The organism is Adhaeretor mobilis (genome assembly GCF_007741515.1).
Lineage (GTDB): Bacteria > Planctomycetota > Planctomycetia > Pirellulales > Lacipirellulaceae > Adhaeretor > Adhaeretor mobilis.
On record NZ_CP036263.1, the window covers coordinates 4,123,673 to 4,181,343 of the forward strand.

Below are 57,671 nucleotides of genomic sequence, written 5' to 3' on the forward strand. Positions count from 1 at the left end.
AGGTTGAGACTCTGCTCCTCGGTGTGGTGACTGGGCAAGACAATCAGTTGGATGTGACCCTGCGTGCTGAGTTAACGCAACCGGTAACGCTGGCCGACCTGCAGGGACGTTTGCCGACGGGATCCTCCATAAACGTTGCCGGACGAACTATGTGGCAGGTGGGAAATCATTCTTATTTCGTACCGGAACAAAGCGGCGGAACTTCTCCAACCAATGCCCCTGAATCCAACACGCTTGTCATTTGCCCTACTGAGTTTACGGAGGATGCTGTCGCGGCTGGGCAGGTCGAGCCGATGCTCGTCCGAGATTTGCAGCGATTGCTACCTCATACGGACTCCGATCGTTGCGTCACCCTGTTGCTCTCGCCCAGGTTCCTCGACGCCGGCGGCAGTCGGTTGCTCGTGGACGCAGGTGAGCGCGTGCGTGACGCGCTCGACTGGCTCATGGATCGCGAGGCGACTGCAATGGTCGTCAGCATGCATTGGGATGAGAATTTTTTTGCCGAGCTACGTACCACGCCACAGCTACAAGCGCAACCGCAGCGTTATAGCAAACAGCTTGAAGAGAGACTCACCAAAGCCGCCTCGCTGGTTGAAGATCAGGTGATCGCCGGCACGTGGCCGCCGTTTGGCCGAAAGGTCTTGGCTCGCTTTCCTGCGATGCTTCGAAAGTTTGCTGGCTACACACGCGGCACAGTGGAAGATCGACACGTCGTGCTGCGAACCTACTTGCCGCTGGTTGCCGGTCACAATTTGCTGGCTGCTTCTGAACTACTACTCACCCAGTCGTCGACCAGTGGCGGGGCATCAACCGCTGCTGCTAGTGCGGGGCCGCAAACGCTCAAGCAGCGGCTTGCCCGCGTTACGACGCTCTCCTTTCCCAAAGACACGCTTGAGCAGGCCATCAAGCTGCTAAGTGAGGACCTGGGTGTGCCCATCCAAATCCAGGGGAGTGACCTACAATTAGAGGGGATCACGAAGAACCAGTCTTTCGGGATCGACTTACGCAACAAGCCGGGCGAGGCGATTCTGCAGGAGATCCTCAAGCAAGCGAATCCGGATCGCACCGCCTCGGGACTGGCCGATCCGAAGCAAAAGCTCGTGTACGTGATCCGCGAGCAGCCTGATCGAATCGAAGTGACGACGCGCTCTTCCGCCAAGAAGCGTGGCGATGCCTTACCCGCAGTATTCGAGAGTTCTGCCCAGTAAACTGATAGACTACGTGAACTGGTAGAATGGGAACTGGCAGAGGAGGAGTTATCGGAACAGAGACACATGCCTGACGTACTTTTCAAAATCACCTGTGTCACTTGCAACGCCCGGCTAAGCGTACGCAACGCTGCGGTGATCGGGCAGATACTCTCCTGCCCGAAGTGCGGCAGTATGGTCGAAGTTGCGCCGCCAGCGGAGGCCGATGCTGGGGATTGTGCGAAGGCCGAAGGTGCGGGACTGCCTGAGTACGGTGATGACAAAGATGCTTCCCACGGTGCTGAAGCAAGCCCGGCTAGTGCGCATGTTGTGGGAGACTTTGAGACCAATGCGTTGGGAATTAATGGCGAGAGCAATTCCTCCGTTGAATCTGCTACTGGCGCAAACCAAGAAATTGATGACGCTATGCCGCAAGCGGTTGACTTGGCGGCTCGCTATCGGGTGATTGCCTGGGCTTCGACAGGATTGCTGGCCTTGGTGGCGGGTGTTGGTTTGATGCTGTATACGATCTCAGGGAATGGCTCTGATCAATCCGACGAAGCTGAAACAGCTTTGCTCAGTGCGCCACTTGATGTTAAAGAGCCGACGCCAGCCACCGCGCCAAAGGCAACTACTCCGCCTACTCCACCTGTCGAGACCAATACTCTACCGGCTGTCGCTGAGACGATAACGCCACCTGAGACATCTGAACCGGCTGTTGAAGACTCTAGCCCTGAGAGCGAGCCCGCCGAAACGAATTTGCCGACTGAGCCACTGCCCCCAGAGGAGTCCACGAAGACGGTGGTCACCGATGCGACGGCACCTGCTCCGCCCAAGCGAACGCTGCGGATTGATCCGTTGGACCTCGACCCGGAAGGATTTGATCTCTCGACATTGCAATCGGACAGTGCGTCGGAACTCTCCGTCTCACCAGCGGAAACATCAAAGCCACCAGAACAACCACTCCAAATCCCCGCTGCTACCGCCGAGCGCCCGACAGTTAGCCGCGATCCGGCTCAACAGCTATCGGCCCTGGACGCGCCGGCAGTGCTGGCGAAAGAGTTACAGGCATTTGTGGTGAATGCCATGCCGCTTTGTGAGTTCCTCGACTTCACTACGCGAATGACGGCGGTCCCGGTGAGCGTCACTCCAGCGGAGCTTCGCTTGGCCGCGGTCTCTGCGACGCGATCTGTCTCCGTTTCGGTGAAAGATGCTTCGATCGACTCGCTACTCAGCGCTGCCCTCAAACCGCTGAGATTAACTCCTGTCATCGAAAACAATCAGATTCTTCTTCAACGCGGCGGACTCGAAGACGTTCGGACTATCGAATACCCGGTAGCCGATCTTCTTGATTCGCATACGGATGCCGCGAAGCTCGCCACAATGGTCCGCCAGCTTGTCGCCCCAGAGACTTGGACGGACGCATCTCCCGAAGGCCCCTTTGTCAGAGCTCTCGCCGACCAGCTACAGGTTTTGCACCAGGAAAAACGCCAGTACGAAGTCCTGCGTTTGTTGGAAACATTACGTTTAGCTCGAGGCTTAGAGCCACGCAGCAAGTATCCCGTTGCGTTACTCGTAGCCAGATCGCCGCACATGCAACTCAACGACCGACTATCCGCACCGGCTACGTTCACTTTTTCTCATTACACGCCGACCTGCGAAGTGTTCCGTTTCTGGCAAAACGAACTGGGACTGGCACTACTGATCGACTGGCCAGCACTTGCTACAGTGGACATCGAGCCGCGTACGCGTATCACATGCAGTTCGAACGACAAGCCTTGGCACGAGGCGCTGGACGACTCGCTCACGCCGCTGGGTTTATCCTGGCGCGCGGTGGACGGGCGAACTTTGCAGATTACCTCGATAGAAGTCGCATCGCAGTCGCCTCAGCTTGAGTTTTACTCTCTCAAATCCACTGTAAAACTCCACGCGAACCAAGTTGAGGACCACCTGGATCGATTAACCAAAGACACTACACTCGTGTTCTCTCCTGAGGTGTATATCGACAAGGGTTCCAACACGCTAGTCGTCCGGCACAGTTCAGCGGCGCAGCGAAAACTTGCCCAGTGGTTGACTGAGCAAGGGTTCACTAGACCGACTTCAGAATAGGTACCGTCGAGCCCCTGACGATGCGGGGACGCTGCGGGCCAACTTGTCGGCATGTTAGCTATAAGGCTCCCAAGGTTCGATCCATCGCGGCAGCAATCTTTTGACAGCCGGCCATGGTTTCTGCGAACTGATCGAAGTTCAACGACTGGTAGCCGTCACTTAGCGCTTTGTCTGGGTTGGGATGAACCTCGATAATCAGGCCGTCCGCACCCGCTGCAATCGAAGCACGCGACATCGCAGGCACCAAACTGGCATGGCCCGTGCCGTGGCTGGGGTCCATGACAATCGGCAAGTGGGTGCGTTCCTGCACGTACGGTGCCGAGGCTAAGGGCAGTGTGAAACGTGTGTGCGATTCGAAAGTGCGAATGCCGCGTTCACAAAGCATGACGTTGGGATTTCCCGCATCGAGTATGTACTCGGCAGCCAGCAGCCACTCGTCAATCGTGGCACTTGGCCCTCGCTTGAGGAGCACCGCGCACGGCGACTTTCCAGCCGCTTCCAGCAAGCGGTAGTTCTGCATATTGCGGGCACCAATTTGCAAAACGTCCGCGTACTTGGAAACCAGCTCGACATCGTCTGGCGATACGACTTCGGTAACAACGGCAAGATCCGTTTGATCACGGGCCGTCGCAAGCAACTTGAGGCCCTCTTCCTTCATCCCTTGAAAACTGTAGGGGGAGGTCCTCGGCTTGAACGCTCCGCCGCGCAGGGCCGAAGCGCCAGACTTTTTCACTGCGAAGGCCGTAGCCACGATCTGGTCTTCGCTCTCCACCGAACAGGGCCCAGCGATGACACCAACGTGCCCGCCGCCGACCGTCAAGCTGCCCGCGGTGATGACCGAGGGCTCGGGCTTTAGTTCGGAACTGGCCAGCTTGTACGGCGCGACAATCGGCATAACCTCGTCCACCCCTGGGCAACTTTCCAGCGATTCGATACCCGCGATGCGTTCGTCACCCACCGCGGCAATAACGGTACGTTCAGAGCCTTCAATGACATTCGGCTTCAGACCGAGTGACTCGACTCGCGCGATCGCATCGTCGATATTTTCTTTTGTAGCAGTATGTTTCATAACAACAATCATTTCAGTGACTCCAAAATTTGACGAGACAAAGGTAGTTCAATTGGCAACGCCAGTACGAAAAAAGCCCCGGGCGTCGCTGACGTCGCCCGGGGCTTGGTTGATAGTGTCGCTGGCAAAATCTCGCTACACGTACTCTCCCATCGCGCCGGGCTTCGTAAAATAGAAGCCCCGCGACCATGTAAACGAGAAATAGGTAGGTGCATTTGCCATGTCATCAGTATGTATCGAGTCTACCACTTCGGCAAGTGTTAGTTTGACACATTTTAGGACAGGGCGTTGCCCTGAGCCTCCGATCTTGCGAAGGTTAATGGTGCCATCCTTAAGAGTGCCAGCGGTGCCTTTTCTAGGCAAGAAAGACGCAACGTAGCCTTTCCCGCAGGTAGAATTGGGCTGATCGGGGCACGATGTCAATCATTCTATTAGCTATCACTACGCTGCAACTCGTGCTGCTGTTGGTCCTGGTAGCGGTGTTCATTCTGACTCTAATCTTCGCGTGGTTCCTCTTGCGTAGTGGGAAAAGTGACTCTCGCTTTGCTCCTCCGAGCGAGCTTGAACTCCTTTTTAAGGAGCGGTTTGCCTCAGGATGCTCACACAAATCGTGGCTCACTTGGCTGGGCGGAGCAAACAACGCCTTGACCGTTACGGTAACAAACAGGGAGGTAGCGATTTCGATCAACTCACTACTCAAAGTGTTTGCTGCGTCTCTGGACCTCGTGCATATCATTCCCCACGGGGACATCTGCAGAGTCGATCGAAAAGGCTCGAGGGTAACTTTCGATTTTGAACTTCCCAATGGTCAGATACGACGTTTCACGCTTCGGCTCAGGCGGGCGCAGGAATTCTTGGATGTGATCGAACCCCTGGTCGATCTAGAAGGCTAACAATCGAGAATCTCGGCCCAAGCATCCTGTTATCCAGGAGCCTGCGACAGATCTTGCTTAAATCTTGCGAATCCTTCGCCTTGCGGTAATAATACCACCCTCGTCTTCGCAGCGTCCTCTCCCTCGCTTCCGAAGCTTCTGTTCCACCACAACTACGCCCTCATGAGGTCACTGTCCATGCCCGCCCCCGACTCGCCCCGTCGTGACTTTCTCAAGACCACTCTCGCCGGCGCTGCGGCGGCTGCAACCCCCTATGTGCTCTCTGCGAAGACAAGAGCGCAGGAGGCTACTGAGAAATCGGAAGCGGCAGAAAAGATGCCCATCGGCGTCATTGGTTGTGGTGGCATGGGAATGGGTAACATCGACGCAGTCAAAAGTCGCGTCAATGTCGTAGCGGCGGCAGACGTCGATTCCAAGCGTGCTCAAGACATGAGCAATCGGTTTGGGGGCGGCAAAGCGGAAGTTTCTGAAGACTACCGCAAAATGCTCGACCGGCAGGACATCAAGCTCATCCACATCGCAACGCCCGATCACTGGCATACAAAGCCGCTCATCGAAGCGATGCTTGCTGGAAAAGATATCTACTGCGAAAAGCCTCTCACGCTTACCATCGATGAAGGAAAACTGATTCGAAAGATTCAAAAGCAAACCGGCGCGATCGTGCAGGTGGGTACGCAACAGCGCAGCACCTTCCACCTGTTCACCAAAGCGATGGCGATCGTCAACGAGGGGCGACTTGGCAAAATCCAGCGGGTTCAGGCTGCAATCGGCGCGGCACCAGAGAGCCCGGCCATTTCTGTGGCAGAGCCGCCAAAGCATCTCAATTGGGAGAAATGGCTTGGGCCCGCGCCCGAGGTCGATTATCGCAACCTGACCAATCCATCAAAAGATGGCAAGCGTCCGCGCCCGCGGGAATGGACGAACGGCCACTACGAATTCCGCTGGTGGTATCAGTACTCCGGCGGCAAGCTCACTGACTGGGGTGCGCATCATGTTGATATCTGCAACTGGGCATTAAAACTCAACGGCCAGACCGAGGGGCCAACCTCCATCGGCGGGACTTCAGAGCACCCCGTGCAATTCCAACACGGCGTTCCGCTAGAAAGCGATCGCTATAACACCGCCACTAAGTTCAACTTCACTGTTAAGTACCCAGGTGGTACCGAGATGATCATTCGCGACGATACCGACAACGGCGCGCTGATCGTTGGCGATAAGGGGAAAATATTCGTCAACCGAGGCAAACTTGTAGGCAAACCGGTCGATGATTTAAAAGAGAATCCTCTCCCTAAAGACGCAGTTCAAAAAGTCTACAAGGGCATGCCCATGGTCAAGAACGCGCGACGCGCTCACTGGGAGAACTTCTTCCACTGCGTGAAAGAGCGTAAGGACCCTATTTCTGATGTCCACACGCATATGCAAATGCTGAACGTGTGTCACCTAGCCGGCATCACCGCCCGCTTGGGTCGCGAGCTTAAATGGGACGATGTCAATGAGCAAATCGTCGGCGACGATGAAGCAAACAGCATGTTGGCCCGACCGTACCGTGAGGGGTACGAGATCGAGATGGGCTGATTGGAATTTCACTTTGTCTCAATGACACAAAGAGCGCGAAGGTTCGCAAAGAAACTCTGCTATTCTTTGCGCCCTTCGCGACTTTGCGTCAACAAATAGCGGCGCTATTCCTTTGCCTCCTCTTTTGGAGGCATCGTCAATCGTTCCTCTGGCAGAGCCTCCTTCACGCCCTCGACATCCCCGGCGCCCACTGGCACGTACAAACTGGCACCTTCGAAGTCTTCGCCGACGGGTTCAACCCGACCACCCAGATGTTCTGCAAGGAATGCCTCGGTCACGGCGTTGAAGCTCATGCGGTTAGCCTCGTCGCTAAAGCCGTGACCTTCGTCCGGGTAGAGTACGTAGGTCACAGGGATGTTCTTCGCTTGCATTGCTTCGACGATTTGGTCCGCTTCAACCTGTGTCACACGTGGATCGTTGGCACCTTGGCCGATCAATAACGGCCGTTTGATTGCATCCACTTTGGTGAGCGGTGAACGCGCCAGCAATTCTTGTTTTCCTTCCTCAGTAGATACGTCGCCCACGCGAATCTTCATGACCGGCATGAACATCGCCCAGTAGGGCGGCACGTTTTCCATGAGCGTCACTAGGCTCGAAGGACCGACGATGTCCACGCCACACGCGAAGGTTTCTGGTGTGTAGGTGAGTCCCACTAGCGTCGCATAGCCACCATAGCTGCCGCCCATGATGGCGATCTTGTCTTCAATAGCGATGCCTCCCTCAACGGCCCAATTGACCGTGTCGATCAAGTCGTCGTGCATCTTGCGAGACCATTCGCCATTGGCGGCATTCGTAAATGCTTTGCCGAAACCAGTTGAGCCGCGATAGTTCACACTCAGCACGGCATAGCCACGGTTGGCGAGCCACTGGTGCGAGGAGTTGAAACCCCAATCGTCGCGTGCCCACGGGCCACCATGAACATCAAGAACCAGTGGCACTGCTTTCTCCGGCACGCCATCACCATCAGGGTCACTGCCCGGTGGTAAAGTGAGATAGCTCACGAGCTTCAGCCCATCGCGTGCTTCGATCACTGGTGTGTGCATCTTTTCGAGCTCGTATTGATCGAGATCGTCACGACTGCTGAACAGGAAGTGAGCCTCGCGGTTCTTGCGATCATAGAGGTAGAACTTCAGTGGTCCATCATCCAGAATGTAGGCAACAGTCCATTTACTGTCGTCGAGGGTGCGACTGGTGATGATCAGCTCGCCATCTTCGACGGTCTCCAAGTACTCAAGGTCCGGCTTGATTGCCTCGTCGAGGATTTCCCACTCGCGTCTTGAGTACGTAAAGCCCACGGCTTGGATGGTTTTCTCTGTGGGGTGAACGATCACTTCGCCCACATCGGCCTTAGCGTTCTCCGCAATCAGCTTCTTCTCGCCAGATTCCAAGTCGACGGAAAACAGTGCGCCCGTGTCGCGGTCGCGGCTATCTTGCAAATAGAGGATCTTGCTAGTCTTGTCGAAGCCCGCTGGGCCAGTCGTCATAGCATCCTCGGGGCCGACCTCCATGAACGGTTCCCAGTCAGCCTCACCGTCTTCGTCTTGGACGTTTTTCAGCAAAAGTTGACCACCGGTTGGAGTGAAGCTCATCGCAAAGCGGACATTGAAATCATCATCAGTCACATAGCCGAGTACGCCCTCGTTCTCTTGAATGAGTTCTCGCTCACCCGTTTCGATATTCACTCGATACACATCGTGCAACTGCGCATTGCGATCGTTCAAGCCAACAAGAATTTCATTGGGAAACTTCTGACTCGTACCCTCAATACGGGCGTGAACCCCATCAACCGGCGTGAGATCCTTCGTTTCACCCGTGGCGACGTTCGTGGCATAGACATGCCAATTTTCGTCGCCGTCTTTATCCTGCGTGTAGAGAATGTGTTCGCCAGTGTAGGCCCAACTATGGCCGCGGATGTCGCGTTGGGTGTCTTTGGTGATCGGCTTGGCGGAAGCGAAGTCGTCGATCGGCGCGACCCAGACATTCAAGAAACCATCGACTGGGGCCAAGTAACTAAGCCACTTGCCGTTGGGGCTGACGCGGGCAGAAGCTTTCTGGGGGTTGCCAAACAATACGCTGCGAGGGATCAAAGCGGCCTCCTTGGTAGTTTTGGGGTCGGTAGTCGTTGATGTAGGTGTAGCTAGTTTCGAATCGGCATCCGAACGCTTAGCCCCCTGCTGCTGATTTTCCTGCCCGTCTCCGGGCTCGGTTGGCGAAGGTTGACATCCTACGGAGAGCAACAGTGTCAAGCAGAACCAAACAGGTGCCAGCACTCGCCTATCTCGAGTTGCTTGATTGAAAGTTTGCATCATGATTTTCGCTCCATCGAATCGGGCGGGCAGGGTTAGACTGATTGGCCATATTGTTCCCGTTTCCAGTCCCGGCGGCAACAGGCTACGAAAACTGTCCCCACGAGATCACCCGAGCTATACTGCCGTCATGCCTGCTCCTCAGGACATCGCTGCGAGACGCCGCTATTGCCCTCTTCTGGCCGTCGCCGCTGCGTTTCTGACAGGCATTCTAGGGGATCGCAGTTTCGGTGCGTTGTCACTCTCCATCTGGCTACTTACGTGCGTTGTCGCGTTGGCCCTCGCCTGGCGGTATCGCCGAGCAGAAGGATTTTGCAACGCCGCAGTTCTCACGCTCGTTGCCACACTCTGCCTCGGCGGAGCCTACGCCGACTTGCGTTGGAACTACTTCGCGGCCAACGACCTGGGGCGCTACGCTCCTGAACAACCGCAACCAATCTGCTGCGAGGCAGTGCTCACCAGCCCCGTGACCCATCGCCCACGCCCGCAACACGATCCGCTGCGAGCATTGCCAGCAGGCCCTTCTTCACAAACCACGGTACGAATTCTGCGGCTCCGCAATGGGCGAACTTGGCAGGACGTGAGCGGCGAGTGCCGCCTACGCGTCGCCGGCAAACTCCCTAAGCTTGTGCCAGGCCAACGACTAAAAATCTACGGCCGCTTTGCGAGGCCCACGCCGGCGCTCAACCCAGGTCAACGCGATTGGGCAGAGCGCGACCGTGGGGCAGGGCACTTGGCAGAACTCTATAGCTCGCGAGTCGAATGTGTCTTTGCGGCTGGAAGCCTTACAAGCCCCTCCCTCGTTGATCGCCTGCGAGACGCTTGCGAGCAGCATCTTGAGCGATACATCAACGACGAACAACGCCCACTCGCAGCGGCGTTGCTCTTGGGTGATCGCGGCCAGTTGGATGACGATTCAACGGAGGCGTTTTTCCAAACCGGCGTGATTCACCTACTAGTGATCTCCGGGCTACACGTCGGCATGGCCGCCGCCATTTTCTTAGGAATCGCTCGACTGCTACGATTGCCGTGGAACGCATCTCTGCTGGTGGCAGCCATTGCTGTCGTGACCTACGCCGCAGTTACGGGCATGCGACCGCCAGTTATCCGTGCTTGTCTCATGACGCTGCTGGGGCTCATTGCCCTGGCGTCGGCTCGGCCCGTTTCGCTGACGAACTTAGTTGCCGCAGCAGCGTTGGGCGTGGCTCTGGTCAACCCGAGCGAGTTATTCCTTCCAGGCACACTATTGAGTTTCCTCACTGTCACAGGGCTGCTTGGGTATGGGCGTTGGCTCAGCCGAAAGCAGCGAGACCCGTTAGTCGACCTGATCGCCAAGTTTGAATCGTGGCCTAAAAAGCTACTCCGCTGGGGCCGCACTCGCACTTGTCAAATCGTTGTTGCATCGGGCGTCGCCTGGGTGACCGCCGCGCCGTTGGTGGCCTATGCATTTCACCTGAGTACGCCTAGCGGCATTATCGTCACTCCACTCTTATGGCCACTCGTGGCGATAGGTTTAGCCATGGGATTGGGGGTCATGTTGCTCGGTTGGATTCCTCCGCTAGCCTATCTGATGGGTTGGGTCTGCGGAATCTGCTTGAGTTGGATTCGAGGAATCGTTGACCTAGCCCACTCGCTGGAGTTTGGTTCCTTCTATTGCGCCGGTCCGCAGGTGTGGTGGCTGGTTGGACTTTACGGCGGGTTGGCGGCAATCGCTTGGGTCGGGCTGCGACCTACTCGATGGCGATGGTACGCCTCCGCACTGGTCGGTTGGACGGCCGTGGGCTTGCTCTTTGCATCGTTCTCTCGTCTCAATGACGGTGAACTACGCTGTACGTTCCTCGCCATGGGGCACGGCACATGCGCAGTGGTCGAGTTGCCCGGAGGGCAAACGCTACTGTACGACGCAGGCAGTTTGAATTCACCTGAGTATGCTGGCCGTACGATCGCAGAATTTCTCTGGTCGCGCGGAATTACAAGCATTGATGCCATGGTTCTTTCTCATGCGGACGTCGATCACTACAACGCTGTGCCAGGATTGTTGGAGCGATTTCCGATTGGCGTCGTTTACATCACGCCGCTGATGTTCGATCCCATCGCCACACAGGGGCGACTCACTGCACCGGAATACCTCCGTGAGATTCTCGCCCAAGAAAAAATTCCGCTTCGCGAGATTTGGATGAACGATCGACTGGACGTGGTGGACGACGATGTCACGATCGAGGTACTCCATCCGCCCCGCACGGGTGTCATCGGACGTGACAACGCAAATAGCCTCACCCTGCTGGTGGGGTATCAGGGGAAGCGAATTCTACTCCCCGGCGATCTGGAAGAGGCGGGAATCGAAGCCGTTACCGCTGAGCGGGCCGAAGATGTCGATATTCTGCTGGCACCCCACCACGGAAGTGCTGGCAGCGACCCACCAGGGTTTGCGGCCTGGTGCACTCCTGAGTTTGTAGCAGTAAGCGGTCGCAGTCCGACTCGAACCACCCTGGCAAACCGTTCGTACAGAGAAGCGGGGGCTAAGGTTTTACACACTTCAAACCGCGGTGCCGTTGAATTCACGCTATCTGCAAGCGATCTAATGGTTAGAACCTTTCGCAATTAGTGGATGGCGCCTCCGACAGGAACCTGCCTCCTTTGCCTAACCACTAGCTCTTAACCTAACCCTTCACGACGATCATGAACTGGCGTTTCCACGTAAACCTGTACCGCTTGGCCGGAAATTGAGACCGAGTTACAACAATGCAGCTTCCCGGGCTAGCGGCTTAGTGCTGTTTGCACTACCATTGCAGGCTCGAATTGCTATCCGTGTATCCTCGCTCAATTTCTCGCGTTGAACGCGCCAACTAGCAAACACCAAAAACACCGACTGACACTCACCCGCACGAGGCTCCCCTACCGTGTCTACTGTCGTACCCAATCGTAAGACTTCCGAGTCGACCAAAACTACGGGCAAATCTTCTAGCGGCGCTAAGGGCGCTCGCGTGGATGCTGCCCATCCCAACTCGGCTCTCGAGTCCATCGTCGAAGTCGCGCACGAAGAAGGCTATGCCGCAGCGGTCAGCACCGCTTGTCGCAAAGCGAAAGACTCGTTCAGCGAACTCGGCTTCAATTGGCCGATCGTTATCTGGATTGCCATGGTGCATGTGCTGGCGATTGGCGCACCGTTTTTCTTTAGCTGGCCAGCACTCATTACTTGCGTAGCACTTGCGTTCGCAACGGGCAGTTTCGGCGTCTGCATGGGCTACCATCGACTGCTCACCCACCAAAGCTTCCAAACCTATCGGCCCGTGAAGTGGGTGCTTGCTTTCTTGGGCGGTTTGTCCGGCGAAGGCTCTGCACTGACTTGGGTTGCTCAGCATCGCAAGCATCATGCCTTCAGCGATCACGAAGGCGATCCCCATTCGCCACGCGATGGCAACTGGTGGAGTCACATGCTGTGGTTCATGCCCAACTTCGGCAAGAAATGGCACCGCGAACTGCTCCAGCGTTATGCCCCGGACATCATGAAAGACAAAGTCATGGTTGCCTTGCACTATCTCTTCCTGCCCGCTCACTTTGCGAGCGCCGTCGCGCTGTTCGCCTTTGGCTACTTCGGCCCTGAGAGTTGGGGCCTCGGCACCGCCTGGGCTGGTACCGGCATGATCGTGTGGGGCTTAGGTGTACGCATGGTATACGTATTGCATATCACTTGGTTTGTGAATTCCGCGACCCACCTCTGGGGATATCGCAACTACGAGACCAGTGACGACAGCCGAAATCTGTGGTGGGTGGGCATCCTCGCCTGGGGCGAAGGTTGGCACAACAACCACCACGCTTACCAGCGCGTCGCCCGCCAGGGTCACCGCTGGTGGGAATTCGACAGCACCTATTGTGTCATCTGGCTCATGGAAAAGGTGGGACTTGCATGGGACGTAGTGCGGTTGAAGGACATGCCTAAGGGCACTGCGCCGCAGTAGCTCAATCAGAGCGGACTGCAATTTCGTGTGCATTATGCTACGAGCCCGTAAAACAGGGTTCATTGCGGTGCTACCCCCTTGCCACTCCAGCCCTCCACCGGCTATTCTATCGCAAATCGTAAGTCTATTCAGATAAGTCACTTAGATAGTCCAAGAGAGACGCATGTCGGTAACGAAAGAACGTAAGCAAGAGTTGATTGGTGAATATGGTCGCGAGCAGGGGGATTCGGGTTCGCCTGAGGTGCAGATTTCGATTCTCACCACCCGCATTGCCGAATTGAACGGCCATCAGCAGACGCACAAGAAAGACTTCGCCGCCCAGCGTGGGCTGCGTCGCATGGTAAGCCGTCGTCGTCGCCTGCTGGATTACGTGAAGCGTAAGAATCCACAGCTGTACCTCGACCTGCTACGTCGTCTCGACATTCGCAAGTAAACACGCATTAAGCCCTCGGCCGGCAAGCACACGCTTGGCGGTCGTTTCTCTTATGAGGGCTCGCCCAATCGCTTGCAAGCGTTTCAGAACAATGATGCCGCGCTACAAATGGGGGCGATTCGGCAACGCGATTATGCCGCAAGCAACGCATCGAAAAAGTAACAAGAAACTATTGTTGGAAAACTGTCATTTAGAAAGTTGGTAACGTAATGGAAAGAGTCAAAGTAGAAACGCAAATTGGCGGCAAGACCTTTAGCATCGAAACGGGTGCCCTCGCCAAACAGGCTGCGGGCTGCGTGCAGGTGCAATACGGTGAGACGGTCGTGCTGAGCGCAGTTGCCACAGGTTCGCCCCGTCCAGGAATCGACTTCTTCCCGCTCATGTGCGATTATCGCGAACGCCAAGCGGCGGCCGGTAAGTTCCCAGGTGGATTCCTCAAGCGTGAAGGCCGTCCGACGACCAAAGAGATCCTGACCGCTCGCCTGATCGATCGCCCGATTCGTCCGAGCTTCACCGAGGGCTTCAACGACGAAGTGCAGATCCAAAACTTCGTCATGAGTAGTGATCGCCAGACCGATGGCGACATCCTCGCCATGAACGGTGCTTGTGCCGCTCTGGGGGTTTCCGAACTGCCGTTCCTGGGCCCGATTGCTTCTGTTCGCCTGGGCATGGTCGGCGACGAGTTCATCCCGTTGCCTTCGCAAGACGACCTGGAAAGCAGCACGCTCGATCTGATTGTGTCCGGCACCAAGGATGCCGTACTTATGATCGAAGGCTTCGGCCGCGAGTTGCCTGAAGATGTCATGGCTGAGGCGATCATGACCGCCCACGGCTACATCAAGCAAATCTGTGATTTGCAGCAGGAGCTGATCGACAAGGCTGGCAAGCCGAAGATGGACTTCCAGACACCTCCTTCGGATGGGCTATTCGAGAAGCTCAACGAGCGTTACTACGACGATCTCAAGAACGCTAAGCAAACTGAGGGCAAGGCGGATCGTGCCGCTGCTTGCAGCGAATTGAAGAAACGTGCACTCGGGGAAATGATTCCCGACGAAGATGCCGAGGGCGCTTTCACGACTTCCTCTTTCAAGAAGCAATGGCACGATTTGGAAGCGAAGGTCATTCGTGAAGCGATCCTTGACGGTCGTCGTCCAGATGGTCGCGACGGCAAGACACTTCGCGCGCTGCACTGCGAAGTTGACCTACTACCTCGCGTACACGGCTCTGCCTTGTTCCAGCGTGGCGAAACCCAATCGCTGGTGACTGTCACCCTAGGAACCGGACGCGACGAGCAACGTGTCGATGGACTATTCGAAGAATTCTCCAAGCGGTTCATGCTTGACTACAACTTCCCATCGTTCTCGGTTGGCGAATGCCGACCGATTCGCGGCCCAGGCCGTCGTGAAATCGGCCACGGTGCACTGGCTGAACGCAGCGTGAATCCCGTGCTGCCCAACCACGACGACTTCCCTTATACGATCCGCGTAATCTCGGACATCTTGGAGTCTAACGGTTCCAGCTCGATGGCTTCGGTTTGTGCTGCCACTTTGGGACTCATGTCCGCGGGTGTGAAGATCACCAACCCAGTGGCCGGCATTTCGGTAGGGCTCGTACAGGAAGGTGATCGCTGGACACTACTCACCGACATCCTGGGCGACGAAGATCACTTCGGTGACATGGACTTCAAGATTGCCGGCACGCAAAACGGCATCACGGGCATTCAGCTTGACTTGAAGATCAATGGAGTCTCTGAGGAGATCATTCGTGCAACCCTCGCTCAGTCGCGCGAAGCACGGATTGAAATCTTGCGTTCGATGCTGAGTGCGATCCCACGTCCTCGTGAAGAAGTCAATGCGAGCGCCCCGCGCTTGTATCGTACTTCGATCCACCCAGAAAAGATCGGCCTGCTGATCGGTCCTGGTGGCAAGACGATTCGCGGCATTCAAGAAGAATGTGGCGTAACGATCGACGTTGAAGAAGACGGCACCGTTACTGTGGCTGGTGCCGACGAAGCAACCGCCAAGGCGGGCCTTGCCAAGGTCGACGCGCTGACCGCCAGCGTGAAAGTCGGCAAGATTTACGACGGCACCGTGACCAGCGTAAAGGACTTCGGTGCATTTGTCGAAATTCTGCCAGGTCGCGATGGTCTTTGCCACATCAGCGAGCTCTCGAACGAATACGTGTCGAGCGTAAACGATGTGTGCAAAGTAGGCGACGAAATGAAGGTGAAAGTCATCGCTGTCGATGAGCAAGATCGCGTCAAGCTCAGCCGCAAAGCAGCCATGGCGGAACTCGAAGGCGAACCTGTCGCAGCCGATAGCTAAGCGACTTGTTGCAAAATTGAGAACTATAACAGGGGTCCCTGCCGGGGCCCCTGTTCTTATTGATAGTTACCTTGGTTGCTTGAAAGCGAAAACCGGGACAGAATGGGACACGGCCCATCAATCTCCTCCTTTACTTACAATCGTGTCCACAGCCCCGACCACTGAAGAGCTGCATCAGAAGCTGATCGATCAGTACACGGAGATTGCGCAGTTGGCTGGAGCGCTGGCGCATGAAATCAAGAACCCACTCTCGACGATTCGGCTCAACATGCAGTTGCTGGCAGAGGACATCGACGAGGAGACGTCGCCCGAGCAACGCCGTGCCGCAAAGCGCATCGATGTGATGCAGAAGGAATGCCAGCGTCTGCAGGACTTGCTGGACGATTTCCTACAATTCGCGCGGGCTCGGCAATTGCATCTCAAGCCAACCGATTTAAATAGAGAAATCATCGAAGCGTTGGAGTTCTTTCAGGCGGAAGCGGACGAGGGAGACGTGGTATTAACGCAGTATCTCGATGCCGAACTGCCACACGTATTGCTCGATAGCGAGGCATTCCGCGGAGCGCTGCTGAATTTACTACTCAACGCGAAGCAGGCCATGCCCGAGGGGGGCGAACTGGTCGTCCGTACTACGACTGCCCCCGGCAACGTGATTGTTCACCTGATCGACACGGGCTGCGGAATGGACGAGCAAACAGCCGCACACATGTTCGAGGCGTTCTTCTCGACCACACCGGGCGGCTCCGGATTGGGATTGCCCACGACGGCAAAAATCATTGAAGCCCACGGTGGGCGTATTCAGGTGCAAAGCGAAGTCGGCCGCGGCACGCAATTCACGATTGAGCTGCCCGTTCCGGCAAGGCTCACTTAACTATTTTGAACCGCCAAGGATGCCAAGCTCTCGTTCTTTGTGATCTTCGTGCTCTTCGTGGTGAAACTCATGGACCGTGCCGCTCTTTGCGTCCTTGGCGGTTCAAATCTATGCGTGTGCAGGACTGCCGGCCCTTCCGACATTTTTTCTGTCTCGGTACTATGCCTACATGGCTAAGAACACCACCGCCAAAGCTGGTCCACCGATTAAGGTGTTGATCGTCGATGATGAGGAGGCCCATGCGGATACCGTGGCGGATAGCCTTGCGCGGGTAGGGTACGACTGCACTGTGGCCACCTCTGGCCAGGAAGGCGCGGCCATGTTGGAGCGAGACTCCTTCGAGGTTGTCGTGACCGATCTGCGCATGAAGGACACCAACGGCCTGGAACTGTTGGCCAGGGCCAACGAGGTGCTTCCCGATGCTGAGGTGATTCTCGTCACCGGTCATGGCACGGTGCAATCCGCGGTCGAAGCGATGCAGCAGGGGGCGTTTAACTATTTGCTGAAGCCTCTCGACTTGCAGCAATTGCGAGCGGTGGTAGACAATGCGTCGCGCAACCAGCATCTCCGTCGAGCGAATGCGGAACTCACACGTCGGTTGGATGAGAAATTTGGCTTTGAAGGTGTTATCGGCAACAGCCCAGCGATGCACGATGTGATTGATCGGCTGAGACGCATCGCTCCCACGGATGCCACTGTCTTGATTCAAGGCGATACAGGCACCGGCAAGGAACTGGTCGCTCAGGCAATTCACCAGAACAGCCCGCGTAAGAGCCGCCCGTTTGTGGGACTCAACTGCGCGGCATTGAGCGAGAATATTCTCGAGAGTGAGTTGTTCGGCCACATCAAAGGCGCGTTCACAGATGCCAGCGCTGATCGTGTTGGGAAATTCGAGTACGCCAACGGTGGCACACTATTTCTGGATGAAGTAGGTGACATGCCTTTGCCCACGCAGATTAAATTACTGCGTGTCTTGGAGAGTGGTGAAATCACGCGAGTGGGCTCCAACGAGCCGGTGAAGGTGAACGTGCGGATCTTGTCAGCCACGAATCGTGACCTTGAGCAAGCAATTGTTGCTGGTACTTTCCGCGAAGACCTTTATCACCGCTTGAAAGTAGTAGCCATTCGCTTGCCGAATCTCGCCGAGCGCACGCAGGACATTCCGTTGCTGATCGATCATTTTGTGAAATCGCAAAGCGGACGACACGGCAAAGATATCAAGAGCATGTCGACCGCCGCTCGCCGTCGGTTGATGGGTTTTAATTGGACTGGCAACGTGCGGCAATTGAAGAATACCGTGGAGAGCATGATAGTAGTTGATTACGACGGCGTTCTCGATCTCGACGATCTGCCCGAAGAGTTCCACTCCAACGATCCGCAAACAATTACTTCGGGTGGCGCGGGCTTAGCGGAACTGGTAGGCAAGCCGTTGTCTGAGATCGAAGGCATTTTCATTGGTGAGACACTGAAAGTCACCAGCGGGAATCGAGAAGAGGCCGCCGGATTGCTTGGCATAGGCGAGCGCACGTTGTATCGAAAGATTAAGGAGTACGGATTGAACTAGGCGTTAGTTGTGGGACGCTAGGCGCGAGTTCGCGGAGCGACCGAAACCACGAAGACTGTAAACTAGCGCCCAGCGGCCAATCACTAGCGCCCATGAACGAGATTCGCCAACTATCGACGAGCGTTATCAACAAGATTGCTGCGGGCGAAGTCATCGAGCGGCCCGCGAGTGTCGTCAAAGAACTCGTAGAGAATTCACTCGACGCAGGGTCCACGCGTATTGATGTGACCGTGGAAAAGGGCGGCGCCGAATTGATTCGTGTCACGGATAACGGGCACGGCGTGTCGGCATCTCAGCTGCACCTAGCTGTGGCTAGTCATGCCACGAGCAAGATCCAGGATGCGGACGATTTGTTTCGCGTGGCAACTCTCGGCTTTCGGGGCGAAGCGCTCGCATCGATTGCGGAGGTAAGCCGGCTTGTCATCCGGAGTCGCCCTGCCGATGCGGAAGCGGCTGCGGAGCTCGAAATTGTGGGTGGTCGGCACGAGCCCATCCGACCGATTGGTGCACCTCAAGGAACGATGGTCGAGGTACGACAATTGTTCTTCAATACACCCGTGCGACACAAGTTTTTGCGCACTACGCAAACCGAAATGGGACATCTCACCGAGGCGGTTACTCGTTTAGCTCTGGCCCATCCGCAGGTGCATTTCACCATCACGCACGGCGGGCGACAGACGCACGACCTGACACCTACTTCCAATCTCGCTGAACGCGTGGCCATGCTGTTTGGTGAGGATTTGGCCACCGGCCTCATTGAGGTCAATGCTGAGGACGACGATCTACAACTGCGCGGCTATGTGGCAAATCCGACACACAGCCGCGGCAATAACCGAATGCAGTACTTGTTCCTCAACGGCCGGTTCATTCGCGATCGTTCGTTGCAACATGCTCTCGGGGAAGCCTATCGTGGTCTGCTACTAACGGGCCGTTACCCGATTGGTTTCTTGCATCTCACGATGTCCCCTGCCGCGGTTGACGTGAATGTGCATCCCACAAAGCTGGAGGTTCGCTTTGCCGAGGGGGGTCGAATCTACAGCCATCTGCTGGGCTCACTCCGCACGAAATTCCTCTCGACTGATCTAGTTGCTCGCGCAAACTTGCCCAGGAACACACAACTCACCGACGAAGACGAAGTCCGCCAGGCAACACCAGACAACAGCGAACTGTTTAATTGGGCCAAGCAGCAACTCGGTTCCGCTAGCGCTGAGGGAACAGCACCTTTTCAACCGTTTCCCAACCAGCAGGGTGATCGTGCGCCGCTGGAGTTGCATCGCGTAGACTTGCCCCGTTTGCGACAAGAGGCGCAAGGACAGCAGGCCAACTCGTCGGCTCACGCCGACGGCTCGGAGGAAACTGACGAGGCGCAAACGAATCGAGTGGATTCTGCTCACGTGAGCGGCACAGGTGCGTTGCAGATTCACAATCGATATCTCGTTACCGAGACGGAAGAAGGCCTGGAGGTCATCGACCAACATGCATTGCACGAGCGCATTCTCTACGAAGCACTACGCGAGAAGGTCCTGAGCGGCGCGTTAGAAACACAGAAGTTACTCGTACCTGAGCCAGTAGACGTCGCAGCCAACGAGGCGGCCGCTGTGCTCGAACATCAGGAGTTGCTCGCTAAGCTGGGCATGGATGTCGAACCGTTTGGTGGCGAAACGCTGCTAGTCAGTTCCTACCCGGCCATGCTGGCGAACCTCGCCCCGGGGGAAGTGCTCCGTAGTCTCATCGAGAAGCTGCTCGCCGGTGGAAAACTGCCCGACTCGCGCGATTTGCTCGATGAACTTCTGCACATGATCTCCTGCAAGGCAGCGGTAAAGTACGGCGATTCGCTCACCTCTGAGGAGGTAACCGCCCTCCTAGAGCAACGCCATCTGGCCCAAGACCATCACCACTGCCCCCATGGCAGGCCCACAGCCTTGGTGTTTACTCGGGAGCAGCTTGATCGCCAATTCAAGCGAATTTAGTCCCTCTCGAGAATCGTTGCCTGCCATTCTTCGAATTCTAGCCTGGCGACCGCAGGCGGTATCTCAGGCCACTGTGAGCGAATTGGTACTTTTTGCTAATTATTCCACATTGACGTGCCGAAGACCAAGGTATATCGTTCATCGTAAATGTACGATAGGTGTTCGCCGTGGCAAAAAAACAAACCAACTCGAAACTCTGCGATTCTACCCCGCTAAAACTGCGGGTTGATTCATCGGCAGATAATCTTGCTAAGCTCGCTTGGGCGATTGCCCACCCAACAAGGGTGCAAATCGTGCGGTTGTTGATTGGTCGTGAAGCATGTGTTTGTGGGGAGATCGTTGACCAGTTGCCGCTGGCTCAATCGACTGTGTCCCAACACCTGAAGATACTAAAGGATGCGGAGTTAATCCGTGGCGAGGTCGATGGTCCGAGGGTTTGTTACTGCATCAATGCCGAGAAGCTGGATGAGTTAAAGGAACTCGTCGCTAGGCTGTGATTCTATATAACGATTTCTTATTTGCTCCACATATCGCGAATCGACGATGAGCGATTTACTTAGGGAGCTTCATCAGTAAGGAGAGGCTACGATGAAAAGAGTACAGATTTACGACAGGGCAATGTGCTGCTCAACGGGCGTTTGTGGACCGCAGATCGACCCTGTCTTACCAAAGTTCGCTGCCGATCTCGACTGGCTGGCGAAGCAAGGGCACCAAGTTGATCGCTTCAACCTGGCGCAGGATGCCGCTGAATTTGCCAAGAACGAGTCTGTGCAGGCGTTGCTCAGTAGCGATGGAATTGAGTGCCTGCCCCTGGTTATCGTCGACGGGCAAATTGTTAGTCGTAGTGAGTATCCCTCTCGGGAGAACCTTGCTTTGTGGACGGCAACCGCCATGCCTTCCAACACTGCGTCGCCAAAGGCAGTATCCCCAAACCGAATGTTGCCCATTGCGTCCGATTCCGGAGATTGCTGCAGTGATAGTGGGTGTTGTTAGACCATCTCGACTCACGCTAGGAAGATTCGCCATGAGATTTTTGAAAGAACCAACACGGAACTTGTTCTTCACAGGAAAAGGTGGGGTCGGCAAGACTTCGATGGCATGTGCCACGGCAATTCAACTGGCCGACAAAGGGCTGCGGGTACTGTTGGTTTCAACGGACCCCGCCTCCAACCTAGACGAAGTCCTACAAACCCCACTACGCAACACTCCCACACCAATTGCCGCTGTTCCCAATCTGATGGGAATGAATATCGACCCTGAAACGGCGGCAGCGGAGTATCGCGAACGCATGGTAAGCCCGTACCGCGACACCTTGCCCGAGGCTGCCATCAAAAGCATGGAGGAACAGTTTTCTGGCTCCTGCACGTTAGAAATTGCTGCGTTCGATGAGTTCTCAAGGCTGCTCGGCGATGGGCAAGCCACGAGTGAATTCGACCATATCGTCTTCGATACCGCCCCAACGGGCCACACGCTTCGGCTGTTGACCTTACCAACGGCATGGTCTGGATTTATTGAAGGCAATACGACCGGCACCTCATGCTTAGGACCACTTGCTGGCCTGCAAGCTCAGCAGCAAATCTACCAGAAGACTGTCGAATCGCTCAGCAATCCCGAGCTAACCACACTTGTCCTAGTAACACGTCCTGAGCCGTCTGCGTTTCGTGAAGCTGCTCGTACCAGCCTCGAATTGAAGCACCTGGAGGTCAGCAACCAACACCTTATCGTCAATGGCGTCTTTTCTTGCGAGTCATCAACAGACCCTATTGCTACCGCAATGCAACTTCGAGGTAACCAAGCAATTGGCTCCATGCCAGAGGAAGTTAACAAGTTGCCGCGAACGACCGTCGCCTTGGCGCCCTCGGGGTTGATGGGAGTCGAGTCGCTTCGCAAGATAAGCACTCCCTCAGGAAATTCCTTTGCCTCCGTGACCAATAAAGTTTCCAGCTACTCCTTGCCCGCCGGGCTCGCACCATTGATCGACGACTTTGCCCAAATGGGGCGCGGCGTGATCATGACCATGGGAAAAGGGGGCGTAGGCAAGACCACGATTGCTGCTGCCGTTGCTGTCGCACTCGCCGAGCGAGGCTTTGAGGTGCATCTTTCCACAACGGACCCTGCAGCCCACGTGGCTACAATGTTGGCGCAGGAGGAATTGACAGGCCTAACGGTGGGACGCATTGACCCCGCCGAAGAAACAGCCAAGTACGCACTTGAAGTGATGCAGGCTGCCGGGCCTAGTCTCGATGCGGCAGGAAAAGCTCTCTTGGAGGAAGACCTGCGGTCACCGTGTACTGAGGAAATTGCCGTATTCCGTGCATTCGCAAAAGCAGTATCTGAAGGGGCCGATCGGTTTGTTGTTCTCGACACGGCACCCACAGGACATACGATACTACTGCTCGACTCGGCCCTTGCGTATCACCGCGAAGTCACAAGACAATCCAACCAGATGCCCGAAACCGTAGAGAAACTGTTGCCACGATTGCGAGACCCTGACTTCACTCGTGTCTTGATTGCTACCTTGCCCGAAGCAACGCCTGTGCACGAAGCTGCCCAATTGCAGGAAGATCTCCGCCGGGCAGGAATCGATCCTTTCGCATGGGTGATAAATCAAAGTCTTTTGCCACTGGATATCTCCGACCCAATTCTTCGACAACGCCAACATCACGAACTTCCTTTCGTCGAGGAAGTGAAGTCGTCGCTTGCGAAAAGAGTCGCTCTTATCCCTTGGCAAACAGAGCCACCAATAGGGCTCGCCGGAATGCGAAGCGTCGCCGAACCAACGACCATTGCTGCACACTAGCGATCTAAGGAAAACAAGATGTCAAAGACAAACGTTCTATTTCTCTGCACGGGTAATTCGTGCCGAAGCCAAATGGCCGAAGGATGGACGAGGCACTTGCATCCAGAGACGGTAGAGGCTTTCTCCGCGGGAATAGCTGCCCACGGCATGAATCAGAATGCCATCAATGTCATGAAAGAAGCTGGTGTTGATCTTTCCGAGCAGTCATCGAAGCTCGCAGATTCTCTTGGCGACGTAGATCTTGATGTCGTCATCACCGTTTGTGGACACGCTGATGAGAATTGCCCAACCTTTTTGACGAAGGCGAAAGTCATCCATGTCGGTTTCGACGACCCACCGAAACTCGCCAAGGACGCTAAGAGCGAAGAAGAGTCGTTGGATCATTACCGCCGCGTACGGGACGAAATTCGCGATTTTGTAGCCCAGAATCTGCTTGGCTTACTTGAGTGACTTCCGCTATCGCCACACTGCTTCCGGTGGTGGTTGCCAAACTTGGCTCGGCTGGAGTGCTCCCCACGCAAAAAAAATGCTGCTGGATTCTGTACCCTGCGAACACTTGTTAGGCCAAACGTAGGCTGCATCGTCAAACCGCTTTGGAGCCCTAGGGGTGTTGCTATGCCCCTCCCGGAGGCTCAATTGGAAGCGGAAATTTCTAATTCTCCTCACCAAGAATAGCGTTTGCCAGTTCGCGGTGATTCGATCAAAATGGGGGGATTCACTCAAAGTTACGATTCTACCCAGGCAGCTCTCCGTGAACGAACAACCAAAGATTTGCGTGGCCATTGGCCGCAGTCGCCATAAGCACATGATGGCCGAACACCGTCACCTGGCGGATCAGGGTGCTCATATGGTGGAACTGCGGCTTGATTACGTCGCCGGACGTGTGAATATGGCCCGCCTGCTTGCTGACCGTCCAGAGAATTGCAAGGTGATCATCACCTGCCGTCGCAAAGAAGATGGCGGTCGCTGGGGCGGTACGGAAGAGGCTCGAGTACTTCTGCTGCGTGAAGCAATTGCCGAAGGGGTTGACTACGTTGACCTCGAAGAGGATGTCGCCGGGCAGATCCGCCGGTTCGGCAACACGAAACGCATTATTAGCTATCACAACTTTCGCAAGACGCCTGACAACTTGCGAGAGCTTTACGATGGAATGGCTAAGCTCGATCCCGATATCGTGAAGATCGCGACGATGGCAAATTCACCGCACGACAACCTGCGCATGCTGGAAATGATGCAGGAAAGCGAACTCCCCACTATCGGCATGTGCATGGGAGACATTGGCACGCCATCGAGGATCCTCGCTGGCAAGTTCGGAGCACCCTTCACATACGCTACCTTCAACCACGAACGATCACTGGCGCCGGGCCAATTGAGTTTCAAGCAGATGACTGATATCTATCGGTACGAGCGCATTGGACCCGACACAGCTGTGTACGGCGTGATCGCTGATCCGATTGGGCATAGTCTGAGCCCGAACGTGCATAACGCCTGCTTCGAGAAGGCGGGGATCGACGCGGTCTACGTGCCATTCCGCGTACCCGCCGACACACTCGATCAATTTATCCAAGACGCAACACGATTAGGAGTGAAAGGCCTGAGCGTTACCATTCCCCATAAAGAGGCCATTGCCCGTCATCTCACCAAGGTCGATCCGGCCGTGAAGAGTATTGCCGCGGTGAACACGGTTGCCCTCGTCGGCTCTGAACGCGTTGGATACAACACCGATTACAACGCCGCCATGGATTGTTTGGAACACAGCATGGGTGACATCGGTGCAAAGCCTAGCCCGCTCAGTGGCAAGCGTGTGCTCATCCTTGGTGCAGGCGGCGTTGCACGACCGATTGCCTTCGGATTAGTAAAACGTGGGGCCAAAGTAACCGTTGCCTCTAGGACGATGGCCCGGGCCGAAAAACTCGCTAAGGCATTCGAAGTGAAGGCGGTCGAGTGGGAGAATCGCCATCGAAGCCCACAGGATGTGATCGTCAACTGCACACCCGTGGGGATGCATCCCAATGTCGATGAGACACCACTGAGCAAGTCGTTCATTAAGCCCTCGATGGTCGTGTTCGACACGGTCTACAATCCAGAAACGACGCTCCTGATTAAAGAAGCCCGCGGGCGGAACTGCATCACAATTACTGGCGTGGAAATGTTCACGCGCCAAGCTCAATTGCAGTTCTACCTATTCACCAAGCAAGAAACCTCTGCGGATTTAATCCGGGATGTCGTCATGGACGCTATCGGGCCAATCGGACACGGCGGATAGTTACGATTTGAGCCAAGCTCGAAAAAACTCCGACGTTAAAGCCGAGTAGGACACGGATCGGGTCTTACCGGAGTCAACTGAGGGAGCAGAGAGTCTATCCAAGAATCGCCTTTGTTTCCTCTGTTACTTTTTGTTTATACCTTTTCTGCAAAGTCGGTAGCGATGCGATCCGACCACTAGATTGCATCCCGATTGGATTATTTCAAATGGCCTCATCTTGTCTTGCCCTCGTCGGCTATCGCGGCACTGGAAAGACGACGGTCGCGCAATACTTAGCGCGAACACTCTCTTGGGATTGGGTCGATGCGGATGTGGAAATCGAGCTTGCTGCTGGCAAATCGATCGCGGCCATCTTTGCCGACGATGGAGAGAAGGCATTCCGCGATCTAGAAGTTGAAGTCGTCGAGCAGCTTCTCGACCGCAAGGACACCATTGTCGCACTGGGTGGAGGGGCAGTTCTACGTGAAGAAACCCGGAAGAAGCTGCGAACCGTCCAAGCAACGGTATGGCTCAAAGCATCGGTCGAAACAATTGAAGGGCGAATTTTTGGCGATGAAACGACCGCGGGGCGCCGTCCTAACCTGACTAATGCGGGCGGCCGGAACGAGATTGTCACTCTCCTGGCCGAGCGAACGCCCATTTACACGGAGTGTGCTACGCTTGAGGTCGATACCGATAGTAAGGCCCCAGCGGAAATTGCCGAGGCCATTCTCAAGAAGCTCGGCCTCGCAACGTAGGGGCTCAGCGACAAGTCGTTAATCCCTCAAAAGCCCCGCATGTTCCTCGCCGCTCTGCCATTGCCATTTGCTCTGCTGTGCGTTTTCGCGCTCGGGCTGGTGCTTGGCGGGCTCGTGAACTGGGCCGTCTATTCCCTCGCATGGAACCCGCGACCCATTTCACCGTGGGCACCGCCTCCTGAGCAGGCAGAGCCGCGCACTTGGCAAGATCGTATTCCTCTGTATGGATGGGTGCGGCTAAGACGCGAGGCGGAGCTGCATGGGCGCGGCTTCTGGATTCGTCCGATCGTGATTGAATTAGCAATGGCCGTCGGGATTTGCGTACTCTACTGGTGGGAAGTCCAGCAGCAAGGCCTGGTGCACACTCAGCTGGTTTGGTTCTTTGACAGCGAGCGTCTCGCCAGTCTCACCCATGTGCCAACCTGGACGACACTGTGTACGTTTTTTTCGCACACGCTGCTGATCACACTCATGGCTGCGGCGACCTTTATCGATATTGATGAGAAGATCATCCCCGACGAGATAACCGTTATCGGAACCTTACTCGGGCTCGTACTCGCAGCTGCGGTACCGATGGCGCTACTTCCCCAAATTGCTCCCCGGGCTGCAGCCCCCCCGAACTCCGTGGAGCTCGCACTGCCCCCAGGAATCAACAGACTACCCGCTGCGAGTCAGCTTTGTCTGGAGGCAACTCCCTGGCACGGACCCAATGCTTCGCGAGCAGTAAATCACTTTGTGACAAGCTGGCGGGGGCTCATCACGGGGCTCGCGTGCTGGGCGTTCTGGCTCGTCGCACTGACACCCAGAATCTGGCGCGGGCGTCGAGGCTTTGGTCGTACGATTGGAATCATCGCAGCGCGCGTCTTGCGTGAACTGTGCCGCAAACCGCTCTCACTAATCGGACTCACTGGCATGGCCGTGATCATGGGCGTTTGGTGGACTGGCGGCGACCATTGGCACGGCCTCTTGTCGGCGCTAGTCGGCATGATCGGCGGCGGGGCGATGGTGTGGGCCACTCGGATCGTTGGTTTCTTTGCCATGCGACGCGAAGCGATGGGCTTTGGGGATGTGACCCTCATGATGATGGTCGGAGCGTTCCTGGGCTGGCAAGCTGGCGTTGTGATCTTCTTCGTGGCACCTTTGGCCGGACTGGTGGCGGGCATCATTCAATTGATCTTCTTCCGCGAGAACGAAATCCCCTACGGTCCCTACCTCTGTTTGGGAACGCTAGTAGTGATAGCTCGTTGGGCAGACATCTGGAACATGAAAACGATGGGTCTACAGGAACTCTTCGGCGCCGGCTGGTTCGTCCCCGCGGCTCTCTTGGTTGTCATGGCGCTGATGGGTGTGCTTTTAATGTTGGTTCGTGGAATAAAAACCAAAATGGGGTTCGAATAGGCAACTGCGAACAGGCAGTCGTGAAATCTATGGGAAGTCCATTTCACACAACCGTTGAGAATCTCGATTCCGGTAGCGACTTGCTGCGGTGGAAACGCTACGGCGTTATCGTTGCTCGCAATGGCACTTTCGAGGCCGTGCATCTGAAAGCTTGGCCGAAGTTGATTGCTTGGCCGGAAATATGGCCCGTGGGCAGCCGCTATCACGTGGCAGGCACCGGCGATGCGTGCTGGCTGTATTACAACCAGCCGCGACGATTTTCGAACTTCTTGGCCGTGAAGTATATGGTCTCAACCCGGGGGGCTAGCCTAGCCACATGTCAGACGGCCCTGCGAATGCTCGACCAGATTGCGGAGATCAAACGGACGGACGCGATTTTGTGCGATGTGACTAATAGCAGGCTGAGCGATCGGCTGCTGCAACGTTTCGGCTGGGAGGCTCATCGCCCGCAGCGCTGGCACCGCAACTTCATCAAGCGGTTCTACGGCAGCTATCCTGGATCTTGCCAATACTAGCTCCCTAGTCGTGCTAGCAGCGCTGGGGATGGCCTTGATCGGCCACCTGGGCCCTGCTACTTTCCCCAGCGCTCGCAGACTCCTGCGCGCAAGTTTCCAGCCCAATCTACGAGCTACTACTTGCAATTGTGTTCCGTTCACGCATTTTCATCGTGCTTTGTTTAACGCTGCTAACCAGCGGTTGTGGTCGTTTGGTCTTCAAGCCGGACCAGCCGAACAACGCCGTCGTACAACAACAGATGCAGACACTCGCGCAAGAGAATCAAGAGTACCAGAGCCGCGCTCAGCAGTTGGACACGGATAACCAGGAGCTTGAATCGTTGCTCGCTCAATCGCGTCAGCAGGTTCAATTGCTCAATGAAGAGGTCGTTGCCACGCGGCAACAATTGAAAACCTCGTCCGACCAAGTCCTTGCGATGCAGAACAACAATCGCGAGCTACGCACCAAGACCTCAGCACTGCTGGCTTCTTCGCAAAAACGCGCAGGAGCGGAAATTCGTGCTAACAACAGCCTACTCAAGAACTTGAGCGTCGATGGCATCCCTGGCGTGAGCGTTCGACAGGATGGAGACGTCGTGCGTGTGGAGATCGAAGGGGACCGCATATTCATGCCGGGTAGCCCTTATCTGCAAAATGGCGCCGATGCGGTTCTCGTAGGCGTTGCTCAGGAACTGCGGCGTAACTTCCCAGACCACATCATCGGCGTTGAGGGGCACACTGACGATCGCGAAACCCACTCACAGCAATTCCCCACGAATCACCATCTGTCGGCTGCTCAATCTCTGGCGGTCTATAATCTACTGGTCGAACGCAGTACGATGCCCGCGACACAACTCTTTGTGATCGGCCACGGCCCTAATCACCCAATCGTTTCTAACGCCAGCGACGAAGGCAAACGCCGCAACCGCCGGTTGGAATTGGTCGTCTACCCTGAGCGCATTGCTCGGCGTTAGAGTCTGTGCTTCACGCGAGACAGCAGAAATACAGACCGGATGACCGGATTGACAAGATCAACGGGATCGATTTATTGAGACTCGATAGCGAGGATCACCTGGCTGGAGGCGACGTCTCTAAATGACCAATAGATATCAAGATTCTCCTGTCGATCTTGTACATTTTGTTGTCCTGTCCAGTCTAACCTCTGTCGTCTCTGCGGACTCTGCGCGAGACTTCTCTTACGCAACTCCAGTCGATTAGGAAGCTGCTAGTCGTTTCAGGATGCGTCAGCTCTCGGTAGAATACGAACTTATCCCAGCAGACAAGCCTCTTGCTGGAGTGCAGACTATTCGACATTGAGAACTTCATGATTGCGATTATTGATTATCAGATGGGCAACCTCCGCAGCGTTCAAAAAGCGTTTGAACGAGTGGGGCACGAGGCTACGATCACTGCCGATCCGGTCGTGCTCGGCAAGGCTGATAAGCTTGTGCTGCCAGGAGTCGGCGCGTTTGCCGATGCGGTGGCCGAGCTGCGCCGGCGAGAATTGGTAAGCCCGCTGGTCGATGCCATCACTGCCGCCAAGCCCGTGCTGGGCATATGCTTGGGGCTACAGATGCTGTTTGAAGTGGGCTACGAAGATGGCCAGCACGAGGGTCTTGGCGTGCTACCGGGAGAAGTGGTGCGTTTTGATGTACCGCGCGAGTTCAAGGTGCCCCACATGGGCTGGAACCAGGTCCACTACCAGCGCCAGCCACCAATCTTTGCTGGCATCCCCGATGAGAGTCACTTTTACTTTGTGCATTCCTACTACGTGAAACCGACCAACGAGGATCTGATCGCTGGCGTGGCGTCCTACCCCAACCCATTCTGCGCGATGATCTGGCGCGACAACCTATACGCGACGCAATTTCACCCGGAGAAGAGCCAGAAAATGGGACTGCAAGTGCTGAAGAATTTTGCTGAATACGAATGCTCACAAGTCTGACAAGATATTAAATTCAGAGTGCTCCTGCCCCCAAGCCGCTAGAAATTGATCCGCCCGTTTGTGATAGTGGCGGAACAACAGCCCTTAGACTCTGACGCACAAAAAACGACTATGGAAATCTGGCCAGCCATTGATTTGATTGCAGGACGCTGCGTGCGATTGCAGCAGGGGGATTACGAACGGGAGACCGTTTTCTCCGACAATCCGGCTGCGATGGCGCGCTCGTTTCAGGACCTTGGGGCAAAGTACTTGCACCTAGTGGATCTCGACGGAGCCAAGGCGGGCAAGCCTTGCAATACGGAGGTCATCCGCGAAATTGTCTCTGCGGTCGATATGCAATGTGAAGTGGGTGGCGGCGTCCGAGACGAGGCAGCCATCGAGACGCTGCTTGATGTGGGCCTGACGCGCGTAGTCCTGGGGACTGCCGCATTGAAACAGGCCGATTGGTTTCGCCAGATGTGTGAGAAGTACCCCAACAAACTGGCTCTAGGAATTGACGCAAAAGATGGTTGGGTTGCTACCGAGGGCTGGCTGGAAGTAAGTCAGACCAATGCCGTCGAGATGGCCAAACAGTTTGCAAACGTTCCGTTGGCCGCGATTATCTACACAGACATCGCTACCGACGGCATGCTTCAAGGCCCCAACGTTGCTGCCATGGCAGAAATGCAACAAGCGGTCGATGTGCCGGTTGTTGCCTCAGGCGGGGTAACGACCGTCGACGATGTGACGGCACTATCTGAAGCAGGACTTGCCGCGGCCATTATCGGCCGGGCCCTCTACGAAGACACGATCACCTTGCCAGCGGCGCTCGCAGCCGCCCAGTAGGCAAGCCGGTAGTCTGATTCTCACCTGCAAATCTCGCAGGTAGCATTCTTTCATGCACGCACATCTGTGGCAAAACAAGATTTATTTGCGTCGTTTGCGCTCCACATGAGACAATAAAGCTTCAGGTATATATGGCCCCCAATCCCCATAGGTAAAGACGTCCCCCTGCACCAAACGGTTTCAAAAATAGCCTTTCTACGAATGCTTCCCAAGTTTCCTCTACTCTTCTCGGGAGAACCTCATGGTTAGAAATGTCTCCGACCTTCGTAACTTTGCCGTGTGCGGTCACGGTAGTTCCGGTAAAACATCGCTCGTGGATACGCTGCTCGTTCGAAGTGGTGCCGTCAAAGCGAATCCCAGCGTGGATGCCGGAACGAGCATTTGCGATTTTGACGAAGAAGAAAAGCACCATCATCATTCGGTCGAAGCAACCCTCGCACACTTCGATCACGCGGGAAAGCACTTCAATGTGATCGACACTCCGGGCTACCCCGAACTAGTCGGCCAGATGATCGGCTCTCTACGCGCCGTCGAAACGGCTCTCATCGTCGTCGATGCCCACGCAGGGGTGAAAGTCAACACGCGACGCGCTTGGCGCGAAGCAGAAGAGGCCGGTTGCGGGCGCATTCTGGTACTCACAAAAATCGATGCCGATAATGTGAACATTCCGGAGATCGTCGCCTCTCTACAAGAAACTTTTGGCCCAAGCTGCCTGCCCCTGAACCTACCAATAGGCGTCAGCAACGATCTCAAAGGCATCGCCAGTACGCTCTCGCCACCTAGTGACGCAAGTGGTGCGGTGATGAATGTGCAGGCGATCCATGAAGCGCTGGTCGAATCGATCATCGAAGTCGACGAAGATGCCATGGAACGTTACTTCGAAGGCACTGCCCCTACAAAGCAAGAGCTGGCGGGACTGCTGGTACGCGCTGTCGCGGAGCGAACACTCACGCCGATCTTCTGCCTCAGTACGAAGCAGAACATCGGCGTGACTGAACTCATGGACGCCCTGGCCGCTTTTGCCCCTTCGCCTGACCTGTTGCCCCGCCAGGGCCATAAGGGTGACGACTGGTTCCCACTGGATGCCGATCCCTCAGCACCGCTAGCGGCTCAGGTGTTCAAAACGCGTATCGACCCCTTCGTGCAAAAGCTTAGCTTTGTTCGCGTGTACTCTGGCACGCTCCGCAAGGATGCTATGATTGAGGCCTCGGCGACTCGCAAAGGGCTGAAGATCGCCCAATTGTTAGACGTTCAGGCTGGAGAAACGCACCCAGTCGAGGGCAATGGTTCACAAGAAGTAGGCCCCGGTGAAATTGTGGCAATCGCCAAGTGCGAAGAATTGCACACTGGAGATTCGCTCGGAGAGATCGAATTGCCGGATTTGACTTTCCCAGAGCCGATGATCGCCCTGGCCGTCGAACCGAAAAGCCGCGGTGACGAGGCGAAGCTTTCGGGTGCTCTGCATAAGATCACCGAGGAGGATTGCACCATACATCTGGAACACGATCCGGAAACGAAGGAAATGGTCCTCACGGGAATGAGCGAGTTGCATCTAGCGTTGATCCAGGAGCGACTGCATCGGCGAGATCATGTCGATATCAAGACCCACGAGCCCAAGGTGCCCTATCGCGAAACGATTCAGACCAACGCCGAGGGGAGCTATCGTCATAAGAAGCAGTCCGGCGGGGCAGGGCAGTTTGCAGAAATACATATCCGCATGTTGCCGCTACCCGAAGGCATTGAGGTCGAAGAGTTCGCCACCAAAGATCGCTTTCCCCACATGAAGCGCACGCACTACGATCCCAAGAGCAACTTCTTATGGATTGACTCGGTAGTGGGTGGTTCAATTCCTGGCAACTTCATGCCGGCCATAGAAAAGGGCTTCCAAGAACGCATTCGCCAAGGCGTGGTCGCAGGCTGCCCGGTGCAGAATATATGCGTGGAAGTACACTACGGCAAAGACCATCCGGTCGATAGCAATGAGACCGCCTTCAAAACGGCTGCAAGCAAAGCGTTCGCACAAGTCTTCAAGGAAGCACGACCCGCGATACTCGAACCGGTTGTGAACATGCATGTCACCGTACCCGAAGGCAACGTCGGCGATGTCTCAAGCGACCTCTCAGGCCGACGTGGCCAGATGGCTGGCATGGAGCAAAGTGGCGGCGGAATGACAACTATCGAAGCGAAAGCCCCGCTGTCGGAAGTGGCCACCTATGCCCGCACACTCTCTTCAATGACTGGGGGACAAGGCAGCTTTACAATGGAGTTCTCGCATTACGAAGTTGTGCCGGGCAATATCCAGCAGCAGATCGTGGAAGCGGCCAAACACAGCGACGAAGAGGAGTGACATGGCGACTATAGGGAACACCACGGAGGCCAACTTAAGGGGCGTTACCCAACAGAGCCATCCTAAGAAACCGGCACGAGCGTGACTGGCTTGTCGCTCAACGGGCGAGCACTCACCCGTCCCGCCTTGTGGTCGAATTGCTCGCTCAGGTTTTGCCACATCACGAAACTCGCAATCGCATACCCGCACGTGCCCAGCGCATAGGCGATGAACATGTAGGAGAACTCGCCGTTGCTGTTGAAGTATTCCGCACCAAAGTCCCAAGTGCCAAAGGTAGCAGGAAAGCCAAATAGAAACGGCATACAGGGCGCAAACATAATGATCATGATTTCGCTACCGGCACCTCCCCCAAACCCAGCCAGGGGGCAGCAGCACATGAGATAGCCGCCACCGAGGACCAGTAGCGTTCCCATGGCTGAGGCTGAGGATTGTAGAGTGGTCTTTGATCGCATGGAGAAATGCAATCCCAACAGTGCAGCGAACGAAGCACAGGCGAGGAGCGTGATGAGCATCGGCACGGCGACCAACAGATAGCTAGGGTTCAAAACAGCTGCCAGAGCCCAGGCGAACGCGATGATCGCCGTGGGCCAGCGCATGGCATACAGGCTGCCAAAGAATTTGCCGGCCAGAATTTCCTTCCCCGTGAGTGGGGTTGCCAGCAGTGACAACCAGCAGTCGCTCTCTTTTTCCTGAGTAATCGAACCGGCCGCCCGGGCGGCAAGCATCAGCATGATAGCGACACCGATGCTCCCGACTAGGAAACTCAGGTACGCGATGAATTCGTCTCGCCGATAGTCCTGACTGCTGGTGATCGTTTCAAAGAATTTTACGATCGTGAAGCCTAGTACCGTGGCTGCGATCAACGTGGCTGCGACGACGCCCATCCAACCGAAACGGGTGCGGGCAGTGCCAGCGAACGACTCCTTCCAAACCACCGGGCGCTGTCCTAGGGCAGGACGCCAGCCTTGCATTAATTTCGAGTGCAACCCCGGCGGCTTGTTAGACTTCGTCTTCGAGCCGCGACCCGCTTCTCGGAGATGAACTCTCCGCACGGCTGCCGTCGCTAGCGCGATGCATCCAACCGAAAGAACTAGGTGCCAAAGCGTCATGTGAATAACGGGAGCAAAGTCAAACGTCGAACCGACGGAGAAACGGTTGCCCATCGCCCCGATCATTACAATCAGAGGGTTGATCTCGTTGATTGCATTGAGCGCATCCGAAGCCATCGCGACCATCGTGCCGCCGATGCCCCGTGAGGCCGGTCCCGCGGCCATGGCCGACAAGAACAAGGGCAACAGGAACAGCGCCGCCATCAGCAAGTACACGCGGATCATGGCGTCCCGCGCTCGCGGAGACCAAACGGACACGCATACGCTTAGCGCGGTCACCAGCAGCACCGTGCTGCCGCCTATCAGGAAGCCTCCGGCGACCAAGTCAGCCGGGATGCCGCCCATCAGTCGGAAAAGAAGGAGGATCGGCAGGGAAACCAGCAGGAACTTGCCGATAAGCGTAAGCCGAGCGAGCGTCTTACCAAGGACGATCTCCATATTGGAAAGATCGCTAGCAAACAGGTACTCAATCGTGCGGCGTTCACGCTCGGTAGCGATCGTGCCCACCGCCATGGCCGGGGCCACGGCAAGAATGGCTAACAACTGCATCCAACTGAACGACAGAAAAAAACCTGTCGCCAGATGCGATGATTGTTGAATACTGAGACTGCCCGCACTACGGAAGCTCGCCGCGCCGATGTAGCTCATCCACAAGATCAGCAGGATAAGCAGGGCGTACAGCACTCGCATGACGTAATAGCGCGAGCGGCGAGCCACGCTGACCAATTCCACTCGGTAAATCGGTCCAGCAAGCATGTTTGGCGATCTCGATGCTGACGCGAAGAAAGAGAGCCTACGCAACGTTTCGCTGCAATCGTACCGCGTTTGCATTGCGGATACTAGATTGAGGAGTCTTTTTGTTCAATCTGCACATAGCTCACTAACGACATCCACTCTGCAAGCCATGGTGTCCATGTATAAGGAGGCAATTTCGCACCAATTGCCGCGTAACATTGCCAGTCACCCCGCGCTTACTCATCTGGACGCAAACTGTTCCACCCAGAGCGATTGGGCAATCTGGACAAATCCTGCCGGGCTCGTAACTGCTGGCAATTGCAGCGAAATTAGGCCCGTGGAGGGATTAATTCACCCAGAACCCACCTTAACGGACCTACGGAATATTTGCCCAGCGACGGCTGCCGTGGTACTGTCAAGGATCGTTTTCATTGTTTTTCACGAGGCTAGTGGCCAATGAACCAGCCAAACCCATCTCAGGGCTGGGAATGGCGTCGTTTCAGCTTAAAATAGAACCCGCGACCAGACATGCCAAACTGTCGTCAAGCCCATCCCACCGGAGCCAAGCTTTGTTCAATCGACTGCGAGATAAACTCACCGAAATCAGTGCCCTCGCCTTTGATGTATTGGACGAGCTCAATTGTTTAGCTCTTGGCATTGCCAAACCTCGATTACAAGCAATACAGCTCCGCACGGTGCGAGCACCGCTGCGAAATGAACTAAGCAAACACAACAGCAACTGTTGGCTGCTTTAAGCGATTGAGAATATTGCGAAACGACCAAGCTATGCCCCCCACACGCCACGCACACTTGCCTGCCCGCCTCGCGGCCTTCTCGCCGCCGCTACACGCAACCTCCCGCCTGCAAAACAACCACTTCGCAGTCACTGACACGCTGCGAAGTCCTTAGGAGTTTTAACTCACGTGAATCAAGATCAACTTCCCGGCTCGTTCTTCGGTCCCTCAACGCTTGTTGAATTGTTACAGCATCGCGCTGCCCACCAGGGCGACGATATTGGATTTCGCTTTCTCGTTGACGGTGAGAAAGAATCCATTGAGTGGACCTATGCTGGCGTAGATCGTAAGGCCCGCGCCATTGCGGCATCGCTGCAGGCAATGGGGCTCGAGGGAGAGCGAGCGCTGCTGCTTTATCCTTCCGGGCTCGACTTCGTCGCCGCGTTCTTTGGCTGTCTCTACGCGGGCGTTACCGCTGTGCCGGCCTACCCGCCGCGTCGCAATCGCAATATGGCCCGCATCCAAGCAATCGCCAACGATGCGTCGGCCGCTATCGCGCTGACTACTTCTGACGTTCTTGAGCGTGTTCAGATCATGATCAGCGACACCCCTGTGTTGCAACAAATGCGATGGCGTGCAACTGACCAATGGGAAGAAGAACTGAGCGATAGCTGGACCCATCCTGACGTACACGGCGATACACTGGCATTCCTGCAATACACCTCCGGCTCGACGGGTACGCCCAAAGGGGTGATGCTTACCCACTCGAATCTCATGCATAACTCAGCGATGATCGCTTATGCGTTCGAGCATTCTCGCTCGGGTAGTGGTGTGTTCTGGTTGCCGCTGTATCACGACATGGGCCTCATTGGCGGCATCCTACAGCCGCTCTATATGGGCCGGCCGAATATGCTGTTCTCGCCCACACACTTCCTGCAGCGACCGCTCCGTTGGCTGCAAATCATGACGCAAACGGGTGCGACCATTTCCGGAGGCCCCAACTTTGCCTACGATCTGTGTGCAGAGAAAATCACTTCCGAGCAAAAGAAGCAGCTCGATCTCAGCCGCTGGTCACTGGCCTTCAACGGTGCGGAGCCCGTTCGTGCGGAAACCATGGACCGCTTCAGCGAAGCATTCGCCGAGTGCGGCTTCCGCAAAGAGGCATTCTACCCCTGCTACGGCTTGGCCGAGGCGACGCTCATCGTGGCTGGTGGCTACAAGCAGACCGAGCCGGTCGTACGCACCTTCGATATTGCTGCCTTGGAAGAACACCGGGCGGTTGGAATTGATGCGTCAGATAAGAACGCCCGCCGATTGGTGGGCAGCGGCGGCAATTTGCTCGATCAGAACATCGTGATTGCCGACCCGAAAACCTTTGAAGCTCGCGAGGAAAACCAAGTCGGCGAGATTTGGGTTTCCGGCCCTAGTGTGGCTCAGGGCTATTGGAAGCGTGAGGAAATCTCCAAAGACACGTTCCAAGCAAAACTTAGCGATGGTCGCGGTCCTTTCCTGCGTACAGGCGACTTGGGCTTTCTCTCCGATGGCGAACTTTTCGTCACGGGCCGCTTGAAAGACTTGATCATCTTGCGCGGAGTGAATCACTACCCGCAAGACATCGAATTGACAGTTGATGGTGCTCACGAACATCTCAAGCCAGGCGCTGGTGCAGCGTTTGCTGTGGGTCCCGATGGCGAGGAGCGTTTGGTGGTTGCGCAAGAGACCAATCGCCGTCGCGATATGAATGTCGGAGAGATTTTCGATGCGATTCGCAAGCAGGTGGCCAACAGCCACGAACTGGCCGTGTCGGCTATCGTACTGCTTAAGACGGGTAGCATCCCTAAAACTTCCAGCGGTAAAATCCAACGCCATGCCTGCCAAGCCGGCTACCAAGCGGGCACGCTGGCGGCATTGGCCATGTGGACTGCCGAGGGTGGCATCCAAGAGATTGCTGCTTCCGTGCGGCGTACCACCGATGACGACGCCCAGCTTGATTCCGATGGAATGGAGGCTGCTGCAGACGTTATTGACGACGAGGGCCTAGAGGACGCAGCTGCTTCCTCGGTGCAAGAGACGATTGCACCGAAGCCTCTACAGAAGAAGTCTGTTGCGAAGAAGCCACTGAGTGTCGAACCGGCTCAGCGGAATGGTGCGATCGCGAAGAGATCAGGCTCGAAAGAGCTCGCTTCTAAGCCGCAAGCGGCGGGCGATCAATCCGAGGAAGGGCATGAGCTGTCTGCCCAACAGCAGGACATTGCGGAGAAAGTATTCGAGCAAGTTCGCTTGATTGGCAAGGAACGTGCGAAAGATCTGGAGTGGAGTACCAACATCGTTGAGATGGGTCTTGACTCGCTAGAACGCATGGAGATCGTCGCTGCGTTGGAAGATGCCTTTGGTGGCCGATTCCCAGATCACGTGCTCCCGAATATGGAAACCTGTGGCGAAGTTGTCGAAGCGATTGAGGAGCACTTGGGTGGCAAGCTGATTGATCGCACCCAGCCTCGCGAAAACCTTGCTATCCCCGAGGAAAACTACATCTTCGCGCAGTCGATGGAATATCGTCGCCTGCAAGAAAACAAGAAAGTCTTCACTGACACTGGCAGAAAACCGTTCTTTACAGTGCACGAAGGGGTCACGAACGATCGGACTACGATTGACGGCCAAGAGTACATCAACTTCTGCAGCTACAACTATTTGGGCATGTCTGGCGATCCCGTGGTAACCAAAGCCGCCCGTGACGCTGTACAGAACTACGGTACAAGTGTTTCGGCAAGCCGACTGGTCTCTGGCGAAAAGCCGTTGCACGGCAAACTCGAGCGGGGCATTGCCGACTTCATCGGCACCGAGGAAGCCCTCGTGTTTGTCGGCGGCCACTCGACCAACGAGTCGGTCATCGGACATATGTTCGGCCCCGGAGACTTGATCCTCCACGATGCCCTTTCGCATAACAGCATCATGCAGGGTGCCATCCTCTCAGGTGCTCGTCGTCGGCCTTTCCCACATAATGACTGGGAAGCCTGCGGGCGCATTCTGCGAGAGATTCGTCACGAATATCAGCGAGTGCTGATTGTCGTGGAAGGTGTTTACAGCATGGACGGCGACTATCCCGAATTGCCCAAGTTTGTCGAGATCAAGAAAGAGCAAAAGGCTTACCTCATGGTCGACGAAGCACACTCGATTGGCACCATGGGCCGGCGCGGGCGCGGCATGGTTGAGCATTTCGACCTCAATCCTAGAGACGTCGATGTGTGGATGGGAACGCTGAGCAAATCGTTTGGCAGCTGCGGCGGGTATATTGCCGGGCAAGCGGAACTGATTGACTACCTGAAGTACACCGCACCCGGTTTTGTGTTTAGCGTGGGTCTCTCTCCTGCCAATGCGGGCGCGGCACTTGCTTCGCTCGAACTGCTACAGGATGAGCCAGAGCGCGTCGCCAAGCTGGCAGAGAATTCACGACTGTTCTTAGAACTTGCCCAAGCGGCAGGCCTCGACACCGGCACGAGCAACAACACCGCCGTCGTACCTGTTATCATGGGGAGCTCGCCCCATGCAATGGCACTCTCCACGGGACTATTCGATCGTGGCATCAACGTTCAACCGATCATCCATCCGGCTGTCGAAGAAAGCGCCGCCCGACTCCGATTCTTTATCACTACGGATCACACTACAGAGCAAATCCGACAGACGGTGCGGGCAGTGGCTGAAGAGCTGGATAAGATAGACCCAACCTACCGCAAGGGTCATCCCCTGCCATCGGTCGCAACGCACGGCGTTGCAGTAGAGCCCGTCTCCAGTTTGCCGCCGCGATAGGTAGAATCGTTATGACAAGTATAGGTCCTACAGCGGCTTGCAAGGGAATCTCAACGTCTAAGAATCGGACTGATTTTCGTGATTCGGGGAGCGAATCACGCCATAATTGCGACATTGTAGTTCTACTGCGGCAACTTGGCATTTTCTTTACTCTCTTCCCCAGACAGGTTAAGATCAACTGTGGGGAGATTGTCACTAGAAACCACGGCCGCACTCTTGGCTGTGTTTAGTTGCTTACGTAGTGAAGGCGTAAAGATTGGCTAAGGTCGATTGAGCGTTAGCTCTGCGTTTGCACGCATCCGGAACAAGAAAGAGGTCCGCCAATGTCGCAAGCGATTGTCGACCCCGCTGAGCTGCGCCGCTTCGCGCACCAACTTCGCCAGTTCAATGCCGAACTAGAAGAGCGGCTTTCAACACTTGGCAACCAGCTACATGTGCTCAGCGCTACTTGGCGAGACCAAGAGCAAAAGAAATTCTCGGAAGAATTCGAACAAATCCTCCGCCTCCTCGGCCGTTCTATCGAAGCGACCAACGAGTACACGCCGTTCTTGCTCAGAAAAGCCGAACGCATCGAAGAGTACCTTCAACAACGCTAGTTGGAACCTCCGCAAAGTTTTTTTGTGACACCCTGCCATGTCAAATCCCGCCCAGGTACGAAATTCGCAATCGATTGAAGATCTGCGCGCTGGGATAACACGTTTCGGCATGCGAGCCCAGTCAGCCTTAGACCTGCTTGAAGGGGAGTTGCAACGGGCCGCAGAGTGGATCGACCACGAGCAGCCTGCGTACTGGAAGACCCAGCGCCGCAATGCGGAAGAAGAAGTCAACCTAGCGAAGCTCGATCTCGAACGCTGCCTGATGTTCCCAGCGGTCTCCGGCGAGCGTCCAGCCTGCTATGAAGAGCGCGAGCGCTTACACGCAGCTAAGCGCCGCAGGGAATACTGTCACGAGAAGGCTGAGTCGGTTCGCCATTGGAAGCAAACACTCAACCACGAGCTTTTCGAGTACCAAGGTCGGGTCGGCCAGCTTCGCGAGCAACTTACTGTGGGTGTTCCGCACGCCGTGGCCCAACTCAAGATCATTCTCAATCGTTTGGCGAACTACACCGTTGAGCAGTCGCTACCCGCTGGAACTCAAGAATCTACGCAAACGACAACCGACGAGGCACCCTGACCGTTATGCGTCGCAGCGATCTCCATACCGGCAGTGCCCAGCTTCGCGACGCGTTCGACGAGTTGTTACAGCTGTGGAATGAAGTCTCCGAAGACTGGAACGACTCGGTAAGTCGCCGGTTTTGCGAGCAAGAACTTGAACCCCTTGCCCCGCTGGTGAAACTTTCCCTGGAAGCGATGAATCGCACCACACAAATCGTCAGCGATATGCACCGCGACTGTGAAGATCAACTCAAGTAGCCAGAAGAACAAGCAAGCATCCAGTTAAGTTAGCAGTCGATTAAGTAAGCAGCAAATGGCATCAGAAACTCCAACTACCCGATCAGAGAGGGCCTCCCAACCGGTGGTCTCGACACGGCGTGTGCTGGAGCTGATGTCCGAACTACAACAAGCGGCTAACAAGCGGGCGGAAGAAGAATCACGACTTCACACCCAGTACAAAGACAGCATTACTCTCGCGGATCAAGACAACACCTCGCAGTTAGCGACGCTCGTCAAACAGAAGCTTGCCCGCCGACGTGCGCTTGAGAACGAATACGCCGAAACAAAGCAACAGGCGGCAGCCAAAGCGCAGGCCGCGCAGGAGCAAATCGAGACAGAGTTGGCTACTAGGCTGGCTGCCCTCGACAAACTGCACGCAGACACGCAGAAGGCGGCTGAACACCAGAAAAATGAATCTCAATGGGAGGCGATGTCGCTGTTTGATGGCGTGAAGGACCAGCCCAGGCAGCAATTGAAAGAGAAGCTCGCCTACATCGACGCCCAGAGTCGTCAGGTGGCAGGGCTCAGCCGAGATGCGGGCTCACTGCTCGCCTTGCGTAGGCTGACCAGCGCCGGCGAGAGAGTCTCTGCCGAGACTACGTCCATGGAGGACGATCTCGCCCAGATCCCCGAGCCAACCGCAGCGCTCACGGCTACCGTGACTCAATTGCGCGAGCAAGTGCTTGCACTGCAAGATCAGCGCACTGCATCGCTGTTTCTCGAAGGCTGGCGACCGGTGGCTTGGTTCTTGCCGAGTGCTGTCCTCGCAGCCATTCCCTCATGGCTTTTGGCTGCGGGATCAATCCCTTTGGCGCTCCTGGGAACACTCGGCGGCGGAATAGCGCTAACGCTTGTTGTGCTCGCGATCTCCATGCCCCTAGGACGAAAAAAAACGCTCTACGCCTATCAGGACATTCTAAACAAACTCCAAGAAGCAAAACTCTTCGAGAAGCAAGCCCGGGCAACGGCCCAAACTGCTTGCGAGCAACAAGAGACGGCCCACGTTGTCAATCGCGATCACGATCTCTCCCAAGCCGACCGAAAGTGCCTTCAAGCGATCACCACAAGCGAAACCCAGCGCAATCGTCAGCACGAAACACTTACGACTGATGCAAGTACGAAGCTTAGGGAACTGGCAACACAGCGCAAAGCGGCGATTGACGCTGCCGATGAGAAATACCCGGCCTTGCTTGATCAGCACGCCAAAGATCGTCAGGACGCTGAAGAGCAACTTGCGAAGAATCACCAAGAGATTCTTCGATCAGCCGAAACAGATCGCGATGTCGCTTGGGAGGCAATGCGAGTTCAGTGGGAGGAGGCCTACCAGAGAATCACCTCTGAACTCACCTCTGCTAACGAGTTGTGCGCGCGATTATTCCCCGAGTGGCAAGATGAGGACTTCGGTTCTTGGCAACGCCCGACGAACTTGCCTGGATCGATGAAGTTCGGATCGGCCCGATTACCGATGAAGACTATCCGCAATGGCATCTCCTCCGACGAGCGTCTGCAACCACCGACCGATCATCTCACGCTGCCGGCGTTGATGACCTTGGACGACCAACCGAATCTTCTCATCTCTTCCAAGGGGTCGGCCCGACCTCAGGCCTGTGAGATTCTACAAGTCCAGCTGTTGCGATTCCTCACGACCGCTCCGGCAGGAAAGTTGCGCATCACGGCCATCGATGCCGCAGGGCTGGGCGAGAACTTCAGTGGGTTTGCCCACCTAGCCGATCATCACGATCAGCTCATGGGCAAGCAGATTTGGACCGACAGCAAGGACATCGCCTATCAACTGCGCTTAGTCTCCGATCACATTGAAAATGTTCTTCAGAATTACCTGCGGAACGACTTCGCGACCATCCATGAATATAACGAGCACGCCGGCGAAGTGGCCGAGCCCTACCGGGTGATCGCCGTGGCCAACTTTCCCGAAGGCTTTAACGAAGCGAGCGCTAAGCGGCTTGAAAACATCGCCGCCGCTGGTCCGCGTTGCGGAGTGCATGTGCTGCTAAGCATCGATGAAGACCTACGCTTGCCGCACGAGTTTTCACTCGATCCAATCCGCGAGAGCTCCGTTCAGCTCCAGTGGTGCGAAGACCGGTTCGTCTGGAAATACCCACTCTTTGAACGGCTCCCCCTGCAGCTGGACAAGCTGCCCAACACGGATTGCCTGAATGAGGTCCTTCGCCAAGCAGGCGAAGCTTCGCGCGTAGCCAGCAAGGTCGAAGTGCCGTTCTCAATCATCGCCCCCAACCGGGACAACCTGTGGACAAGCAACAGTGGTCGCGGACTCACCGCTCCCATTGGTCGTGCGGGTGCACGTCAGTTGCAAAATCTCTCGCTAGGGCGGGGCACTTCGCAGCATGTGTTGATCTCCGGCAAGACTGGTTCCGGCAAGAGTACGCTCCTGCACGCCATGATCACCAATTTGGCCATGCACTACGGGCCCGATCAACTTGAGTTCTATCTGGTTGACTTCAAGAAAGGTGTCGAATTCGCCGCTTATGCCACCGGCAAGCTGCCGCATGCTCGTGTGATTGCGATAGAGAGCGAGCGAGAATTTGGCGTCAGCGTACTGGAAAGGCTGGATGAGGAGCTGCGTCGCCGTGGCGAATTGTTCCGCAAGCATGGCGTACAAGACGTCGCTGGACTTCGCTCGGCTGCCCCTGAGGAATTGCTGCCGCGGACCGTCTTGATAATCGACGAATTCCAAGAGCTGTTTGTAGCCGACGACCGATTGGCCCAAGATGCCGCGCTGCTAATGGATCGCCTTGTTCGCCAAGGCCGAGCGTTCGGCATTCATGTGATTCTCGGTTCGCAGTCGCTCTCGGGGGCTTATTCGCTCGCTCGTAGTACGCTGGGGCAGATGGCTGTGCGAATTGCGCTTGAATGCAGCGAGGCGGATGCGAATCTCATCCTCAGTGACGAGAACGGCGCCGCGCGCCTTCTCACCCGGCCTGGCGAGGCAATCTACAACGATCAAAACGGCTTCGTCGCCGGCAACCACACTTTCCAAGTCGCTTGGCTGCCGGATGACCAACGGCGAGTCTATTTGACTCAGCTGGAAGCACAGGATCCACAACTGGCTGCGCAGTTTGAGCCGGCTATCGTTTTCGAGGGCAACGTCGCCGCGGACCCCAGCAGTAACAAAGCCTTGTCCGACACGCTTCGCGGTTACGCCGTAGATACACCCGGTTTTTGGCTCGGCAGTTCGGTGCGCATTGAACCACCGCAACGAATATCATTGCAAAGGCAAAGCGGCGCAAACTTGGCGATCGTCGGTGGCGAAGAAGCGATGGCCGTTGGCATGCTTACCACGGCGGCAATTTCGCTCGCTGCCACGGCTAGCGAGTTGCCAGCCCGGCTTACTATTTTCGACGGCACGCGGGTAGATGCGGAAGAACGCGAGCAATGGAAACCCATTGTTGATCTGTTTGGCGAGCGCGTGGAGCATGTGGTGCCTGCCGACGGTTCCGCGGCAATGGGCCAGATCTACGAATTGCTGCTTGCTCGCTCCAAGGATTCAGAATCCCACCACGCTTCGCAATTCGTCGTCATTCACGATCTTTCACAATTCCGTGATCTACGCCTCACCGAGGACGAGTTCAGCTTTGCCAACGGCGGAGCTAACAAGCCGCCGTCCCCGGACAAGCAATTTCGGCAGTTGCTGCGAGAAGGACCCGCGGTCGGTATTCATTTCTTGCTGTGGTGCGAATCCTACAACAGCCTCACTCGCGTGATCGATCGACTCACTCTGCGCGAGATCGATTTCCGTGTCGCTATGCAAATGAGCGCAGCAGATTCTACTAGTCTGATCGACTCACCCGCGGCGGCTCAATTGGGTGAGCACCGAGCTCTGTTCTATCGAGACGATCTGGGCACTCAAACCAAGTTCCGCCCGTACGGCCGACCGAGCCAAGCTTGGCTTGTAAGAGTCGCGGCGGACCTCCAGCAATCTGCAGAGCCTGCCCTCTGAGTCGCTCCGACCTGCTGGCCGCTCCTTCCGTTGATTCGGTGATCGGTTAAACTGGTTCCAACGCTTAACTCTTGCGCCCGCACAATGCGAGCTTCGAGGCCAAAAGGGATATCCAAGTCGCCAATTGGGTGAAATGTGGGCGAAACACGAGTCTCACGAAGACAAGCCGATCGCCTATTTCCAAAGCGAGAGTCTGATGTTAGCCGCCGACCTTGGTCGACGCGGGGCTTGAATCCAGACCGCACGTCGACCAAGGTCGGCTAATATTTCAACTGAACAATACCAACTGTTAACTGAAGACCAATTCCCTGTGACGCTTGTAGCTCTAGAAGACGTAACCATTGGCTTTCGTGGTCCACCCTTGTTGGACTCGGTAGGCTGCCGCATAGAACAAGGCCAGCGAATCGGTCTGCTCGGCCGCAACGGTGCTGGCAAAACCACGCTCATGAAGCTAGTCTCGGGAGCCCTCCAGCCGGACGAGGGCCGTGTGGTTGTAGCACCGGGCGTGCGCGTCACACAACTACGGCAAGATGTGCCGCGAGATTTGCATGGCTCGGTCGAAAGCATTGTGGCTCAGGGCGTGGCCGATACTGCCGAAGATTGGGAAATCGAGCACACTGCTGCCAAGCAAATGACGCTCATGGGGCTGGACGGCGAGGCGGAGTTTGCTGACCTCTCCAGTGGCATGAAACGCCGCGTACTGCTTGCCCAAGCGCTCGTAGGCGAGCCCGATGTGCTACTGCTCGATGAGCCGACCAACCACTTGGACGTGAATGCGATCATCTGGCTAGAAGAATTCCTCGCCTCCTGGCGAGGCACTTTGTTGTTTGTCACACACGACCGTGCTTTCTTGCGACGACTAGCCACACGAATCCTCGAAATCGATCGCGGTCGACTTTATGATTGGACGTGCGACTACGAGACCTTCCTCACACGCAAGGAACAGGTCCTTGCCTCGGAAATGAAACAGAACGCACTGTTCGACAAGAGACTGGCCGAGGAAGAACGCTGGATCCGCCAGGGAATCAAAGCCCGCCGCACGCGCAACGAGGGCCGCGTGAGGGCGCTCAAAGAATTGCGCAACGAGCGCAGTCAACGGCGTGAACGTACGAAAACCAGCACGCTCAAAATCCAAGAACAACGAAAGAGTGGTGCGTTAATAGCAGAAACGGAGGATGTTTCCTTCAGCTACGAAGACGGAACGCCCATCTTTGAAAACTTCTCCACGCTACTCATGCGTGGCGATAAGGTAGGAATCATTGGCCCCAATGGTGCCGGCAAGACAACACTCCTGCGTGTGGTTCTCGGCCAGCTCAAGCCTCAATCGGGCAATATCAAGCTCGGCACGAACCTCGACATCGCTTACTTTGATCAACTCCGTGGTCAGCTCGACCCAGAGGAAACCGTCGAGCATGCGGTGGGCGAAGGTTACGACACAATCGATATGATCAATGAAAAGGGGGAAGCGATCAAGAAGCACATCTACGGTTACCTTCAGGACTTCCTATTTGCACCGGATCGATCGCGCACGCAAATCAAATTCCTATCGGGTGGTGAGCGCAATCGCGTGCTGCTCGCCAAGCTGTTCGCTAAGCCGGCCAATGTGGTTGTGCTCGACGAACCGACGAACGACCTTGATGCTGAGACACTCGAAATGCTTGAGGAACGACTCATCGATTTTGGCGGCACGCTGCTTGTCGTTAGCCACGATCGGGAATTCCTCAATAACGTGGTGACTAGCACCATTGCCTTCGAGCCTGAGGGCGTTAGGGAATACGTCGGCGGCTATGACGATTGGCTCCGTCAACGCAAGTCCACCGACCAAGCCAACAAGCGTGCAGGCGAGCCTGCCGAATCACGCGAAGTGAAAACGGAATCGGTCGTTCAAGCCACTACCAAGCCCGCTAAACGCTCGTACAAAGACCAACGGGAGCTCGACGGGCTGCCCGCCTTGATCGAAAAGCTTGAGACTAAAATAGCCCAATGGCACAAAAAAATGGCCGAGCCCGAATACTATCAGCAGCCGCGCGAGCAACTCGCCAGCGATCAAGCACAAGTTGACGCCACGCAAGCGAAACTCACCACCGCATATTCGCGATGGGAAGAGTTGGAAGGCTAAAAGGGCCGCTTGCGGCTTAGCTGCGCCTTCCTATCGCTCTTTGATCCCGAGTCCCCTCGTGCCGGCTAAGCCGCAAGCGGCGCTAGCAACACCCATCGGTATCGCAGCAGTCGTCGCCGGGAAGATTCGTCGCGTCATACGCTTGCCCCTTGGTCTCGCGGGGATGACGCACCGCATTGCCTCGGCAATCGTATTCGGTGGCATCCTCGTCTGAAACTGCTTTGTGTGGCTCAATAGGTGTGATCTGAGCGGCGTATGGCTCGCGATTGTAGATTTCAAACGTCTTCGCACATACTGCCGTTCGCACCCCACGGTTTAGCACGTGCCCATCGTCGTCGATCACCTGCTTCCACGGACCGTTGTAGATCACCGCCTGCTTGTGATCCTTGCAGGGCCCTTCTTTGCCTTTGTAAGCGCGAATCGTCACACTGCGAAACTCGATCCCCTCGACCACTGCCCAAGCATCATCTTGCCGGCTGAGGATTTCCACACCGTAGAATCCTGCCTGTTCGAATGCGGCTAAGAACTCATCCTCAACGAACGCCCCACTGATGCAACCGCTCCACAGACTCGCATCTTTCTGTAAATGCTCAGGCACTTGCTCGTCGCTCACAATGTCGGAAATCACTGCCCGCCCACCGCGTTTAAGCACGCGGAAGATTTCAGTGAACAATTGCTGGCGATCTTCATTGCTCACGAGATTGAGCACGCAGTTGGAAACTATGACATCGACGGAGTCATCTGCCACTAACGGTTTAGTCGCTCGCAATTTCTCAGCAACACTCTCAGCTTTCAACCAGTCGGAACTGTTCCCAACCGGATTCGAAATAAGATGCTCTTCAAACGCCTCTAAATCGAGAGCCAAGTCCTGAATGCTACCTTTTCGGAAGTCGACATTCGAATAGCCAAGCTGCTCGCCGATTTGCGATTCGTACTTTCTGGCCAAGGCGAGCATTTCGTCGTTGCGATCAACACCGATTACTTTGCCACCCGCACCAACAATTTGCGAAGCGATATAACAAATCTTTCCACCGCCACTTCCGAGGTCGAGAACCGTTTCACCCGCGGCGACATGCTTGGAAGGATCGCCGCAGCCATAATCGCGCTCGATGATCTCTTCGGGGATGATCTTCAGGTACTGCGGGTCGTAGTCCACAGGACAACAAAGCGCTAGCTCTGCTTCTTGAGCTGCTGCGCCGTAACGGTCTCGAACCGCCTCTTCGACGTTGAGACTTGCAGAATCGTTGGGCTCGATGACTGGCAATTCCATTTCACTCACGACAAGATTTCTCCTGCTGAACTCTAATTTGAGGGATGAAGCGATTTGCTCGCAGCTGTATCTTAGTGCCCACCCAGTACAGCGTCTGTGGGGCTTTTCACTGAGATGGCAACCCTGAGGTGGTCGACAGCCAACTTTGGAAGCCTAGAATAGAAAGTTTCCCGAGCAGCCACCGTTGCTCGGTTAGCCAATCGCCCCCCGCTTCAGCCTCATCATAGGCTCAGCGTTCTATAACACAAATCCACGAGAAAGGCCCCCGTTATGAGTACCATCGTCGATATCCATGGACGCCAAATCCTTGACAGCCGCGGCAATCCCACTGTTGAGGTCGATGTGACGCTGGCCGACGGCACCGTCGGCTCGGCAGCGGTGCCCAGCGGTGCCAGCACGGGCGCCCACGAAGCGTGGGAACTTCGTGATGGCGACGACGCCTACATGGGCAAGGGCGTCATGAAAGCCGTTTCCCACATTAACGACGAAATCGCCGATGAGCTGATCGGCATGGACGCGACCGACCAAATCGCAGTCGATCAGCAAATGCTGCAACTCGACGGCACGCCCAATAAGAGCCGGCTCGGCGCGAATTCCATCCTCGGCGTTTCGCTCGCCACGGCCCACGCCGCTGCTCGCTTCTGCGAATTGCCTCTGTTCCGCTACCTGGGCGGCTCGAATGCTCGTCTGCTACCTGCACCGATGATGAACATCCTGAACGGTGGTGAGCACGCGGACAACTCCGTAGACATTCAAGAATTCATGGTCATGCCACTAGGCTTTGACAACTTTAGCGAAGCACTCCGCTGCGGCTGCGAGATTTTCCACAACCTCAAGAAAGTGCTCGCTGACAAAGGACTGAACACAGCTGTGGGCGACGAAGGTGGCTTCGCCCCGAACTTGGGTGCGAATGCTGAAGCGTTCGACATTATCCTCACGGCAATCGAAAAGGCAGGATACAAGCCGGGCGAGCAAGTGTGGTTCGCCATGGACTGCGCAGCCTCTGAGTTTTACGACTCCGACAAGAAGGTCTACACCATCGATGGCAAAGAACTTGACTCAGCCGGCATGGTCGATTTACTCGCCAGTTGGGTCGACAAGCACCCCATCTGCTCGATCGAAGATGGCTGCGACGAAGACGATTGGGACGGCTGGAAAATGATGACTGAAAAGCTGGGCGACAAGTGCCAGCTCGTCGGCGATGATCTATTCGTCACCAATGTCGAGCGCCTCCAACGCGGCATCGACGAGGGAATTGCCAACAGTATTCTCATCAAGGTGAACCAGATCGGCACGCTCACCGAGACGATCGACAGCATCCGCCTCGCTGACCGCCACGGCTACACCAGTGTCACGAGCCATCGAAGCGGCGAGACCGAGGACGCCACGATTGCTGACTTGGCAGTGGCTTTGAACACCGGCCAAATCAAGACGGGGAGTGCTTCACGTTCCGACCGCATGGCGAAGTACAACCAACTGCTTCGCATTGAAGAAATGCTTGGCTCGACTGCTGAGTACGGCGGGCCGTTGTTTGCCAAGCGTTGAACCTCGGCACTAACGCCTCAGGTATTCCCAGAGACCGGAACTGTCCAGACAGTTCCGGTCTTTCATTTTGTTTAGTGGCGATTTGTTACGAGCACGTGACGAGCAAGATTGCTATAATCACTGGTGGCTAGCTGCTAAGCAGGCAGATTGTGTTTCCTTCCGACCTGGACCTCAGCCATGTTCCGAGCTCAAGTAAGCAGTTCTCTTTTGCTACTCACTCTCATAGGGACGGCCTGTGGCACTTTGTTTGCGGATCAGCGCGTGCTTCTCAACTCGGGCACCGAAATTATTGCGACGCATATAGAAATAGAGGGCGATCGAGTAAAGCTACAGCTGGACGGAGAATCGTCCTTGAGTCTCGCCCTCGACGAAATCGCCAGTATTGCCTCAGTGGACAACCCACATGGCAATAACGCACAGCGGCTACTCCTATCCGCTTTCGAAACTCGCGAGCTTACCGAAAACAAGGCTGGCGCATTGGGCTTGCTATCGGAAGCCTATCGTCAGGCGCCCGGGGATCCGAGAATTGCCTACTGGTATGCTCGCTCTCTGCTCGATAATTCAGAAGGAAAGGCCGCCCAAGCGATTCTTGAAAAACACCGCCAAGAGATCGAGATAGCTTTGCCAGCCCTTGCAGAACCTCTTGCTGCTAGAATAGCCAAGCGAGTGAAAATCGAAGATCTACCAGAGGAACTCGTGCGGCTTATCGACGACGCCCAGAGCAGCGGCGAGAACATGAAACTGGGACGGCATGGCAGGATGCCAGCCTATGCGTATTTTCGCCTCGTGGATCAGGATGGCAATCCTATGCCTCAAACCGAGTTCCGGATGAGTTCTCGCGGCTCGGATGAGTTCTTGAGCGACTGCGGCAATGGATATTACTTTTACGCGTATTCGTATTCCCCAGGATCGAGCCAGCAATACGAGCACTGCACACTCCGAACCGACAACTATCAACTCAAGCAGAAAGAGTTTCAATTCTCGGGGAGTTTCAACCACGCGAAGGATGCAGGAGAGTTGGTCGTAAGTCGTTTCTCCGACGACGACAAACTGCCTGTCGTAGTGTTGCTGTTAGATACGCAAGGGCGTCCTGTAGAGGGCGCGACCGCCAGCTTGCGTATGAGTAACAGTTCCAACTCGGCCCCAGAAACTTACAGGTCTGATGCCAAGGGGCTTCTCAAACTGAAATGCTTCCCGACAAAACTTTACCTTTCTGTGCAGGCCAAAGGATACAACAGCCAGCAGCTGTCTCTGAGTCTCCAGAACGCTCAGAAAGGCGCGACTGTCGAACGCGAAATGAAACTCTATCCGGGGGTAACGGCAACCCTCCGTTTAGCATGGCAGACCAAGATGCAACAAGTCCCCAATCAGCAACCGCGGGTTAGCTCAGGGGAATCGCTGCTGAAAATTGTTGCTGGCAAAATCATTGCAAACCAAAACTGGCCCCACTGGCTTAATGTCCGTCAAGATAAAGAAAAACTACTGCTCACCGTAGTGGATCATAGCGCCCACCAGCCCCATCTTGCAGGACAGGCTAGCTGGACCCGAATTGTTCTGCCCCAACCTGACGAGCAACTAGGCGATGGTACGCTGGTAACTTACGAAGACTTCGCTTTGGATGAACTAGATCAGCACAAAGAAAAGTACCCTAGACCAAAGCAAGTTGCGACCCAACAAAACTCGCATGGCGCACAGGGTAGCTATGCAATTCGACCCGATGCCATCTTTCTCGGCGAGTTATCCAACGTAATGGGTCGCCCTGGTCGCTACGCATTCAAGATCGAGGTAGAGTCTCTGCGATTGGGACCCTCCAACAAACAACAGTAGCTCCCTGGCAGAGAACCGATGACCTCGCAACCTGATTCACCTCCAATCACCGACTCCCCCTGGTTTTGGTTCGCCCTGTTCAGCGCTGTGGGTTTAGCCGCATTGTTGGCCACTGGGGGGAAGTTTGGCAAACGACAGGCTGGCATCGAGAACCGTTACAAGGCCCGGGCAGCAGTTGCAGAGGGCTACGAGGTCAAATCCGACGCCACAGGCCGCAAGAGCGTTTCTGAGAGCCCCGTGGCTACGCCGGAATACTCGACGCCCAACAAACTGGAAATCCCGCTGTGGCCGCTCCAGTGGACTGTGGGAGCCATCCTCATCGCGAGTGTTGCCATGCTCGTTCGAGGGCGTCGCAAACTTAGCACAGGAGAGGTCCCTTGAGCCTGCTTCTTGAGAACCCAGTCGCCATCGGAGCCATCGGTGCCGTGGCAGCTACCTTTGCCGGGCTGGTGTTCCTGTCGCGTCGCAGTGGCAAATCGGCGGTAGTCTTAGCGCTGGTTCTCATAGCGACTTCTGCACTGCTGACTGTAGAGCGCCTAGTCGTGACCGACCGCGAACAAATCGAGACAGCACTTCACGATACGATGGCAGCCATAGCAGAGAACGACCTCCAGGCCGTGCTCGACCACATTAACCCACAAACTAGTACCGTGTTGGCAGATGCAAAATCGGCTCTACCTTTGGTCCAAGTAAATTCAGCTGGCGCGAGCAACATTGAAACAAAGATTGTGGAAGGTACGCAACCACTAATCGCATCGACTTACTTCCGTGGAATGCTTAACGGAACCACGAAGAAGAGAGGAGTACGAATAGGTTATTTCGACGATGTGCTTGTCGTTTGGACAAAAATAGGCGATCGCTGGCTCATCGAAAGCTACATGATCTATCAGAACGGAATTCCAATCAATGCTACCGCTCGCATTCAGTCACTAAAGTAGTTCAATTGATCGCTGCTTGCTTGGCAAGCCAAGCAATGGACAAGTCTTCGTCTAGTAGAGGCCAATGAATGCCATAGCCACCTGGTGAGAGAGCCGCTTCGCAGCGCTGCTCGGGTGTAGCGCCAATCAAGCGAGGTGAGCAACTATCCCAGGCGATTGAGATCGCTCGATTCTCCAATTCGATGGTAAGCCCAGCCGGACTCGTCCTGATACCTGTTGCAGTGAGTGGCTTAGTGGTTTGCATCTCGGCTATCCTCAATGTGTCGATTCCATTGCTCAACAATCAGCTCAAAGTTCTCAAATACAATCTTGCGGACTTCGCGTCGCAACTGTGGCTTCAATCCATGCGACCAGGCGAAGTCGATATCAAATGCCTCGGGCTTCAACCATATTTTACACTCACAGTCCGCTTTTGTCGCATGAACGTGTATCGGCTCGTTTCCCTCCTCAGAGTAGAAGAATACTCTCCATCCACGAACCTTCAATATTGTCGGCATCTCAGCTCCCCGGTCCCAAATTCCCGCCACGATTGTGCCAAGGCGAGTTGCGATAGAACTGGCGATCCGGCGTGCGAGGGCGAACACCATCGCGGAAGCCATTCGCACCATCGGGATCGAGTTCACCATAAGCAGGGCGGCCAATCGGGGCGCGACCGCCGCCAGGGCCAGGATAGTAGCCGAAACCCGGGAACCCATACCCGCCACCGTAGAAAGGAACACCATAGCCACCTCCGCCATAGCCGGCCCCGTAGCCAGCTGCAAAACCGAAGCCGGGCACAACGGGTGCCCCGCGGCGAGCATCGTGCGCACGTTCCCACTCTGCATCCAGGCCGCCCAAGCCGTTGCCGTAGCTGCGAACTCGATAGTAGGTCTTCACACTGCCATCCGCACCACGTTGGATCGTGCGACTCCGGTCGTAGCCGCTGGTGACTGCTCGCGGATCGTCGAGTGGTTCAATGGCCCGTATGCGTTGATACTGGGCGACGCGTACGCCGGTGTCGGGATCGTGCGTGTAGCGTCCCGGTGCGAAGACCCAGCTAGCAGGCTCGGGTTTCACCACAACCACATGCGTGCAGGTCGTTACACAATCACAACTAGTGGCTCTCGCTCTGCCCGTCAAAGCAAGGGTGGCGAGAACGGCAGCTAACACAAGCTTCCAAAACAGTGGAGATGGGCGAAAAGGGTCTGTCTTGCGACGGTTCATCAGTAGCCTTACACGAAGAGGTAATGGTGCAGGCTTCCGTTCCGGCAGGTATTTCATTGAACCGCAGAGGACACTGAGGTTCACAGAGTAAAATGAGTTCCTGTTTCTTGAAAAAGCAGTGTGATTACGAGCCGACAGGCGTAAGCCATCGGGTAACAAACGCCATGAGTTTTTTGAATATCAACTTGTCTATTGTATGGGTTGGACCTTGAGCTCGTGGTCCTCGGGGTCGTAAACAAACTCTTGTCCTTCAGGAAGTTCTGGGAGTTCTATACCAAGCGGCTTGACAATCTCTTTTTGGTATTCTTCCCAATCCTTAGGCCAGCGATCGTTGATGGCATTGAAGACATTCATCTGGTTTTGCAGCTGAATACGAATCAGCTCATGCTTCGCCCAGAAATGAGCGTGAGCAACGCTTCCAAGATAACTGCCGGCTGCTTTTGATTTGCGTCCCTTCTCAGGTGAGTCGGCATTAAAAGTGGTCGCACCTTCATTCACACCGTGTTCGTCCACAGCCAGCGGTTCGGGCTCTTCAACTTTCGCAGCTTCGGCGATATCAGCTTGCTCACCGGCGGTTAATTCGACATCGGTACCGGGGAGTTCCGGCGTTTCGCAACCAGCGATTGATAGCATGAGTACCAGTGTAAGTGCGTTGTGAGTTCTCATGGTTAGCCAGCATCGGTGCGATGCCGTTCCTGTATTGGGGAGAGTGTACTAGTTCTTTGCCTGAGCGAATGGCGTGCCAAGTTGCCAATTCTTCATCGCTTCAAGTTCGCTGCGAGCGGTCATGTCGAATTTCAGGGGAGTCAGGGTGATGTGCCCTTTTCGCAATAATGTGAGATCCGTATCAAGGTGCGATGGCGGTTGCGGTTGCTCTCCAGTGGCCCAAAAGTAGGACCGATTTCTTGGGTCTTTCCGTCGCTCGAATTCTTCGCCCCAGGGAGCGACGGACATCGGGGCGACGCGAACGTCAGCTGGGTTATCTAGCGCTGCTGCGGGGAGATTCAAGTTAAACAGCTGCGGTTGCTCTTCCTTTTGGTTGAGGACTTGTTCAATGATTGGAACAGCTAAGTCTGCCGCCCGATCGAAGCGGGCCTGCTCGTCGTACTCTAGCGAAACGGCGATACTTGTAATTCCGAAAAAAGCTCCCTCGATCGCTGCGGCTACGGTGCCGCTATACATCACGTTAATTCCGGCGTTCAAACCGCTATTGATCCCGCTGACGACCAAGTCGGGCCGCTGCGGGCACAGCTCGGCAATCGCCAATTTCACACAATCTGCTGGGCTGCCTTCCACGGCCCAGCCGCGTCGACGGGTGCCATCGAATACCTCACGTGCCATCAACGGCGTCAGGTACGTGATGGCGTGACCCACGCCACTTTGTTCGGTGAGCGGGGCGACCACTTGTACGTCGCCTAAAGATTGCAACTGCTGTTCCAAGGCTGCCAGGCCGGGGGCATAGATGCCGTCGTCGTTGGTAAGGAGTATCTGCACGCGTAGTTTTCCTACTGGTTTCCTGCTGTAAGTAGCCTGCTGGCGGGCGTTTGCGGCATTTGTCGATAGAACCCACTCAACCGTCACTATAACCGGCCTGGTTGCGTTGCCACAACGTGCGAGGTCGGAAGACAACTTGGGTGAGGCAAAATGACCACATCTTGGTGGCCACATCCCGGCGGGCCGTTGGCCCGCGGCCATTTTCCCTTGAAAACATCGCCTTACGAATCACGACCCACGCCCTATAATGGCTTGTTTTGCCACGAAGCCGTCTCCCCAACAGAGCCAGTCGCGATGACCAAAACGGCCCCCGCCCCGCCGAATGTTCCCTCAGCCGCTGCTGCCCAGCGCGTGCTTGTGCTCGACTTCGGCTCACAGTATGCCCAGCTTATCGCCCGGAGGGTGCGAGAACAGAATGTTTACTGTGAAATCGTGCGGCACGACATCACGGCCGAGCGTCTCAAGGAACTCGACCCCATAGGAATTATCCTCTCTGGCGGACCGAACAGCGTTTACGAACCCGACGCACCACAATGCGATGCGAAGCTCTTTGAGCTGGGCATCCCCGTGCTGGGTATCTGTTACGGCATGCAGTTGGTTTGCCAAGCACTTGGCGGGAAAGTAGATAACACGCCATCGCGCGAGTACGGCCGTGCGGAGTGCGAGGTCACCGATGCGGGCGACCTATTCGCCAACGTTGCCGCGCAGACCCAAGTTTGGATGAGCCACGGCGATCAAGTGGCCGGCATTGCCGAAGACTTCCTGCCGATGGCGCGTACTTCGACTTGCCCCTACGCAGCAATCAAGCATCGCCAGCTTCCCATCTACGGTTTGCAATTCCATCCCGAGGTCACGCACACGCCCGAAGGCGCGACCGTGTTGGGAAATTTCCTCAATAGCGTGTGCGGTGCCAATGGAACGTGGAAGCTGGGCGATTTTGCCGAGGAAACGATTGCCCGCATTCGCCAGCAAGTGGGAGACGACCGAGTCATTTGTGGATTGTCTGGCGGCGTAGACTCCGCGGTAGTCGCGGCCATTCTGGCGGAAGCTATTGGCGAGCAGCTATCTTGCATTCTGGTCGATAACGGCCTCTTGCGACTCGATGAAGAACGAGCGGTTGTTGAAGAATTCAGCGACCACTTCAAAACGGACCTACATGTCGTAAAAGCAGAAGACCGCTTCCTCGATGTCCTCGACGGTGTGACCGACCCACAAGAGAAACGCCGCCGCATCGGGCACACCTTCATCGAGTGCTTTGCGAGCGAAGCCCAGAAAATTGAAGGTGCCAAGTACTTAGCTCAAGGAACGCTCTATCCCGACGTCATCGAAAGCGGTGCCGCCCCCGACGGTCCGGCAGACACGATAAAGCTTCACCACAACGTGGGAGGTTTGCCAGAGGAATTGGGTTTCGACCTCATCGAACCGCTGCGTGATTTATTCAAAGACGAAGTCCGCCGCCTGGGATTGCAGCTCGGGCTTCCTGAGGAAATCGTCTGGCGGCACCCGTTTCCAGGTCCAGGCTTGGCGGTGCGTTGTCTGGGAGAGGTCACCAAGGGCAGGCTCGATACACTACGGGCAGCTGACGCCATCGTCGTCGGCGAGATCAAAGCAGCTGGGCTTTATAGGGCGACATCCCAATCTTTTGCCGTGCTGTTACCCATCCAAAGTGTTGGCGTCATGGGCGATAGCCGCACTTACGAAGACACGATCGCCGTGCGATCGGTAAACACGGACGACTTCATGACCGCTGACTGGAGCCACTTGCCCTACGAACTACTGGCAAGGATCTCCACCAGAATCATCAACGAAGTGCAGGGCGTGAACCGAGTGGTCTACGACATCAGCAGCAAGCCACCGGCAACGATTGAGTGGGAGTAGAGATTTCAGAGTGTTGATTTATGACTGCTGATTTTTGGAGAGAACTATGAACTGCCAAGAGTTGTCGGAACGCACCAAAGCTTTTGCCTTGAGAATTATTCGACTCGTCAGCAGCCTGCCAAGCACCAATTGAGCCAGGACGCTCGGCAACCAAGTATTGAGATCCGGCACATCGGTGGGCGCGAACTACAGAGAAGCCTGCCGAGCTGGCACTAAGAAACACTTCACATCGATACTCACAATTTCCTTACGCGAAGCAGACGAAACTTCTTACTGGCTGGAATTGCTTGCCGACTCAGAAATCGTTAAGCCCGAGAAACTGAAATCATTGCAGCAGGAGTGCGGGGAACTGATCGCAATCCTTGCTGCCAGCGTAAAGACCTCAAAAGTTAGTCGCCACAACAATCATCAATCTTCACTCTAAAATCACAAATTCTTCCACCATGTCTAAGAAGTACATCTATCAAATCTCCAACCTCACCAAGAAGATCGCCCAGCGCGAGGTTCTCAAGGAGATCTATCTCGCCTTCT

44 protein-coding genes and 1 pseudogene (2 of these 45 running past the window's edge) are annotated in these 57,671 nt (G+C 55.7%); 36 read left to right on the plus strand and 9 right to left on the minus strand.

Going from position 1 to position 57,671, the window contains the following annotated elements:
* Together HG15A2_RS16220 and HG15A2_RS16225 are read left to right on the plus strand one after the other, a co-directional pair.
* Positions 1-1,208, plus strand: partial view of a hypothetical protein gene (locus tag HG15A2_RS16220; protein WP_145061343.1) — the 3' portion only. 499 nt of this gene lie to the left of the window's left edge; only the last 1,208 of its 1,707 coding nucleotides appear in the window; its start codon lies off the left edge, out of view; it ends in the stop codon at positions 1,206-1,208.
* Positions 1,209-1,274: 66 nt separating this feature from the next.
* The gene (locus HG15A2_RS16225; RefSeq protein ID WP_145061345.1) at positions 1,275-3,296 is read left to right on the plus strand and encodes a hypothetical protein; all 2,022 of its coding nucleotides are present in this window, start codon (positions 1,275-1,277) and stop codon (positions 3,294-3,296) included.
* Between the two features lie 58 nt (positions 3,297-3,354).
* On the opposite strand, the gene aroF is transcribed toward HG15A2_RS16225, so the two are convergent.
* Positions 3,355-4,365, minus strand: a complete 1,011-nt coding sequence (gene aroF, locus HG15A2_RS16230) for a 3-deoxy-7-phosphoheptulonate synthase (protein ID WP_246117762.1) — start codon at positions 4,363-4,365, stop codon at positions 3,355-3,357.
* Between the two features lie 416 nt (positions 4,366-4,781).
* Between aroF and HG15A2_RS16235 the strand changes: the two genes are divergently transcribed.
* A complete protein-coding gene (locus tag HG15A2_RS16235; RefSeq protein WP_145061348.1) occupies positions 4,782-5,258 on the plus strand; it encodes a hypothetical protein in 477 nt (158 codons plus the stop codon).
* Between the two features lie 177 nt (positions 5,259-5,435).
* Positions 5,436-6,833: a Gfo/Idh/MocA family protein gene (locus HG15A2_RS16240; protein WP_246117763.1), complete on the plus strand. Its 1,398-nt coding sequence runs from the start codon at positions 5,436-5,438 to the stop codon at positions 6,831-6,833.
* A gap of 104 nt (positions 6,834-6,937) precedes the next feature.
* On the opposite strand, the gene HG15A2_RS16245 is transcribed toward HG15A2_RS16240, so the two are convergent.
* Positions 6,938-9,142 carry a S9 family peptidase gene (locus tag HG15A2_RS16245; protein ID WP_218932017.1) on the minus strand — a complete coding sequence of 735 codons (2,205 nt, stop codon included), beginning with the start codon at positions 9,140-9,142 and terminating at the stop codon, positions 6,938-6,940.
* A 127-nt stretch (positions 9,143-9,269) separates the two neighbouring features.
* Here HG15A2_RS16245 and HG15A2_RS16250 point away from each other — a divergent pair, with 127 nt between their 5' ends.
* The 19 genes from HG15A2_RS16250 (at position 9,270) to HG15A2_RS16340 (ending at position 33,072) form a co-directional block, all read left to right on the plus strand.
* Positions 9,270-11,744 (plus strand): ComEC/Rec2 family competence protein, encoded by a 2,475-nt coding sequence (locus HG15A2_RS16250; protein WP_218932018.1) that lies wholly within the window; start codon positions 9,270-9,272, stop codon positions 11,742-11,744.
* A 295-nt stretch (positions 11,745-12,039) separates the two neighbouring features.
* A complete protein-coding gene (locus HG15A2_RS16255) occupies positions 12,040-13,098 on the plus strand; it encodes an acyl-CoA desaturase (RefSeq protein ID WP_145061354.1) in 1,059 nt (352 codons plus the stop codon).
* Between the two features lie 163 nt (positions 13,099-13,261).
* A complete protein-coding gene (gene rpsO / locus HG15A2_RS16260; protein ID WP_145061356.1) occupies positions 13,262-13,531 on the plus strand; it encodes a 30S ribosomal protein S15 in 270 nt (89 codons plus the stop codon).
* A 209-nt stretch (positions 13,532-13,740) separates the two neighbouring features.
* The gene (locus HG15A2_RS16265) at positions 13,741-15,855 is read left to right on the plus strand and encodes a polyribonucleotide nucleotidyltransferase (RefSeq protein ID WP_145061358.1); all 2,115 of its coding nucleotides are present in this window, start codon (positions 13,741-13,743) and stop codon (positions 15,853-15,855) included.
* 142 nt (positions 15,856-15,997) lie between these two features.
* On the plus strand, positions 15,998-16,726 hold the full coding sequence (locus tag HG15A2_RS16270) for a two-component system sensor histidine kinase NtrB (RefSeq protein ID WP_246117764.1): 729 nt from the start codon (positions 15,998-16,000) through the stop codon (positions 16,724-16,726).
* A 169-nt stretch (positions 16,727-16,895) separates the two neighbouring features.
* Positions 16,896-18,290 (plus strand): sigma-54-dependent transcriptional regulator, encoded by a 1,395-nt coding sequence (locus HG15A2_RS16275; RefSeq protein ID WP_145061362.1) that lies wholly within the window; start codon positions 16,896-16,898, stop codon positions 18,288-18,290.
* A 92-nt stretch (positions 18,291-18,382) separates the two neighbouring features.
* Complete coding sequence (gene mutL, locus HG15A2_RS16280; protein WP_145061364.1) at positions 18,383-20,260, plus strand: DNA mismatch repair endonuclease MutL; 1,878 nt, start codon at positions 18,383-18,385, stop codon at positions 20,258-20,260.
* Between the two features lie 167 nt (positions 20,261-20,427).
* A complete protein-coding gene (locus HG15A2_RS16285; RefSeq protein WP_145061366.1) occupies positions 20,428-20,757 on the plus strand; it encodes an ArsR/SmtB family transcription factor in 330 nt (109 codons plus the stop codon).
* A gap of 91 nt (positions 20,758-20,848) precedes the next feature.
* Positions 20,849-21,253: an arsenite efflux transporter metallochaperone ArsD gene (gene arsD / locus HG15A2_RS16290; RefSeq protein ID WP_145061368.1), complete on the plus strand. Its 405-nt coding sequence runs from the start codon at positions 20,849-20,851 to the stop codon at positions 21,251-21,253.
* Positions 21,254-21,284: 31 nt separating this feature from the next.
* On the plus strand, positions 21,285-23,060 hold the full coding sequence (gene arsA, locus HG15A2_RS16295; protein ID WP_145061370.1) for an arsenical pump-driving ATPase: 1,776 nt from the start codon (positions 21,285-21,287) through the stop codon (positions 23,058-23,060).
* A gap of 18 nt (positions 23,061-23,078) precedes the next feature.
* Positions 23,079-23,510, plus strand: a complete 432-nt coding sequence (locus HG15A2_RS16300; RefSeq protein ID WP_145061372.1) for an arsenate reductase ArsC — start codon at positions 23,079-23,081, stop codon at positions 23,508-23,510.
* A gap of 301 nt (positions 23,511-23,811) precedes the next feature.
* A complete protein-coding gene (gene aroE, locus HG15A2_RS16305) occupies positions 23,812-25,326 on the plus strand; it encodes a shikimate dehydrogenase (RefSeq protein WP_261342133.1) in 1,515 nt (504 codons plus the stop codon).
* Between the two features lie 206 nt (positions 25,327-25,532).
* Positions 25,533-26,063: a shikimate kinase gene (locus HG15A2_RS16310; protein WP_145061374.1), complete on the plus strand. Its 531-nt coding sequence runs from the start codon at positions 25,533-25,535 to the stop codon at positions 26,061-26,063.
* 39 nt (positions 26,064-26,102) lie between these two features.
* Positions 26,103-27,461 carry a prepilin peptidase gene (locus HG15A2_RS16315; protein WP_145061376.1) on the plus strand — a complete coding sequence of 453 codons (1,359 nt, stop codon included), beginning with the start codon at positions 26,103-26,105 and terminating at the stop codon, positions 27,459-27,461.
* Positions 27,462-27,490: 29 nt separating this feature from the next.
* A complete protein-coding gene (locus tag HG15A2_RS16320; RefSeq protein ID WP_145061378.1) occupies positions 27,491-27,976 on the plus strand; it encodes a hypothetical protein in 486 nt (161 codons plus the stop codon).
* Between the two features lie 128 nt (positions 27,977-28,104).
* Positions 28,105-28,929 (plus strand): OmpA family protein, encoded by an 825-nt coding sequence (locus HG15A2_RS16325; protein WP_145061380.1) that lies wholly within the window; start codon positions 28,105-28,107, stop codon positions 28,927-28,929.
* A 350-nt stretch (positions 28,930-29,279) separates the two neighbouring features.
* Positions 29,280-29,900 (plus strand): imidazole glycerol phosphate synthase subunit HisH, encoded by a 621-nt coding sequence (hisH, locus tag HG15A2_RS16330; protein ID WP_145061382.1) that lies wholly within the window; start codon positions 29,280-29,282, stop codon positions 29,898-29,900.
* A 111-nt stretch (positions 29,901-30,011) separates the two neighbouring features.
* Entirely contained in the window at positions 30,012-30,725 is a 714-nt protein-coding gene (gene hisA, locus HG15A2_RS16335; RefSeq protein ID WP_145061384.1) for a 1-(5-phosphoribosyl)-5-[(5-phosphoribosylamino)methylideneamino]imidazole-4-carboxamide isomerase, read from the plus strand.
* Between the two features lie 241 nt (positions 30,726-30,966).
* A complete protein-coding gene (locus HG15A2_RS16340) occupies positions 30,967-33,072 on the plus strand; it encodes an elongation factor G (protein ID WP_145061386.1) in 2,106 nt (701 codons plus the stop codon).
* A 62-nt stretch (positions 33,073-33,134) separates the two neighbouring features.
* On the opposite strand, the gene HG15A2_RS16345 is transcribed toward HG15A2_RS16340, so the two are convergent.
* Positions 33,135-34,937 (minus strand): ABC transporter permease subunit, encoded by a 1,803-nt coding sequence (locus tag HG15A2_RS16345; RefSeq protein ID WP_218932019.1) that lies wholly within the window; start codon positions 34,935-34,937, stop codon positions 33,135-33,137.
* Positions 34,938-35,839: 902 nt separating this feature from the next.
* Between HG15A2_RS16345 and HG15A2_RS24145 the strand changes: the two genes are divergently transcribed.
* The 6 genes from HG15A2_RS24145 (at position 35,840) to HG15A2_RS16375 (ending at position 46,985) form a co-directional block, all read left to right on the plus strand.
* Positions 35,840-39,457 (plus strand): aminotransferase class I/II-fold pyridoxal phosphate-dependent enzyme, encoded by a 3,618-nt coding sequence (locus HG15A2_RS24145; protein ID WP_218932020.1) that lies wholly within the window; start codon positions 35,840-35,842, stop codon positions 39,455-39,457.
* A gap of 323 nt (positions 39,458-39,780) precedes the next feature.
* Positions 39,781-40,053 carry a WXG100 family type VII secretion target gene (locus HG15A2_RS16355; protein WP_145061390.1) on the plus strand — a complete coding sequence of 91 codons (273 nt, stop codon included), beginning with the start codon at positions 39,781-39,783 and terminating at the stop codon, positions 40,051-40,053.
* A gap of 37 nt (positions 40,054-40,090) precedes the next feature.
* Entirely contained in the window at positions 40,091-40,630 is a 540-nt protein-coding gene (locus tag HG15A2_RS16360) for a hypothetical protein (RefSeq protein WP_145061392.1), read from the plus strand.
* A gap of 5 nt (positions 40,631-40,635) precedes the next feature.
* The gene (locus HG15A2_RS16365; protein ID WP_145061393.1) at positions 40,636-40,869 is read left to right on the plus strand and encodes a hypothetical protein; all 234 of its coding nucleotides are present in this window, start codon (positions 40,636-40,638) and stop codon (positions 40,867-40,869) included.
* Positions 40,870-41,002: 133 nt separating this feature from the next.
* Positions 41,003-44,866, plus strand: coding sequence for an FtsK/SpoIIIE domain-containing protein (locus HG15A2_RS16370; RefSeq protein WP_218932021.1), 3,864 nt, complete (start codon positions 41,003-41,005; stop codon positions 44,864-44,866).
* A gap of 310 nt (positions 44,867-45,176) precedes the next feature.
* On the plus strand, positions 45,177-46,985 hold the full coding sequence (locus tag HG15A2_RS16375) for an ATP-binding cassette domain-containing protein (RefSeq protein WP_145061397.1): 1,809 nt from the start codon (positions 45,177-45,179) through the stop codon (positions 46,983-46,985).
* An 82-nt stretch (positions 46,986-47,067) separates the two neighbouring features.
* Here the strand turns inward: HG15A2_RS16375 and HG15A2_RS16380 are convergent, their stop codons facing one another.
* The gene (locus tag HG15A2_RS16380) at positions 47,068-48,255 is read right to left on the minus strand and encodes a methyltransferase domain-containing protein (protein ID WP_145064110.1); all 1,188 of its coding nucleotides are present in this window, start codon (positions 48,253-48,255) and stop codon (positions 47,068-47,070) included.
* 270 nt (positions 48,256-48,525) lie between these two features.
* On the opposite strand from HG15A2_RS16380, the gene eno reads away from it, so the two are divergent.
* The 4 genes from eno (at position 48,526) to HG15A2_RS16400 (ending at position 52,565) form a co-directional block, all read left to right on the plus strand.
* Positions 48,526-49,800: a phosphopyruvate hydratase gene (eno, locus tag HG15A2_RS16385; protein ID WP_145061398.1), complete on the plus strand. Its 1,275-nt coding sequence runs from the start codon at positions 48,526-48,528 to the stop codon at positions 49,798-49,800.
* Positions 49,801-49,977: 177 nt separating this feature from the next.
* Positions 49,978-51,627, plus strand: coding sequence for a tetratricopeptide repeat protein (locus tag HG15A2_RS16390; protein WP_145061400.1), 1,650 nt, complete (start codon positions 49,978-49,980; stop codon positions 51,625-51,627).
* Between the two features lie 18 nt (positions 51,628-51,645).
* The gene (locus tag HG15A2_RS16395; RefSeq protein WP_145061402.1) at positions 51,646-52,008 is read left to right on the plus strand and encodes a hypothetical protein; all 363 of its coding nucleotides are present in this window, start codon (positions 51,646-51,648) and stop codon (positions 52,006-52,008) included.
* Complete coding sequence (locus HG15A2_RS16400) at positions 52,005-52,565, plus strand: hypothetical protein (RefSeq protein ID WP_145061404.1); 561 nt, start codon at positions 52,005-52,007, stop codon at positions 52,563-52,565. Before HG15A2_RS16395 ends, HG15A2_RS16400 begins: the two co-directional genes overlap by 4 nt.
* A 1-nt stretch (position 52,566) precedes the next feature.
* Here HG15A2_RS16400 and HG15A2_RS16405 read toward each other — a convergent pair whose 3' ends face one another.
* The 5 genes from HG15A2_RS16405 to surE form a co-directional block, all read right to left on the minus strand.
* A complete protein-coding gene (locus HG15A2_RS16405; RefSeq protein WP_145061406.1) occupies positions 52,567-52,809 on the minus strand; it encodes a DUF2442 domain-containing protein in 243 nt (80 codons plus the stop codon).
* On the minus strand, positions 52,796-53,062 hold the full coding sequence (locus tag HG15A2_RS16410; RefSeq protein ID WP_145061408.1) for a DUF4160 domain-containing protein: 267 nt from the start codon (positions 53,060-53,062) through the stop codon (positions 52,796-52,798). Before HG15A2_RS16410 ends, HG15A2_RS16405 begins: the two co-directional genes overlap by 14 nt.
* 1 nt (position 53,063) lies before the next feature.
* The gene (locus HG15A2_RS24150) at positions 53,064-53,768 is read right to left on the minus strand and encodes a hypothetical protein (protein WP_218932022.1); all 705 of its coding nucleotides are present in this window, start codon (positions 53,766-53,768) and stop codon (positions 53,064-53,066) included.
* A 189-nt stretch (positions 53,769-53,957) separates the two neighbouring features.
* Positions 53,958-54,434 carry a hypothetical protein gene (locus tag HG15A2_RS16420; RefSeq protein WP_145061409.1) on the minus strand — a complete coding sequence of 159 codons (477 nt, stop codon included), beginning with the start codon at positions 54,432-54,434 and terminating at the stop codon, positions 53,958-53,960.
* Between the two features lie 48 nt (positions 54,435-54,482).
* Entirely contained in the window at positions 54,483-55,262 is a 780-nt protein-coding gene (surE, locus tag HG15A2_RS16425) for a 5'/3'-nucleotidase SurE (RefSeq protein ID WP_145061411.1), read from the minus strand.
* Between the two features lie 150 nt (positions 55,263-55,412).
* Between surE and guaA the strand changes: the two genes are divergently transcribed.
* From guaA to ettA, 3 genes and pseudogenes are all read left to right on the plus strand, one after another.
* Positions 55,413-57,140: a glutamine-hydrolyzing GMP synthase gene (gene guaA / locus HG15A2_RS16430; RefSeq protein WP_449185807.1), complete on the plus strand. Its 1,728-nt coding sequence runs from the start codon at positions 55,413-55,415 to the stop codon at positions 57,138-57,140.
* Positions 57,141-57,291: 151 nt separating this feature from the next.
* Positions 57,292-57,564 (plus strand): annotated as a pseudogene (locus tag HG15A2_RS25165) (four helix bundle protein); the annotation flags it as partial.
* A gap of 19 nt (positions 57,565-57,583) precedes the next feature.
* Positions 57,584-57,671 carry the start of an energy-dependent translational throttle protein EttA gene (gene ettA, locus HG15A2_RS16440; protein ID WP_145061413.1) on the plus strand. The gene runs 1,592 nt beyond the window's last position, so 88 of the gene's 1,680 nt are visible here — the first part of the coding sequence; the start codon lies at positions 57,584-57,586; its stop codon lies off the right edge, out of view.

Coding starts and splice junctions, on each gene's coding strand:
- HG15A2_RS16225 (WP_145061345.1), top strand. CDS start 1,275: ATGCCTGACGTACTTTTCAAAATCACCTGTGTCACTTGCAACGCCCGG.
- aroF (WP_246117762.1), bottom strand. CDS start 4,365: ATGAAACATACTGCTACAAAAGAAAATATCGACGATGCGATCGCGCGA.
- HG15A2_RS16235 (WP_145061348.1), top strand. CDS start 4,782: ATGTCAATCATTCTATTAGCTATCACTACGCTGCAACTCGTGCTGCTG.
- HG15A2_RS16240 (WP_246117763.1), top strand. CDS start 5,436: ATGCCCGCCCCCGACTCGCCCCGTCGTGACTTTCTCAAGACCACTCTC.
- HG15A2_RS16245 (WP_218932017.1), bottom strand. CDS start 9,142: ATGATGCAAACTTTCAATCAAGCAACTCGAGATAGGCGAGTGCTGGCA.
- HG15A2_RS16250 (WP_218932018.1), top strand. CDS start 9,270: ATGCCTGCTCCTCAGGACATCGCTGCGAGACGCCGCTATTGCCCTCTT.
- rpsO (WP_145061356.1), top strand. CDS start 13,262: ATGTCGGTAACGAAAGAACGTAAGCAAGAGTTGATTGGTGAATATGGT.
- HG15A2_RS16265 (WP_145061358.1), top strand. CDS start 13,741: ATGGAAAGAGTCAAAGTAGAAACGCAAATTGGCGGCAAGACCTTTAGC.
- HG15A2_RS16275 (WP_145061362.1), top strand. CDS start 16,896: ATGGCTAAGAACACCACCGCCAAAGCTGGTCCACCGATTAAGGTGTTG.
- mutL (WP_145061364.1), top strand. CDS start 18,383: ATGAACGAGATTCGCCAACTATCGACGAGCGTTATCAACAAGATTGCT.
- arsD (WP_145061368.1), top strand. CDS start 20,849: ATGAAAAGAGTACAGATTTACGACAGGGCAATGTGCTGCTCAACGGGC.
- arsA (WP_145061370.1), top strand. CDS start 21,285: ATGAGATTTTTGAAAGAACCAACACGGAACTTGTTCTTCACAGGAAAA.
- HG15A2_RS16300 (WP_145061372.1), top strand. CDS start 23,079: ATGTCAAAGACAAACGTTCTATTTCTCTGCACGGGTAATTCGTGCCGA.
- HG15A2_RS16310 (WP_145061374.1), top strand. CDS start 25,533: ATGGCCTCATCTTGTCTTGCCCTCGTCGGCTATCGCGGCACTGGAAAG.
- HG15A2_RS16315 (WP_145061376.1), top strand. CDS start 26,103: ATGTTCCTCGCCGCTCTGCCATTGCCATTTGCTCTGCTGTGCGTTTTC.
- HG15A2_RS16320 (WP_145061378.1), top strand. CDS start 27,491: ATGGGAAGTCCATTTCACACAACCGTTGAGAATCTCGATTCCGGTAGC.
- hisH (WP_145061382.1), top strand. CDS start 29,280: ATGATTGCGATTATTGATTATCAGATGGGCAACCTCCGCAGCGTTCAA.
- hisA (WP_145061384.1), top strand. CDS start 30,012: ATGGAAATCTGGCCAGCCATTGATTTGATTGCAGGACGCTGCGTGCGA.
- HG15A2_RS16340 (WP_145061386.1), top strand. CDS start 30,967: ATGGTTAGAAATGTCTCCGACCTTCGTAACTTTGCCGTGTGCGGTCAC.
- HG15A2_RS16345 (WP_218932019.1), bottom strand. CDS start 34,937: ATGCTTGCTGGACCGATTTACCGAGTGGAATTGGTCAGCGTGGCTCGC.
- HG15A2_RS16355 (WP_145061390.1), top strand. CDS start 39,781: ATGTCGCAAGCGATTGTCGACCCCGCTGAGCTGCGCCGCTTCGCGCAC.
- HG15A2_RS16360 (WP_145061392.1), top strand. CDS start 40,091: ATGTCAAATCCCGCCCAGGTACGAAATTCGCAATCGATTGAAGATCTG.
- HG15A2_RS16365 (WP_145061393.1), top strand. CDS start 40,636: ATGCGTCGCAGCGATCTCCATACCGGCAGTGCCCAGCTTCGCGACGCG.
- HG15A2_RS16370 (WP_218932021.1), top strand. CDS start 41,003: ATGTCCGAACTACAACAAGCGGCTAACAAGCGGGCGGAAGAAGAATCA.
- HG15A2_RS16380 (WP_145064110.1), bottom strand. CDS start 48,255: ATGGAATTGCCAGTCATCGAGCCCAACGATTCTGCAAGTCTCAACGTC.
- eno (WP_145061398.1), top strand. CDS start 48,526: ATGAGTACCATCGTCGATATCCATGGACGCCAAATCCTTGACAGCCGC.
- HG15A2_RS16390 (WP_145061400.1), top strand. CDS start 49,978: ATGTTCCGAGCTCAAGTAAGCAGTTCTCTTTTGCTACTCACTCTCATA.
- HG15A2_RS16395 (WP_145061402.1), top strand. CDS start 51,646: ATGACCTCGCAACCTGATTCACCTCCAATCACCGACTCCCCCTGGTTT.
- HG15A2_RS16405 (WP_145061406.1), bottom strand. CDS start 52,809: ATGCAAACCACTAAGCCACTCACTGCAACAGGTATCAGGACGAGTCCG.
- HG15A2_RS16410 (WP_145061408.1), bottom strand. CDS start 53,062: ATGCCGACAATATTGAAGGTTCGTGGATGGAGAGTATTCTTCTACTCT.
- HG15A2_RS24150 (WP_218932022.1), bottom strand. CDS start 53,768: ATGAACCGTCGCAAGACAGACCCTTTTCGCCCATCTCCACTGTTTTGG.
- HG15A2_RS16420 (WP_145061409.1), bottom strand. CDS start 54,434: ATGAGAACTCACAACGCACTTACACTGGTACTCATGCTATCAATCGCT.
- guaA (WP_449185807.1), top strand. CDS start 55,413: ATGACCACATCTTGGTGGCCACATCCCGGCGGGCCGTTGGCCCGCGGC.